Source organism: Achromobacter spanius (assembly GCF_039673305.1).
GTDB classification, from domain to species: domain Bacteria; phylum Pseudomonadota; class Gammaproteobacteria; order Burkholderiales; family Burkholderiaceae_B; genus Achromobacter; species Achromobacter spanius_F.
On the sequence record NZ_JBDJLJ010000026.1, the window covers coordinates 1 to 55540 of the forward strand.

Below are 55540 nucleotides of genomic sequence, written 5' to 3' on the forward strand. Positions count from 1 at the left end.
GCGCCGCGCCGCGCGCGCGGCCTGGGCGGCTGGCTGAACCGCTGGCCGTTCAAGGCCATCGTGGCCAACCGCGCGCGCAAGCAGATCGCCGCCAAGGATCCGCTGGGCCACTACCCCGCCGCGCCCGCCATCGTCGAGATCTGGGAAAAACACGGCGGCAACGCCCTGAAGGCGCCCGCGCTCATCGACGCCATCATCGCGTCCGGCACCGCCCGCAACCTGCTGCGGGTGTTCCGCCTGCAGGAGCGCCTGAAGGCCAACGGCAAACAGGCCGGCATCTCGCCCGCCCGCCATGTGCATGTGGTGGGCGCCGGCGTGATGGGCGGCGACATCGCCGCCTGGTGCGCGCTCAAGGGCATGACGGTCACGCTGCAGGACCAGGACATGGCGCGCATCGCGCCGGCCATCAAGCGCGCCGCCGACCTGTTCTCGCGCCGCCTGAAGGATCCCCGCCTGGCGCGCGCCGCGTTCGACCGCCTGGTCCCTGATCCGGCCGCCGGCGGCGTGCCGCTGGCCGATATCGTCATCGAGGCCATCAGCGAACAGCCCGAAGCCAAGCGCGCGCTGTACCAGTCCCTGGAACCCCGCATGAAGCCCGATGCGCTGCTGGCCACCAACACGTCCAGCCTGTCGCTGGAGACCTTGCGCGAGGGCCTGTCGCGTCCGGAACGCCTGGTGGGCATCCACTTCTTCAACCCGGTCGCCAAGATGCCGCTGGTCGAGGTCGTGCATGCAGAGGGCGATGGCGACGCCGCCCAGGCACGCGCCTGCGCCTTTGTCGGCCAGATTGACAAGCTGGCGCTGCCGGTCAAGAGCGCGCCCGGCTTCCTGGTGAACGCGGTGCTGGCGCCCTACATGCTGCAGGCCATGCGCAGCGTGGACGAAGGCGTCGCGCCTGAAACCGTGGACGCGGCCATGGTGGCCTTCGGCATGCCGATGGGACCGCTGGAACTGGCCGACACCGTGGGGCTGGATATCGCCCGCGCGGCGGGACAGGAGCTTGCCGGCGGCGCCGAGCCGCCCCGCTGCCTGGCGGAGCGCCTGGCGCGCAACGAACTGGGCAAGAAGAGCGGCAAGGGTTTCTATACCTGGCGCGATGGCAAGCCGGTCAGGCAGCGCGGGGCCGACGCAGCCAGCGCGCCCGCCGGCCTCGCGCAGCGCCTGATCCAGCCGCTCATCGACGCCACGCGGCAGCGCGTCGCCGCCGGCATCGTGGCCGATGCCGACCTGGCCGACGCGGGCGTGATTTTTGGGACGGGGTTTGCGCCATTCACGGGCGGCCCCCTGCATTACGAAGACGGCAGCACCTTGCAGCACCGCAGCACAGCGGCTCGCGCCGATTAGACCGGGCAACAGACTTCAAGACCGGCAGTGGAAGAGAGAGACACACATCCAATTCGAGGAGGCAGTACCATGCGCAGACGTTCATTGTCCCTGAGCACCTTGTCGGCCATCGTGGTCGGCCTGGGCGCATCCGCAACGTCCTACGCCGCCGGCTTTCAGCTTTTAGAGCAGAACGCCAGCGGCCTGGGCAACGCTTATGCAGGCTCGGCGGCAAATCCGGAGAATGCCAGCATCATGTATTTCAACCCGGCAGGCTTGACCTATCTGCCGGGCCTGAACTTCTCCGGCGGGGTAAACCTGATCAAGCCGTCGTTCAAGTTTTCCGACGACGGCAACAGCCGCAATCCCAGCGTTCCCGGCATCCCCGGCTCGGGCCTGAACGGTTCGGTGCCCACCGGCGGCAACGGCGGCGACGCGGGCAACCTGGGCGTCGTTCCCAACCTCTACGCCTCCTGGCAACTGAATGAGCAGTGGTACGTGGGCCTGGGCATCGGTGCCCCGTTCGGCCTGATGACCGAGTACGACGATGGCTGGGTGGGCCAGTACCACTCGAACAAGTTCGAGATCAAGACCATCAATGTCAACCCGACCGTCGCCTACAAGGTCAACGAAAAGTTCTCGATGGGCTTGGGCCTGAACTGGCAGCACATCGACGCGAACTACAAGAAAAAGACCGTGGTGCCCATTGCGGGCCTGCCCCTGGCCACCAACGGCGACGCGGACCTGAACCTGAAGGGCGATGCCTGGGGCTGGAACGTCGGCTTCATGCTGCAACCGACGGAAGACACGCGCATCGGCCTGTCGTACCGCTCGAAGATCAAGCACTCCGCCAAGGGCGATACCGACATCGACAACATTGGCCCCACCGGGCAGTCCGTGTCGTTCGACGCCAAGGCCAACGTCGACCTGCCCGACACGCTGATCCTGAGCGCCACGCATCAGCTCAACGAAAAATGGGAATTGCTGGGCGACGTGTCCTGGACGGGCTGGAGCAGCATCCCCGAGCTGAAGATCAAGAACTCGGGCCCGGGCGCGCGCGACGATCAGCTGCCGCTCAACTTCCGCGATACCTGGCGCGTCGCCGTGGGCGCGAACTACAAGTTCGCGCCGGCCTGGAAATGGAAGTTCGGCCTGGCGTTCGACCAGTCGCCGGTGCACGATGCCGCCGACCGCCCGACGTCCCTGCCCGACAACGACCGCTACTGGTTCTCGACCGGCGTGCAGTGGGCAGCCACCAAGAGCACCACGATCGACGTCGGCTACACCTACCTGTACCTGCGCAAGACGGACATCGACACCACGTCCGGCAGCCAGGCCACCAAGGGCCGTGTCGCGGGCACCTACGACAGCAGCGGCCACATCCTCGGCCTGCAGCTCTCGTCCCGCTTCTAGCCGTGAACGGGCAGGCGGCCGCCGCGCCGCCCGCCCGCTTTTTCAGGAGACTTCCTTGAGCAAGTTCGTCGTCAAACACGTCGCCGTCCTGGGCGCCGGCGTCATGGGCGCGCAGATCGCCGCCCACCTGGCCAATGCCGGCGTGCCCGTCACGCTGTTCGACCTGGCCGCCCCCGAAGGCGACCGCAACGGCACCGTCAAGAAAGCGCTGGCCGGCCTGAAGAAACTCGAGCCCGCGCCGCTGGCGGGCGCGTCCCGCATGGCGCTGATCACCCCCGCGAACTACGATGACCACCTTGAGCGCCTGCGCGGCTGCGACCTGGTCATCGAAGCGATCGCCGAGCGCATGGACTGGAAGACGGCGCTGTACGAGCGCATCGCGCCCCACGTCGCACCCGGCGCCATCATCGCCTCCAACACGTCCGGCCTGTCGATCGACGCGCTGGCCAACGCGCTGCCCGCCGCGCTGCGCGACCGCTTCTGCGGCATCCACTTCTTCAATCCGCCGCGCTACATGCGCCTGGTGGAAATCATCGCCACGCCGCATACGCAGGCGTCCGTGCTGGACCAGCTTGAAACGTGGCTGACGTCGGCCCTGGGCAAGGGCGTCATCCGCGCGCTGGACACGCCCAACTTCGTGGCCAACCGCATCGGCGTGTTCTCCATCCTGGCCGCCATGCACCACACGGCGCGCCTGGGCCTGGGCTTTGACGAGGTCGACGCGCTGACCGGCCCCAGGATCGGCCGGCCCAAGAGCGCCACGTACCGCACCGCCGACGTGGTCGGCCTGGATACGCTGGCCCACGTCGTGGGCACCATGGAAAAGAACCTGCCCGACGATCCCTGGCACAAGTACTTCGCGCTGCCCGAATGGCTGTCGGCGCTGATATCCAAGGGCGCGCTCGGCCAGAAGACCGGCGCGGGCGTCTACCGCAAACAGGGCCGCGAAATCCAGGTGCTGGACCTGAAAGCGCAGGACTACGTGCCCAGCGCGGGCAGGCTCGCCGACGAGGTCGGCGCGCTGCTCAAGGAGCGCGATCCGGCCAGGCGTTTCGCCGCGCTGCGCGCCAGCGAGCACCCGCAGGCGCAGTTCCTGTGGAGCCTGTTCCGCGACATCTTCCACTACAGCGCCGTGCAGCTCGAGCACGTCGCCGACAACGCCCGCGACCTGGACCTGGCCATGCGCTGGGGCTTCGGCTGGTCCCAAGGCCCCTTCGAAACCTGGCAGGCCGCCGGCTGGCAGGCGATCGCCGCCGCCGTGGCCGAAGACATCGCCGCCGGCCGCGCCATGAGCAGCGCTCCCCTGCCCGCGTGGGCACTGGAGCCCGCCCGCCAGGGCGTGCATGCCCCCGAAGGCTCTTACTCCGCGCGCACCGGCCAGCTCCACCCGCGCTCCACGCTGCCGGTGTACGCCCGCCAGCTGTTCCCCGAGCGCGTCGTCGGCGAAGCCCGCGACGACCGCGGCGTTACCCTCTGGGAAAACGAAGGCGTGCGCCTCTGGAACCTGCCGCGCGTGGACGCCGGCATCGCCATCCTTTCCGTCACCTCGAAGAACCACACGCTGGGCGCCGAAGTGCTGGAAGGCGTGCTGCAGGCGGTGGCCAAGGCCGAGCGCGAATTCGACGGGCTGGTCATCTGGCACGATGCGCCGTTCGCCGTGGGCGCGAACCTGCAGCAGGTGGTCGAGGCCTGCGCCGCCGGCCAATGGGAAATGCTGGAGGCCACGGTCGAAAAATTCCAGCGCGCCTCGCAGTCCTTCAAGTACGCGCACATTCCGACCGTCGCGGCGGTGCAGGGCATGGCGCTGGGCGGGGGTTGCGAATTCCTGATGCACGCTTCGCACCGGGTGCTGGCCCTGGAAAGCTACATTGGCCTGGTCGAGGCCGGCGTCGGGCTCATCCCGGCGGGCGGCGGCAGCAAGGAATTCGCCGCGCGCGCCGCGGCCCTGGCGGCCAAGACCGCGACGCCGGGCGAGGTCTTCCCCTACCTGCAACCCGTGTTCCAGACCATCGCCATGGCGCAGGTGGCCAAGAGCGGCCTGGAAGCCATCGAAGCCGGCTTCGGACGCGAGCAGGACATCGTGCTGTTCCACCCCGACGAACTGCTGTACGTCGCCATCGGCCAGGCCCGCGCCGCGGCCCAGGCCGGCTACACGCCGCCCGCGCGGCTGCGGGACATCCCCGTCGCGGGCCGCAACGGCATCGCCAACTTCGAGATGGTGCTGGTCAACATGCGCGAGGGCGGCATGATCAGCGTCCACGACTACCGCGTCGCGCGCAGCGCGGCGGTCGCGCTGTGCGGCGGCGAAGTGGATACCGGGACCAAGGTGGATGAGGAATGGCTGCTGGCCGTGGAGCGCAAGGAGTTCGTGGCGCTGCTGCGCACGCCGGAAACCCAGGCGCGCATCCGCCACACCCTGGAAACCGGCAAGCCGCTGCGGAATTAGGCCCCCCCGTGCGCCTGCGGCGCTTCCCCCAGGGGCGCGGACTGCGGACCGGCGGAGCCGGATCCGCGCCGCCCCGCTAGTGGGAGACCGTTTTGTGCGGGGAGTGGGTCGATACTTGCTATTGAACTTTTGAGGAAATGGATATGAGCACGCAGATCCAAGACGCCTACATTGTCGCCGCCACGCGGCTGCCGGTGGGCAAGCGCAACGGCGCCTATATCACCACCCGTCCCGACGACATGCTTGCCGCCGCGCTGAACGGTGCGCTGGCGCAGGCGCCGGGCCTGGATGCGGCGCGCATCGACGACGTGATCGCCGGCTGCGCCATGCCCGAGGCCGAACAGGGCATGAACGTGGCGCGCATCAGCCTGCTGCTGGCGGGCCTGCCGCAGAGCGTGGCGGGCGTGACCGTCAACCGCTTCTGCGCGTCGGGCCTGCAGGCGGTGGCGGACGCCGCCGCCCGCATCCGCACGGGTGAAGCCGACATCATGATCGGCGCGGGCACCGAATCCATGAGCGCCATGCCGCAGATCATGGGCAACAAGGTGTCGATGAACCCCGCCATCTTCGCCCATGAAGAAAACATCGGCATGGCCTTCGGCATGGGCCTTACGGGCGAAAAAGTCGCCGAGCGCTGGAAGGTGTCGCGCGAAGACCAGGACGCCTTTGCGCTGGCCTCTCACCAGAAGGCGTGCGCGGCGATCGCCGCGGGCCATTTCCGCGCCGAAACCACGCCCTTTGAGGTGGTGTCGCACCTGCCCGACGGCGCCAGCGGCGCGGTGCGGGTCGTGCGGCGCCTGGTCGAGGTGGACGAAGGTCCGCGCCCCGACAGCAGCGCCCAGGCGCTGGCGCGCCTGAAGCCGGTGTTCTCGACGCGCGGCAGCGTCACCGCGGGCAACAGCTCGCAGATGTCCGACGGCGCCGCCGCCGTGATCCTGGTGTCCGATCGCATCCTGCGCGAGTTCAACCTGAGCCCGCTTGCCCGTTTTGCTGGCTTCGCCGTCGCCGGCGTGCCGCCCGAGGTCATGGGCATCGGTCCCGTCGCCGCCATTCCCAAGGTGCTGGACCGCGCCGGCATTACCCAGGACGCGCTGGACTGGATCGAGCTCAACGAAGCCTTCGCCGCCCAGTCCCTGGCCGTCATCCGCGAGCTCAAGCTGGACCCCGCCAAGGTCAACCCGCTGGGCGGCGCCATTGCGCTGGGCCACCCGCTGGGCGCCACCGGCGCGATCCGCACCGCGACGCTCACGCACGGGCTGCGCCGGACCGGCGGCAAGTACGGCCTGGTCACCATGTGCATCGGCACGGGCATGGGCGCGGCCGGCCTGTTCGAGTCCATGTAGCCGGGACGGCGCGTAGCGTGAAGCCATACTGGTTCAAAAGCCTGTCGCCGCAATGGCGCGCGCGCCTGATGCGGGTGGGATTCAACCTGCATCCGGCCTTTCGCGCCACCGGCGGCCGGGTGATGCACGTGTCGCCGGACTTCCAGCACATCCGCATCAAGCTCCCGCTGCTGCGGCGCACCCGCAACATCGTGGGCTCCATGTATGGCGGCTCGCTGTTCGCCGTGACGGACGGAGCCCATCCGACGATGCTGATGTCCGCGCTGGGCGCGGACCACATCGTGTGGGACAAGGCGGCGTCCATCCGCTTTCGCAAGCCGGCGTATACGACGCTGTACGTGGACTTCCGCCTGCCTCCCGGTGAAATCGCTGAAATCCGCCGGATTCTCGCCAAAGACCACGAGACCACCCGCACGTACACGGTGGAACTGAAGGACAAGGACGACGTCGTCTACGCCGTCGTCGAACGCACGATCTACATCGCAGACAAAAAGTTCTACAAGCAGAAGAACACTGGAGGAGACAAATGCGTTGCATCCCCGGAGGGCGAACCGCCGCCCTGAGCGTGATCCTTGCGGCCAGCCTGGCGGGCGCGCCCGCCTTAGCCGCCGATGCCGAGGTCGCCGGCGTGCGCGTGCCCGAACACCTTTCCGAAGGCGGCCACGCGCTGGTGCTCAACGGCGCAGGGTTGCGCACGCGGTTCGTCGTGAAGGTCTACGTGGCGGCGCTGTACGTCACCGCCAGGACGAGCGACGCGGCGGCGCTGATCAACAGCACGGAACCGCGCCGCATGCGCCTGCAATTGCTGCGGGACGTCGACAGCAAGAGCCTGGACGGGACGCTGCAGGACGGTTTGCGCGACAATACGACTGCACAGGAGCTGGCCGCGCTGAAGGAACCCGCGCAGCGCCTGTCCGGCCTGATGGCCGAAATCGGCGCGGCGCGCGAAGGCGACGTCATCGACCTGGACTTCGATGCCCAAGGCGTCGCGATCGCCAGCAACGGCAAGCGGCGCGGCCGCATCGACGATCCCGCCTTCGCACGCGCCTTGCTGCGCGTCTGGCTGGGCGACAGCCCCGCGCAGGCCTCCCTGAAGAAAGCCCTCCTGGGCGGGTAGGCGACAACAAACCCTAGCGTCCTGAACGGAACCGCACGACATGGAACGAATCTGGCACAAGAGCTACCCCGACGGCGTGCCCGCTGAGATCGAGACCGATGGCGCGACGACCCTGGTATCCATCGTCCGGGAAAGCTGCCGGCGCTTCCCGGAAAAGACCGCCTACATCAGCATGGGCAAGGCTATCACCTACGCGGAACTCGACGCGCTGACGCGCAGCTTCGCCGCATGGCTGCACGCGAACGGCCTGGGCCGCGGCGACCGCGTCGCCCTGATGATGCCCAACCTGCTGCAGTACCCCATCTGCCTGTTCGGCGCCCTGCGCGCCGGCTGCATCGTCGTCAACTGCAACCCGCTCTACACCGCCCGCGAGCTCGAACACCAACTGGCCGATTCCGGCGCGCGCGCGATCGTGGTCGCCGACAACTTCGCGGCCACCCTGCAAAAGGCCTTGCCCGGCACGGCCATCGAGCACGTGCTGGTCACGTCCATCGGCGACATGCTGGGCCCGGTCAAGGGCCGCCTCGTGGACTTCGTGGTCCGCCGCGTCAAGCGCATGGTGCCTGCGTGGTCGCTGCCCGGCTCGCTGCGGCTGGCCCAGGCGCTGCGAGCCGGGCGCGATGCCGCGTTCACCGAGGTGCCGCTCACGCCTGATGACCTGGCGTTCCTGCAGTACACGGGCGGCACGACCGGCGTGGCCAAGGCGGCCATGCTGTCGCACGCCAACCTCGTGGCCAACGTGAGTCAGGCCTATGCCTGGGTCCGGCCGCTGGTCAAGGACGGCGAGGAATGCATCGTGACGGCGTTGCCGCTGTATCACATCTTCGCGCTCACGGCGAACTGCCTGACCTTCATGAAGATGGGCGCCAGCAACCTGCTCATCATCAATCCGCGCGACATCCCGGCCCTGGTCAAGGAAATGGGCAAGGTGCCGTTCTCCGCCTTCACGGGCGTGAACACGCTGTTTAACGCGCTGCTCAACCACCCCGATTTCGCCCGCCTGGATTTCTCGCGCCTGCGCCTGACCATGGGCGGGGGCATGGCCGTGCAGCGCTCGGTCGCGGACCGCTGGCGCGCGGTCACCGGGATATCGATCGCGCAGGCCTACGGCCTGACCGAGACATCCCCCGCGGTCACCATCAACCACCTGAACACCAAGGTCTTCACCGGCTCCATCGGCCTGCCCGTGCCGTCCACGGATCTCTCGATCCGCGACGACGAGGGGCGCGAACTGGGCATCGGCGAAAGCGGCGAAATCTGCGTGCGCGGCCCGCAAGTGACGCGGGGCTACTGGAACCGTCCCGACGAAACGGCGCTGGTCATGTATCCGGACGGTTTTCTGCGCACCGGCGACGTCGGCTACGTCGACGACACCGGCTACGTGTACCTGGTCGACCGCAAGAAGGACATGATCCTCGTGTCGGGCTTCAACGTCTATCCGAACGAGGTCGAGGACGTGGCCGCGCTGCACCCCGGCGTGCGGGAAGTGGCGGCCGTGGGCGTGCCCGACGAGCGCTCGGGCGAGGCGGTCAAGCTGTTCGTCATCCGCAAGGATCCCGCGCTGGACGCCGCAACGCTGATCGCCCATTGCCGCACGCAGCTGACGGGCTACAAGGTGCCGCGCTACATCGAGTTCCGCGACGACCTGCCGCGCACCAACGTGGGCAAGATCCTGCGGCGCGAACTCCGGCCGGATGCGCCCGGCGCGTCGGCGCCCGACGCATCGACGCCCGACGCATCGGCGCCCGTCGCATCGGAATCGCAGCCCGCGGCGCCGGCGTCGGCCAAGAACTGACCGGCCGCGGCCCATCGGCCGCGCCGATCCGCCCCTGGCGAGTGTGGCACGGGACCAACAGCCGCCGACCCGCGCCCGGCAACGACAGCCCGCCTCAAACCCCTGAAAACACTGGACATTCCCCTGCCAGCCCCGCGGCCGCGCCCATCCGCAGGGCTTTTTTTACATCTTCGAGCGGCCGGTGCTATTGGCTCCCGATATCAGCACAATTAATAATAATTATCGTTGTCATTTCTATACGTAACTGGCTGCCCTCTTCGAAGCCAGTGGGGAGATCTCTTGAAACGCCATCCTGACCAGGCCGCGCCGCGCGCGAGCCTCCGCCCCCGACTGCCCGCTGCCGCCGCCGCGCTGGCGGCCTGCCTGGGCGCGGCCGCTGCCCACGCGCAGACCGCGGAACAGCCCGCCACCCTGCCCGCCGTGCGGGTCACGGGAACCGGCGAAACCGCGACCGGGCCGGTCGACGGCTATGTCGCCACGCGCAGCGGCAGCGCCACCAAGACCGACACCCCGCTGTCCGAAACGCCGCAGGCGATCACGATCATCCCGCGCGACCAGATCATCGACCAGGGTGCGCAGAACGTTCAGGACACGATGAACTATGCGGCCGGGGTCCGCCCCAACGCCTACGGCGTGGACAACCGCGGCGATTACGTGCGGGTCCGCGGCGTGGAGCCGGTGCAGTACCTGGACGGCCTGCGCCAGTTCTTCAACTACAACAATCCGCGCACCGAGGTCTATGGACTGGAACGCGTTGAAGTGCTGCGCGGCCCATCCTCGATGCTCTACGGCCAGGGCAGCACGGGCGGCATCGTCAACCTGATCAGCAAGCGGCCGCAGGCCGAACAGCAGGGCGAGATCGGCGTGTTGCTGGGCAATTTCAACCGCCGCGAGGTGCAGGCGGACTTCACCGGCCCGCTGACCGAGGACGGCCAGTGGCTGTACCGCGTGGTGGGGGTGGCGCGCGACAGCGACACCCAGGTGCAGTATGCGCAGGACGACCGCCTGTTCCTGGCGCCGTCGCTCACGTGGCAGCCCAGCGCGGCCACGTCGCTGACCCTGCAGGCATCGTGGCAGAAGGACCGGTCCGGCACGACGCAGTCGTTCCTGCCCTGGAGCGGTTCCGTGGCGCACAACCCGAACGGCCAAATCCCCACGCGCCGCTTCGTCAGCGAACCCGGCTTCGACGCCTACGACACCGAGCAGTTCAACGTGGGCTGGCTGTTCGAGCACAAGTTCAACGACACCTGGAAATTCCGCCAGAGCTTGCGCAACACCGTCAGCAGCGTGGACTACAAGTCGCTCTATCCGAACGTGTACGGCGAGCGGCGCGGCGATTCCTACATCGACCCCGAACAGACCACCACCGACCGCTTCTACTACATCAATAAGCCGCGCATGCGCACCCTGCTGGCCGACCAGAACCTGGAAGGCAGGCTGAACTGGGGCCGCACGGAGCACACCGTCATCGTGGGCATGGACTATTCGCGCTACCGCGAAACCAGCAGCACCGCCAGCGGATTGGGTTCGCCGCTCAACCTGTACCACCCCGTCTACGGCAACGCGCCAGACTACGAACTGTCCGATACGCCGAAACAGCGGCAGCAGCAGCTGGGCTTCTACGCGCAGGACCAGATCACGTTCGACAAGAACTGGATCTTCCTGGCGGGCATCCGCCGCGACCGCGCCCAGAGCACGACGGACGGGCAGGACAAAGAGACCGACCAGGCCACCACCAAGCGCTTCGGCCTGATGTATGCGGCCGACAACGGCTGGTCGCCCTACGTGAGCTACAGCGAGTCGTTCACCCCGATCGCCGGCGCCGACTTCTACAACCAGCGCTGGAAGCCCATGCGCGGCAAACAATGGGAAGCCGGCGTGAAGTACATGCCCAAGGACGCCGACATGGAGTTCACGGCGGCCGCCTATGACCTGCGCGAAAGCAACCGCCAGACCAACGACCCCGAGAACCCCAACAACCAGATCCAGGCCGGCAAGACGCGCACGCGCGGCGTCGAACTGGAGATGCGCGGACGCGTCACCAAGGACGTGGACGTGATCGCCAACTACATCTACACCGACATCGATCCGCAGCTGGAAGGGATTCCCAAGCACATGGCGTCCCTGTGGGGCAAGTACCGCTTCGCCATCGCCAACCAGCCGGGCTTTGCCGTGGGCGCCGGGGTCCGCTTCCTGTCCAAGTTCCGCGACGGCGGCGCGCCGGAAACGCCTTCGGTCACCCTGTTCGACGCCATGGTCAGCTATTCGAACGGGCCGTGGCGCTATGCGCTGAACGTCAACAACATTGCGGACCGGACCTACGAAGTGGTCTGCCTGGACCGCGGCGACTGCTTCTACGGCGCCCGACGCACCGTGATGCTGAGCGGAGCCTACCGCTTCTGAGCTAGCCATGCGTCCCTGAATGCGGGACTCCAGCAGCACCGGTACCTGTACGTACAGCATGTACGTACAGGTGTACACTACGATTTTTCAACCGCCCGACAGACGCGCGCATGAACGTCTGCAACCCAGAAAAATCGTCCTGGAGACCCCGATAGTGTCGACCGCAACTACCCGCTCGCCCTTTTTTGGCACGATGCAGAAAATCCCCGGTGGATTGATGCTGGTGCCGCTGATCCTGGGTTCCCTGATCGGCACCTTCGCCCCCGATGCGCTGGCCATCGGCGGCTTCACCACCGCCCTCTTCAAGAACAGCGCCCTGCCGCTGATCGCGCTGCTCATCTTCGCGACCGGCACGCACGTCAATGCGCGCACCGGCGGCCCCATCCTGGCCACCGCGGGCACGATCCTGCTGATGAAGACCCTGGTGCCCGCCACCCTGATCATCATCCTGGGCAGCTACGTCGGCCTGGACGGGCTGTGGGGCGTGTCGATCCTGGCATTGCTCGCGGCCTTCGACAACAGCAACGGCGGCCTGTGGCTGGCCTACACCGGCCAGTACGGCGACGCCCGCGATCGCGGCGCCTACGTGGCCAGCGCGGTCAATGACGGCCCCTTCTTCAGCCTGCTGTTCCTGGGCGCGTCGGGCCTGGCCGACATCCCGATGATCGCCCTGGTGGCGGCGCTGGTGCCGTTCCTGCTGGGCGTGGTCGTGGGCAACCTGGACCCCAAGTGGCGCGACGTGCTCAAGCCCGTGCCGAATATCGTCATCCCGTTCTTCGCGTTCGCGCTGGGCACCGGCATCAACCTGGGCGCCGTGGTCGGCGGCGGCATCAGCGGCCTGATCCTGGGCCTGATCATCAGCCCCATCACCGGCGGCCTCGTCTACCTGGGCTACCGCATGATCCTGCGCCGCGGCGGCAAGAGCGGCCTGGGCTTCGCGGCCGGCACCACGGCTGGCAACGCCATCGCCACGCCCGCCGTCGTTGCCGCAGCCGACCCCAACTTCCAGCAATACGTGTCGACCGCCACCGCGCAGGTCGCCGCATGCGTGCTGATCAGTTCCATCCTGGCGCCCATGCTGGCATCCTGGTTCCTCAAGCGCGCCGGTGAGCTCAAGTCCGAGGACGCCGACGCCTCCGTCGCCCCGCCCCTGACCCAAGCCCGCGGAGAGGCCCTGTGAGACCCACCATCGCCATCGTCGCCGACGACCTGACCGGATCCGGCGACACCGCCGTGCAGTTCGTGCGCGCCGGATGGTGCACGCACCTGTCGATCGGCGGCGCCGACGAGGCCCTGGCCGGACCGGCCCACGACGGCGTCGAGGTGCTGGCCGTTACGACCAACAGCCGGGCGCTCAGCCCGGTCGATGCGGCCGAGGTCATCCGCAGCAACGTGCGCCAGCTTCGCGACGCAGGCGTGTCGCGCCTGTACAAGAAGGTGGATTCGACGCTGCGCGGCGCATTCAAGGCCGAGATCGATGCGGCGCGCGAAGCGTGGCGCGATGACGCGATCGCGGTGGTCTGCCCCGCGTTTCCGGCCACCGGCCGCACCGTCGAACAAGGCGTTCTTTATGTGAACGGCAAGCCGGTCACCGAGACCTCGGCGGCCACCGATCCGGTCACCCCCGTGACCGAAAGCCACATCCCCACCCTGCTTGGCTGCGCCCACGTGGCGCCGCTGGCCGATGACACGCCGGAAACGCTGGCCGCGCGCATCGCGCAGGCGGGCGGCGCCGTGGTGGTCGACGCCGCCACCGATGCCGACCTGGAACGGCTGGCGCGCGCCGTCGGCCTGTTGGGCGAGCGCGCCCTGCCCGTGGGCGCGGGCGGCCTGGCCGTGCCGCTTGCCCGCGTTTGGGCCGGCGCCGACCAGACCGCGCCGGTGGTGGTCGTGGTGACCTCGCAGCACAGCGCCGCCCGCGGGCAGGCCGCCGCGCTGCAGGCCGCCGGCGCCGACACCTGGAGCCCGTCGCTCGAGCAGCTTGCCGACGACGCGCAATGGCAGGCCTGGAGCCAGCCGCTGCTGCAGGCGCATGCCCAAGCCCCCCTCGAGGCGGGCACCATTCTGCTCTTGGCCCCCGAAGGCCAACGCGCGGGCCTGGATTCCGATACGGTCGCCGACCGGCTCGGCAGCCTCGCCGCGCAACTGATCGCCGCCTCGCGCGCGGCCGGCGTTGTCGCCACGGGCGGCGACGGCGCGCGCAGCGTGCTGCTGGCGCTGCAAGCCAACGGCATCGCGCTGGTGGATGAAGTGATGGGCGGCGTGCCCCTGGGCACGCTGACCGGGGGCACGGCCGCTGGCCTGCCCGTGGTGACCAAGGCCGGCGGCTTTGGCACCGAAGACGTACTGGTTCGCGCGGTGCGCGCGATCCGCGACAGGAGATTCAAGCGATGACACAAACCCTTTCCGCGAAGCTGCCCCTGCTGGCCGTGACCTTGGGCGACGTAGCGGGCATCGGGCCGGAAATCACGGCCAAGATGCTCATGGGCCACGACGAACTGCGCCAGAAGGCGCGCCTCTTTGTCGTTGGCGATGCCGACGTGATGGCCAATGCGGTGCGCAACCTGGGCGCCGATCCCGCCATCGTGCGCAAGATCGAACGTCCGGCCGACGCGACCAACACCCCGGGCCTGATCGAAGTGCTGCAGGCCGGCCCGTCGCTCGCGCACGTGAAGCTGGGCGAGATCAGCGCGGATGCCGGCGACGGCTCGGTGCGCTTCGTCACCACGGCCTGCGCCCTGGCGCGCGCCGGCGAGATCGACGGCATCGTCACCGCCCCGCTGAACAAGGCCGCCATGCACGCCGCCGGCCACAAGTGGCCCGGCCACACCGAACTGCTGGCGCATGAGTTCGGCGTCAAGACGTTCTCGCTGGTGCTGTCGGCCGGCGACCTCTACATCTTCCACGCCACGACGCACGTTTCGCTGCGCCAGGCCATCGAAGACGTGAACCCCGCCCGCATGCGCGCCGTCCTGCGCCTGGCCGGCTCGTTCGCCACCGCGCTGGGCCGCGCCGACGAACCCGTCGCCGTCGCGGGCCTGAACCCGCACGCCGGCGAGAACGGCATCTTCGGCAGCGAAGACGCCGACATCCTGGCGCCCGCCGTGGCGGAAGCCAACGCCGCCGGCATCCTGGCCGCGGGTCCCATCCCGGCCGACGCGCTGTTCCCGCAGGCCGTGCGCGGCAAGTGGAAGTTCGTGATCGCCTGTTACCACGACCAGGGCCACGCGCCCTTCAAGTCCGTGTACGGCGACGACGGCGTGAACATCACGGTGGGCCTGCCGGTCGTGCGCGTGTCCGTGGACCACGGCACCGCCTTCGACATCGCCGGCAAGGGCATCGCCCGCGAAGACAGCCTGATCCTGGCCGCCGAGCGCGCCGCGCATCTGGCCCCTGGCTGGACGCATGTATGGGAAACTGCGCGGGCACAAACCGGAGGTTGATTCCCATGGCGCCCGCCACGCACGACGCATTGCCCGTTCTTGACCGTTCCGGCGATATCCCGCTGCACGCCCAGGTGGCGACCCTGCTGCGCGGATACATCCGCACGAACAAGCTCGCGGCCGGCGCCGTGCTGCCCAGCGAAGCCGCGCTGTGCGAACGCTTCGGCGTGGCGCGCAGCGTGGTGCGCCAGGCCCTGGCGGCCCTGGCCGCCGAAGGCCTGATCCAGCGCGAGACGGGACGCCCCGCCACCGTGGCCGCGCCCCAGGAACACCGCAGGCTCGTGCAGCGGTCCACCGGCCTGTACGAGCAGTTCGCCCAGTCGGGCGTGTCCCTGCAAACGCGCGTGCTGGCCCTGGGCCCCGCCGAACCGCCCGCCGACGTGGCCGAGTTCTTCGGCACCTCCCGCCTGCTGATGCTGGAACGCCTGCGCCACGTGGCCGACGCGCCGCTGGCCTATGTGCGCACCTGGCTGCCCGCCGATGCCGTGCCGGGCCTGCGCGCCGAACACCTGGTCGACGCGTCCCTGCATGGCGTGCTGACCCGCCAGTTCGGCCTGCGCCCCGGCGCCGGCCGCAACCAGATCCGCGCGGTGGCCGCCGACGCCAAGCTGGCCGGTCTGCTGGACACGGCGCCCGGCACGCCTCTGCTGATGCTGCAGGGCCAGGGCATGGACCAGCATGGCAAGCCGCTGGAATGGTTCACCACCTGGCACCGCGCCGAACAACTGGTGTTCGACGTGGACGTCAGCATGGGCCACGAAAGCGTGCAGCCGCGGCTGCACGACGCGCCCCCCAAGACCGATGCCGCGCCCGACGGGCACGATCCCTTGGCCCGCGCCCAGGCCCTGGTGGCCGAGCTTTCCGCCGAACTGGCCAGGTTGCGCGGGCAGTCCTGAAGGGCTCGCCGCGCGGTCAGGACGCCGCAGGCTCATTTTGCGCGGCCTGCCACCGCGCCAGGACCCGATCGCAGATCGCCGGCGCTTCTCCGATGTAGCCGGCGGGATCGCCAAGACGATCCAGTTCATCGTCGCCCAGCAGCCCGCGCGTGTCCGCATCGCCTTCCAGGACTTCCCGCACCGCCTTCTTCAACGGCCAGTTCCTGCCGACCGCCTCGCGCGACGCCCGCTCGATCAATTCATGCGCCCGCAAGCGGCCGATGCGGGCGCCCAGCGCCAGCGCGTAGGCCTCGGCAAGGACAAGGCCATCGGTGGCATCCAGGTTCTGCGACATCCGCCGCGGATTCACTTCCAGCCCCTCCAGCACGCCGGCCAGGTGGCGCAATGCGCCGCCGGCCAGCGCGGCGATCTGCGGCAGCACGTCCCATTCGGCCTGCCAGCCGCCCAGCGCGCGCTCGTGCTCCTGAACCATGCCCGACAGCATCGTCGACACCAGGGGTGGAATGCGGACCGCAGCCGCGAGGATGGCGGCGCAGCCCACCGGGTTGCGCTTGTGCGGCATGGTGCTGGACCCGCCCCGCCCCGGCGCGGCGGGTTCGCTCAGTTCCCCGATCTCGGTCTGCGCCATCAGCGATATGTCGCGGGCGATCTTGCCCATCGTTCCGGCCAGCACGCCCAGCGTCGCCGCAAGGTTCGCAAGCCGGTCGCGATGCGTGTGCCAGGCCATGGCGGGCAGCGCCAGCCCGAGTTCGCCGGCCAGCGTGCGCGCGACGCAGGGCGCGGCAGGCCCCAGGCTGGCCAGAGTGCCCGCGGCGCCGCCGAATTGCAGCAGCGCCATCTGCGCCGCGTCCTGCAGCAGGCGCTGCCGGCTGCGCTCCAACGCTTCCAGCCAGCCCGCGGTCTTGACGCCGAAGGTGGTCGGCAGCGCATGTTGCAGCCACGTGCGGCCCACCATCACGGTATCCCGGTGCGCAGCCGTCAGCGCCGCGCATGCCTGGACGGCGCGTTTCAGGTCCTGATCCAGCCTTGCGGCGGCCTGCCGGATCTGCAGCACCAGCGCGGTGTCCATGATGTCCTGGCTGGTCGCGCCCCAATGCACGTAGCGGGCCGCGTCGGCGTCTGCCTGCGCCACCGCCGCGGTCAACTGCTTCACGAACGGAATGGCGATGTTGCCCGCGGATGCCGCGGCGGTCTCGATCGCGTCCAGGTCCACGATGGCGGCGATATCGTCGCCATGGCAGACATCATGGATGATCCGCGCCGCATCCGCGGGAATGACGCCGCATTGCGCCTGCGCCCTTGCCAGGGCGGCCTCGACGACCAGCATTTGCCGGACGGTGCCCTCGCCGGAAAACAGCGACAGGATCAACGCGTCGGCGTAGATGGTTTCGGACAGTCCAGATTGGCTGCTCATGGTTGCAGGCTCCGCAAGTCGCGATCAGATGTCGAAAAACACGGTCTCGCCCGGCCCCTGCAGGACGATGTCCCAGCGCAGCGCGCCGCTGTCGCCCATCTGCGCCACCAACGTGCCGCGCCGGCCGGCGGGAACCTTGGACAGGATCCAGTCCCGCTCATTGGCCGCTGCCTCGTCAGGAAAGTACATGCGTGTCGAAAGATGCTTGAGCAGGCCGCGCATGAAAACGGAAACGACCAGATGAGGCGCCTGCAGCTGGCCGTCGGGCGCCGGCACACCGCCCGGCTTGATGGTGGTGAAGCGGAACCCGCCGTCCGCCTCCGTGGGCACGCGGCCAAAGCCGGTGAAGGCGTCCCGCTGCGCGCCGCCGGCCTCGAACCGGGGATCGTCCGGATGCCGGTACACGCCGCGCGCATCGGCCTGCCATATCTCGACCAGGCCGTCGGGCACCGGGTTGCCCTCGCCATCGATAACACGTCCTTCGATCACGACGTGCGCCGCGCCCGCATCCGCACGGCCGCCGGTGAGGTCTGCGCGGTTCAGTCCGGACAGGCCGATATGGAGATAGGGGCCGACGGTCTGGGAACTGGTGGGATAGAGCATGCGTTACTCCATGGGGGTGGCGTTGCGGCCGCGCAGGACGATATCGAAGCGATAGCCCAGCGCGTATTCGGGAACGGTCGTCTCCCAGTCCAGGGCGGCGATCAGGCGGTTGCGCGCCTTGGCGTCCGGCACGCATTGGAAGATGGGATCGAATTCCAGCAGCGGGTCGCCGGGGAAGTACATCTGCGTGACCAGGCGCGTGGCATAGGCGCGGCCGAACAGCGAAAAGTGGATGTGCTGCGGGCGCCATCCGTTGTAATGGTTGCCCCAGGGATACGCGCCCGGCTTGATCGTCTTGAACTGGTAGCGGCCCTGCGCGTCGGTGACGGTCCGGCCTTCGCCGCTGAAATTGGGATCCAGCGGCGCGTCGTGCTGATCGCGCTTGTGCAGGTAGCGGCCCGCGGCGTTGGCCTGCCAGATTTCGATCAGCGCGTCCGGCACCGGCCGGCCGTTCTCGTCCAGCACGCGTCCCGACACGATGATGCGTTCGCCGATGGCCTCGGCGCCGGCCACGCGCGACAGGTCGTTGTCGCCGTTTCTGACGAACTCGGCGCCGAACGCCGGCCCGGTGATCTCAGACAGGGTCTGCGGCACGACGATCAGCGGCTCGTTGGGCGAGCGCAGCCGGGTGGATCCGTAGGGATCGAAACGATAGCCGGGCTGGGTGTCCCAGAACGGCCGCCGGTATTGGGCAAGATTGGACATTGCAGACAATCTCCTGTGAGGCGGCGGGGGGGGGGGGGGCGCACCCCCGGGCGCCAAAAGCGCGGGGGGGGGGAGCGGTGGCGCCGTGGGGGGGGCCCCCCGCCCGCCGGCGCGAACATGCGCGGTCGGCTATCCGCCGAACCAGCGCGCGGGAACGATCACCAGGGCCGGGAAGACCACCATCAGGAACATGATCAGGAATTCGGCCGCCATGAACGGCATGACGCCGCGCGTGACGTCGTCCATCTTCATCTTCCCGACCCCCGCCACCACGTTGAGCACGGTGCCCACGGGCGGCGTGACCAGCCCTATCGAATTGTTGATGATGAACAGCACGCCGAAGTACACGGGGTCGATGCCCGCCGCGCGCACCAGCGGCATCAGCACGGGCGTCAGGATCAGGATGGTGGGCGTCATGTCCATGGCCGTGCCGACCACCATAACCAGGATCATGATGGCCGCCATCAGCAGGATCTTGTTGCCCATGAACGGCTGCAGCATGTCCACGACCTTGGCGGGCAGGTCGGCCACCGTGATCAGCCAGGCGCTGACCATGGCCGCGGCGATCAGGAACATGACGATGGCGCTGGTCTTGGCGGCCGACACGAACACCGCATACAGCTGATTGAGCTTGAGCTCGCGGTAAACCAGCGTGGACACCAGCAACGCATAGGTGGCGGCGACGACCGCGGCTTCGGTGGGCGTGAAGACGCCCATGCGCAGGCCCACCAGGATGATGACCGGCAGCATGAGCGCCCACAGCGCCTTGCGGAACGCCGCGGCGATTTCCTGCGGCGACTTGCGGGGCGGCGGCACGATCTTTTCGCGCCGGACCAGCCAGGCCCAGGTCAGCCACAAGGCCCCGCCGATCATCAGGCCGGGCGCGATGGCCGCCATGAACAGCTTGGAAATGGACACGTTGGCTGCCACGCCGAAGATGACCAGGCCGATGCTGGGCGGTATGACGGGCCCGATCACGCCGGTGGCGGCGATCAGCCCCCCCGCAGTCTGCTTCTTGTGGCCGGCGCTGACCATCATGGGCAGCAGCAGCGCGGTCAGCGCCGCGGCGTCCGCCACCGCGGAACCGGACAGGGCCGACAACAGGCACCCCGCCATGATGGTGACGTAGCCCAGCCCGCCCTTGACATGCCCGACCAGGGCCAGCGCCAGGTCCACGATGCGGCGGGACAGGCCGCCCACGTTCATGATCTCCCCGGCCAGCATGAAGAACGGCACGGCCAGCAGCGGGAAGCTGTCCGCGCCGCCGATGACGTTCTGCGCCAGGATCTGCGCATCGAAGATGTCCAGGTGCCACATGAGCGCGACGCCGCTGGCCAGCAGCGCAAAGGCGATCGGCACGCCCAGCGCCATGACGCCCAGCAGCGATCCGATGAAGACGGCGATCGTCATGCGCTTCTCCTTGGCGCGCCATTGCCCGCATCTTCCAGGATCTGCTTGAGCTGCACCGCCTCTTCCGATTCCTGGACCATGATCAGGTCCTGTTCACCCAGCTTGCCCGCCAGGACACGGTACAGGTCCATGGCGATGATCAGGCCCGCCATGACCGAGAACACCAGCCCGGACGCATAGACGATGGCCATCGGCAGGCCGCTCACGGGCGCGCTGACGTCCGCGTTGATCACGGCCTGGTCCCAGCTGCCCTTGAACATCAGGCCCACGATGTAGAGCATGAGGATCTGGCCCAGCACCAGGCAGATCTTCTTGCCGGCCGTCGGCAGCTTGGCCACGACCATGTCCATGCCCAGGTGACCGCGTTCCTTGAGGGCGATGACGGCCCCCAGGAAGGTCAGCCAGATGAACATCCAGCGGGACAATTCTTCCGACAGCGTGATGCCCGAATTGAAGCCGTAGCGCGCGACGACGTTGCCGAACACCAGCACCACCATCGCCGCCAGCAGCAGGGCGATGGCGAACTCCAGCACGCGGCAGACCGCTGCGATGAATCTGTCTATGACGACCATGGCCAGGCCCCTTTTGGATTCGGATGAAGGACCGGCCGCCTCATGCCTTGGCGTCTCGCAGGATGTCCACCAGGCCGCGCAGGGCCATCAGGTAGGAGTGCGGCCCCAGGCCCTGCACCGTGCCGCGCACCGCCGGCGAGATGATCGAATGGGCCCGCCAGGCCTCGCGCGCGGCGATGTTCGACATGTGCACTTCAAGCGTCGGGAAGGGCATGGCCTTGATGGCGTCGTGCAGGGGCACGCCGTGCTGGGTCAGGCCGGCGGGATTGACCAGCGCGCCCTGCGCGGAATCGATGTTCTCGTGCAGGAAGTCGATCAGCGCCCCCTCGTGGTTCGATTGCAGCGTCGACAGCTGGACGCCCAGTTCGGCGGCCAGCGCGGCCAGGCGCTGGTTGATCTCCGCCAGCGTCGTGGTGCCGTAGATGTGCGGCTCGCGGCGGCCGAACAGATTGAGGTTGGGGCCGTGCAGGACAAGAATCTTCATGGTGGATGAGCCGGTGCGTTTACTTGCGAAGGCGTGCGAGTTCGTCGTTGTAGAGCTTGACGATCGCGGGGTCGTAGCTGCTGGTGAAGTGCTCGACCACGGGCTTGACCACCTGCTGCATGCGGGCCTTTTCGCCCGGCTCGATCGTGTTGTATTGGATGCCCTTGGCCTGCAGTTCCGTGACGGCCTTCTGGGCGGCGGCACGGCTGACCTTGCGCTGGTAGGCGCGCGCCTCGTCGGCGGCTTCGCTCAGGATCTTCTGCTCGGTCGGCGACAGCTTGTCCCAGAATTTCTTGCTGACCAGCACGATGTTCGCCGCATAGACGTGGTTGGTCGCGCTGACGTACTTCTGCACTTCGTAGAACTTGTTCGACAGAATCACCGAGTACGGATTCTCCTGGCCGTCGACCGCTTTGGACTCGAGCGCGCCGTACAGTTCCGCGAACGGCATCGGCACGGGATTGGCCTTGAAGGCCTTGAACGTGTCCAGGAATACCGGGTTGGGAATCACGCGGATCTTCAGCCCGGCCAGGTCTTCCGGCTTGGCGATGGCGTGCTTCGAGTTCGTGACGTTGCGGAACCCCAGGTCCCAGAATCCCAGCGCGACCAGGCCCTTTTCAGGCAGCTTGGCGATCAGGGCTCGGCCCAGCGGGCCATCGAGCAACGCGTCGGCCTGCCCGAAGTCCGTGACCGAGAATGGCAGATCGATCAGCCCGAACTCCTTGACGATGCCCGCCAGCGACGTCGAGGCCGGCGCCGACATCTCCTGCACGCCGCCCTGCAGCCCGGACTGCTGCTGCATTTCATTGCCCAGCTGGGACGCCGGGAATTCCTTCACCTTCAGTTTCCCGCCGCTCTTGGCCGCCACCAGTTCGGTGAACTTCTGCACGCCGGCGCTGACGGGGTGATCGGTGTTGTTCAGGTGTCCGAAGCGGATCGTCCGTTCCTGGATGTCCTGCGCCGCGGCCGCCATGGCCGTCGAGCAAAGCGCGGCCGCCAAGGCCATGCGAAGGATGCGGGTCTTCATCGTTGTCTCCTGGTTTTTTGGAATTCTGTCGATGTCTTGCAAGACTCGAAGTGGAATGTAATTCCGAGTGGAATAGTTTTCCACCTAGGGTTATCATCCATTACCCCCACTACTTGTCGAGATGTCATGGCCGGAGTCCTCGAACGCGCGCTCGCCGTCATGGAGTACCTGTCCTCCAGACCAGAAGGCGTCCCCCTAGCCTCCCTTGCGCAGCAGCTGGAGATCCCCCAAAGCGCCGCGCACCGGCTCCTGACAGACCTTTGCCGCTGCGGCTATGTGCGGCAGATCCGCGACCACGGCGATTACGCGCTGACCGCGCGCGTGGCGTCGATCGGGCTGAGCTACCTGGCCGCCACGGGCATCGTCGATATCGCCCAGCCGCTGGTGGACCGGCTGGCGGACATCTCGGGCGAACTGGTGCGCCTGGCCATCGTGGACAACGACGAGCGCCTGACCTGGGTCGCCAAGGCCCAGGGCGCCCGCCACGGCCTGCGCTACGACCCGGAAATGGGCTCGGACGCAAGACTGTCGTGCAGCGCCTCGGGGCATGCCTGGATGCTCACAATGAGCGACGAGCGCGCGCTGGATCTCGTCGCGCGGCAAGGCTTCGGCACGCCCGAGGAATACGGTCCCAATGCCCCGACGACCATCGCCGCCCTGACCAGAATGCTGCATGCCGGCCGCAAGCGCGGCTACGCGATGATCAACGAAGTGTTCGCGCCGGGCATGACCGCCATGGCGGCGCCCGTGCAGCGCAAGGGCGAAGACGCGATCGGCGTGTTGAGCATCGCCGGCCCGGCGATGCGCCTGACCGAAGCGCGGATGGAAGCGCTTGGCCCGGACCTGCTGGCGGCTGCGCAGGAGCTGGCCCTGGCCAGCCTGGCGTCTCCCATGTTCAGGACGCGCTTTCCCATGCAAGGCCGCAACGCCGGAGACGATGCGCCGGCGGCGTGAGCCCGGTGTGCTGTCCGGCGCTACGCGTGGCCGTCCGGCACGCTGCCGTCGTCGCGGCCATTGCCCCAGGTTCCCACCCGCGCGGACCGCAGCAGCGGCGAGGCGTCTCCCGCCTGCGCCAGTTCACCGGCCGCGCGCAGCAGCGACGGCCCGAATTTCTCCATGGCTTTGACGGTCAGGCGCTGCGAAGGTCCGGCGACGACCAGGATGCCGGTGCTCTGATGCCCGGGGCGGCGGACAGGCGCGGCCATCGCGCTCATCCCCGCGGCATAGACGTCCTGAAGAATGCTGTATCCGCGCCTGCGGTGCGTGTCCAGGCTGGCCAGCAGCGCGCGTATCGATGTCGGCGCATTGGGGCCGAAGTCCCGCGGCTTGCCCAGCCCCTGCTCGGTGACATAGGCGATGGCCTGATCTTCAGGCAACGTCATGAGCCAGGCATGGCCGGCCGCGCTGCACGACAGGCGCAGGTCGATGCCCATGTCTGGGTCGTACAGCAGGCCCGATTTCGCCCCCTGCGCCTTGGCCACCAGCGTCAGGCGCTTGCCGTCGACGATCGCCAGGCGCACCAGCTCGCCGGTTGCGAGCGCAAAGCGATCGATGACGGGCTGAGCGATGTCGATCACGCCGGAGCGGCTCAAAAAGCTCAGGCCCATCGACGCCAGCTTGGTCGTCAGCGCATAGTCGCCCCGCGTCGATGTCTGCCGGACGTAGCCGCGCTTCATCAGTTCATGCAGCGTGCGATGGCACCCGCTGCGCAGCTGGTTCAGATCGTCGGCGATATCGGCCAGCGGCACGCCGTCGGGGTGGCCCGCCAGGTACTCCAGCAACGCCAGTGTTTTCTCGATGGCTCCGCTCATTGCCTTCTCCTGTTCCCGGACACGCAATCGTTCAATTTTTGAATTCGATCAATTTTTGAATGGCATTCAAAATTATGCCCTATGCTCGCAGCCGGGTATTGAACTGAACGGTCCGCCGCCGCAGTCATCCGATCGGACCTCTTGCCAACATCGATAGACAAAAGGTGCTTGTGATGAATCCAACGAAATCGCCATTTCGCATCGCCGTCGCTGCGGCCGCGTCGATCCTTGCCGGCCTTGCCATGACGGGTACGGCGGCGGCGCAGGAGATCAAGGCGCGCACGCTGAAGTTCGCCTTCAGTCTTGCCGCCGATCACCCCCTGGGACAGGGCGCGCAGAAATTCGCCGATCTGGTATCGGAGAAAAGCGGCGGCAAGATGAAGGTGTCGATCTATGCCAACGCGGTGCTTGGCGGCGACCCCCAGAATCTGTCGGCGGTGCGCGGCGGCACGCTGGACTTCACGTCGATGGCGACGGGGCTGCTTGCCGGCATCGACAAGCGGTTCATGGTGTTCGATCTTCCCTTCCTGTTCAACGACGCGCGCGAGGCCTACGCCATCTCGGACGGCCCCGTCGGCCAGCGCCTGCTGGGCGGCCTGTCCGAGCACGGGCTGATCGGGCTGGGCATCTGGGACCTGGGCTTTCGGAACATGACCAACAGCAAGCGCCCGATCGCCCAGGTGCAGGACCTGCAGGGCCTGAAGATCCGCGTCATCGCCGCCCCCGTCTACATCGAGATGTTCAAGACGCTGGGGGCCAATCCGGTGCCGATGACCTTCGGCGAGGTCTATGGCGCGCTGGAATCCCGGGCGATAGACGGGCAGGACAACCCGGTGGGCGTGATCCTGTCCGCCAAGTTCGCGGAAGTGCAGAAGTACCTGTCGCTGACCCGCCACATCTACACCGGCATGCCCTTCCTGATGAGCCGCAAGACGTGGGACGGCATGTCGGAGGCCGAGCGCGGGATCATCCTGGACGCGGCGGCCGAAGCCAAGGCGCACGAGCGCAAGGTATCGCAGGCCAAGGAAGCCGTTGCGATCGACGACCTGCGCAAGGTGATGCAGGTCAATGGCCTGGCGCCGGAAGAGGTCGACCGGCTGCGCGGCGCGGTCAAACCCGTCGTGGACAAGTTCGCGGCGGAAATCGGCCCGGACGTCATGCAGCAGGTCGCCGCCGAAATCGCCGCGCTGCGCGCGAAAAACTGACATGGCGATCCTTGGAAAGGCCGCCATTGCGATGTGGTGGGACATTTCGCCGGGCTGGCGCGCGGAGTTCGAGGACTGGCACACCCATGAGCACTTTCCGGAACGCATGGGGGTGCCCGGATTCCGGCGCGGTTCGCGCTGGACCAGCGCGCGGGGCGGCGAAGGCTTTTTCGTCATGTACGAACTGGAGTCGTACGCGACCCTGGTGTCGCCCGGCTACCTGAACCGGCTCAATGCGCCGACGCCCTGGTCCACGAAGCTCATGCCGCAGCATCGCAACATGATCCGCAGCCAGTGCCACGTGCTGGAGAGCGTCGGCGGCGCGCTGTCGCGGTACGTCCTGACCCTGCGCCTGTCTCCCCGGCCGGGATCGGAAGCGGATTTGCGGGCCTGCCTGAAGGCGCATGCCGAGAGCGCGGCCGCGCAGCCCGGGCTCTCGGGCGCGCACCTGCTGGTGACGGACACGCCGCGGATGGCGGCCACCACCGAGCAGAACATCCGGGGCGGCATGGACCGCGCGGCCGACTGGATCTACATCGTCAACGGCTACGCGATCAACGCGGTCACGGCCTGCGACGGCGAAATCCTGAATGCCGCGCAGATGCGCGACTTCGCGGGGGAAGCCGCCGCATGGTCCGACGTGTACTGCCTGTCCCACACCTGCGAAGCCGCGGAGGTAGCCTGAGTTTCCTCCGCGCCCCCCGCAGGCGGGGTCAGCGCACCATGCAGGGCCGCTTGTTGTCGAACTTCCAGCCCGGGATCAGGTATTGCATGGCGATGGCGTCGTCGCGCGCGCCCAGGCCGTGCTGCAGGTACAGCTGGTGGGCCTTTTCGACGGCGTCCATGTCCAGCTCGATGCCCAGCCCGCCGGTCTGCGGCAGGTCGATGTAGCCGTTGCGGATCTGCAGCGGATTGCGCGTCAGGTGCTGGCCGTCCTGCCAGATCCAGTGCGTGTCGATCGCGGTGACCTTGCCCGGCGCGGCCGCGCCCACGTGCGTGAACATCGCCAGCGACACGTCGAAATGGTTGTTGGAGTGAGAGCCCCAGGTCAGGCCGAACGCCTGGCAGGTCTGCGCCACGCGCACCGACCCCTGCAGGGTCCAGAAATGCGGATCGGCCAGCGGGATGTCGACCGATTGCAGCGACAGCGCGTGCGCCATCTCGCGCCAGTCGGTGGCGACCATGTTGGTGGCGGTGGGCAGGCCGGTGGCCCGGCGGAATTCCGCCATGACCTCGCGTCCCGAGAACACGCCTTCGGCGCCGCAGGGGTCTTCGGCGTAGGCCATCACGCCATGCAGGTCGCGGCACAGGCGCACCGCATCCTTGAGCAGCCATCCGCCATTCGGGTCGAGCGTAATGCGGGCCTCGGGAAACCGTTCGTGCAGCGCCCGGATGGCCTCGACTTCTTCTTCGCCGCGCAGTGCGCCGCCCTTGAGCTTGAAGTCCTGGAATCCGTAGCGGTCGTACGCGGCCTCGGCCAGCCGGACGATGGCCTCGGGCGTCATCGCCTTTTCGTGCCGCACGCGCAGCCAGCCGTCGGCCTCGGGCGCCTTGGCGTAAGGCAGCGGCGTCTGCGCCGAGTCGCCCACATAAAAGAGGTAACCCAGCATCTGCACGGACGTGCGCTGCACGCCCTCGCCCAGCAGCGCGGCGACGGGAACGCCCAGGTACTGGCCCAGCAGGTCCAGCAGCGCGGACTCCGCCGCGGTCACGGCATGGATGGCCACGCGCAGGTCGAAGGTCTGCGCGCCGCGGCCGGCGCTGTCCAGGCTGGCGAATGCCTGCCGCATCTGGTTGAGCGTGTGCTGGTAGTTGCCGATGGAGCTGCCCACGATGAGCGCGCGGGCGTCCTCGAGCGTGGCGCGGATCTTTTCGCCGCCCGGGACTTCGCCCACGCCGGTATTGCCCGCGCTGTCGGTCAGGATGACGAGATTGCGCGTGAACCAGGGGGCATGCGCGCCGCTCAGGTTGAGCAGCATGGAGTCCTGCCCCGCGACGGGCACGACGCGCATCTCGGTGATCGTGGGCGTCTGGCGGGCGGCTTGGGTAGCGTGAAGAGTCATGTTTGCTTCTTGAAATAGCCCGGCCGGGGCGGCCGGGCGCGTTGCGTCATTGCACGGAAATGCCGCCGGTCTCGATGACCTGCTTCCAGCGGGTGCTTTCCTGCTGCTGGAACTTGGTGAAGGCTTCGGGAGAATTCGCCACCACCTCAAGACCGATGTCGGTGAAAGGCTTGCTGAGCGCCGGATCCTTCAGCGCGGCCGTCAGGGATGCGGACAGCTTGTCGCGCACGTCGGCGGGCAGGTTCTTCGGCGCCACGACGGCCTGCCAGGCATAGACGTCGACGCCCGGCACCGAGACCTCGGCAAACGTGGGCACGTCGGGCAGGACCGGCGAACGCTTGGAACCCGTGACCGCGATGGCCTTGAGCTTGCCGGACTTGATGTGCGGCAGCACGGCGTTCACGTTCTGGAAGGACATGTCGACCTGGTTGCCCAGCAGATCGGAGATGGCCGGCGCACCGCCCTTGTAGGGCACGTGCAGGCCCTTGGTGCCCGTCTTCTGCCAGAAGAGCTCGGCGGTCAGGTGATCGGAAGATCCCGCGCCGGAGGTCGCGAAGCTGATCGCGCCGGGCTTGGACTTCAGCAGGGCAAGCACATCCTGGACGCTGTTGACCTTGGACGCCAGTTGCGGGCTGACCACCAGGACATTGGGCGTCTGCACGGCCACGGTCAGGTACGTGAAATCCTTGGCCGGGTCGTAGGTGATGCCCTTCATCAGGTGGGGCGCCACGACCAGCGGGGCCAGCGAGGTCACCATCAGGGTGTAGCCGTCCGGCGCGGCGCGGGCCACCTGCGACGCGCCGATGGTGCCGGTGGCGCCCGCCTTGTTCTCCACGACGAAGGACTGCTTGAGCTGTTCGCCCAGCTTGTTGGCCAGGGCGCGCGCGACCGAATCGGTGGCGCCGCCCGGCGGGAACGGCACCACGACGGTGACGGCCTTGTCCGGCCAGGCGTTTGCCACGCCCGCCGCCGCCATCAGGCTCAACCCAAGAATCCACTTGCGCGCATTGCTCGTCATTACTGTCTCCGGTTTAGGTTCTATTTTTCACGTTAACGTTACCATTTTTATTGTTAACGTTAACATTTCAGTTTTTCTAGAATATTTCGACGATTCGTGCAGGCGCCATCCGGAGAAACCCTGATCGGTTCCAGCCCGCAAAACCGGGGCCGGAGGTTAGGCTTGATAATTGCCCGCCTTATCCACCATTTCCTGTCTCGATGCGCGCGTCTTCCTCCCCGTCTGCCGATTCCTCCGCCCGTTCTCCCGAACGGGCCGCCGTCACCGTGCGCGAAGTGGCGCAGGCGGCCGGCGTTTCGATGATCACCGTCTCGCGCGCAATCAACACCCCGCAGCAGGTGTCGCCCGCCACGCTGGACAAGGTCACCGCGGCCATCCGGGCACTCGGCTACGTGCCCAACCTGATGGCCGGCAGCCTGCGGCTGTCGCGCAGCAATCTGGTGATGGTGCTGGTGCCCTCGATCGCCGGCTCGCTGTTCGGCGGCATGATCACCGAACTGACGCGCTCGCTCGAAGCTCGCGGCTTCCAGTTGATGGTCGGCCAGAGCGGCTACGACTCCCCTCGCGAAGACGCACTGCTGCGCGCCATCATCGGACGCCGTCCCGACGGCATCGTGCTGACCGGCGTCATGCACTCCCCGCAGGGCAGGCAGTTGCTGAAGGCGTCGGGCATCCCCATCGTCGAAACCTGGGACACGACCGACGCGCCCGTCGACATGCTGCTCAGCCTCTCGCACGACGCGATCGGCGCGGCGGTCAGCCAGTACCTGCAGGCGGCCGGCAAGACGCGCCAGGCTGTACTGAGCGGCGACGACCACCGCGCCCGGCTGCGGGCCGAAAGCCTGGTGCGCGCCGCCGTTCAAGCCGGCCTGCCCGAACCGCTGGTGCACTACATGCCCGCGCCGACCACGCACGCGCAGGGCCGCGAAGGCCTGCGCGCCCTGCAGCGCTCGGGCCAGGGCATCGACGCCGTGTTCTGCAGCTCGGACCTGATGGCGGCCGGCGTCCTCACCGAGGCCGCCGCGCAAGGCCTGGACGTGCCGCGGCAACTGGCGGTGATGGGCTTTGGCGACATGGATATCGCGGCATCCATGTCGCCCGCCATCACGTCGGTGCACGTGGACGGCGCCGCCATCGGCGCGCAGGCCGCCGAGATGATCGCGCTGCGCGCCAACGGCGAGCGCCCCCCGCAGCCGGTGGTGGAGATCGGCTTTCGGATCGTGACGCGCGAAAGCGCGTGATTGTTGTCGCCCGGACAACACCGTGCGTCCTCGCACAGGCCTACCGGCCGGAAAGCGGAATCCCTACGATTTGTCCTGACGGCTCGCATGGCCGGCATCGGAGCCGCGCGCCGGCTTGTCGCCTGACGGCGGAGGACAGACATCATGCATCTGGGGAAATCCTATCGCTTGCGCGAGTTCGTCGTATGGACCCGCAGGAACATCTATGGCCTCTTCGCGCTGAGCCTCGCGCCCGTGCTCCTGTATCAGGTGGCGGGCATGAAATGGCTGACGCTGCCTTTGTCTGTCGTGTCCCTGCTCGGGACGGCCACCACCTTCGTGGTCGGCTTCAAGAATGTGCAGACCTACGCGCGTACGGTCGAGGCGCAGAAGATATGGATGGGCATTGTCAGCGCGAGCCGCTACTGGGGCATGATCTGCGGTGCCTATGTGGGCGACGCCGCCCGCAGCGCGGCGCTGGTCAACCGGCATTTGGCCTGGCTGACGGCGCTGCGCTACCAGTTGCGCGAGGTCCGCGTCTGGGAAAACGCGGCAAGCCGTCCGAACGCCGAATACCAGAAGCGATATGTGATTCCCGAACGCGGCGAATCCCTGGAATCCGCGCTGTCCCGCCACCTGCCGCCGCACGAGATGCCGGCACTGATGCAAGCCGAGAGCAAGACCGCACAATTGCTCGCCATGCAGGGACGCGCGGCCAGGGACCTGCTCGACGACGGCGCCATCAGCGCATCGGAGTACGCCGAGTTCAACAGCCGCATCCGTGACCTCCTGGACCTGCAGGGTCAGGCCGAACGCATCAAGAATTTCCCGTATCCGCGCCAGTACGCCATCATCAACACCCTGTTCGTGCGTTCCTTCTGCGTGGCGCTGCCGTTTGGCCTGACGGCGCAATTCGACCAGATCGGCCAGGGCGTTGGCGGCTTCATGCAGCATCACATGGTTTGGCTGGCCGTTCCGTTCAGCGTGATCATCTCGTGGATCTACACCTCGCTGGAACAGGTGGGTGAAAGCACCGAGAATCCTTTCGAGGGCAGCGCCAACGATGTGCCGATCAGCCGCCTGAGCGCATCGATAGAACGGGAACTGGAACAGATGCAGGGCCGCGCCGACCTGCCGGAGCTGCCTGTCCAGATCATCGCGCTGTAGGCCGCCCGGCCCCGGTCGCAAGCAAGGGACGGGGCGCTTGTCGCCGCCATGCCGCTGCGGCAAAATACCCTGCCTTGCGCCCCCTCCCTCCCGGCGTTGGCCCCTTCCATGACCGACTCCGTCCTCGCCTTCGACCAGCACCGCCCCCGCCTCTACGCCATCGCCTACCGCATGCTGGGCGCAGTCGCCGAGGCGGAAGACGTAGTGCAGGAAGCGTGGCTGCGGTGGCATGGCGCCGACCGCGCCGCCGTCCAGAACGCCGAGGCCTGGCTGGTCACGGCCACCACGCGCCTGGCGATCGACCGGCTGCGCGCCGCCAAGGCCGAACGGGCCAACTACGTGGGCGTCTGGCTGCCCGAACCGATGCTGATGGCGGCGCCATCCACGCCGGAACAGATCCACGAAATGGCCGACGATGTCTCGGTGGCCTTCCTGTTCATGCTGGAAAGCCTGTCGCCCGACGCGCGCGCGGCCTTCCTGATGCGCGAGGTGTTCGATGCCGACTACGAAGACATCGCGCTCACGCTCGACAAGACCCAGGCCGCGTGCCGCCAGCTCGTGCTGCGCGCCAGGCGGCAACTGCGCCAGGGCACGCCGCGCCAGGCCGTGCCGCGTGCCACGCTGCAGCGCCTGCTGCTGGCCTTCGCCGATGCCATGCAGCGCAGCGACTTCCACGGCTTGCACGCCCTCCTGAGCGACGACGCCGAACTCATCGGCGACGGCGGCGACAAGGTCACCGCGTTTGCCAGCCTGGTCGGCGGCAAGCGCCTGGCCCAGCTGTTCTACGCCGGCAAGCGGCGCTTTCGCGACACGCTGCGCGTGGAAGTGGTGCAGGTGAACGGGCAATGGACCTTGCTGCGCTTCATCGACGGCGCGCTTGAATCCGTGCAGTCCTATGAAACAGACGGCGAACGCCTGACCCGGGTGCTGGTGCAGCGCAATCCGGACAAGCTCGCGCGCATCGCCGCCGCTTTGGCCGAAGGCTGAAGCCGGCCCTGCGCGCCGCTTTGGTGCGTGGCGGGCAACACCGTGATCCCCTGCGCGGATCTACCGGTGCGCCGCCCATGCTCCTACGATGGACCTGTCGCCACTCTGCCAAGGACAGGCCATGTCGAAGACCACGAAGTTCGGATTACCCTTTATCGCCGCCGCGGCGCTGCTCGGCCAGCCCGCCTGGGCCGCGTCCCATCATGGATCGGCCACCGCCGCGCCGGCCGATCCCATCGTCACCGAGCTGATGACCAAAGCCCTGCCGGACATTCCCGGCAAGGACGCCCTGATGCTCATCGTCGACTATCCGCCCGGCGCGGCCGACCCCATCCATCGCCACGACGCCTACGGTTTCGTCTACGTGCTGGAAGGCACCATCGTCATGCAGGTCAAGGGCGGCAAGGAAGTGACGCTCACGCCGGGGCAGACCTTCTATGAAGGCCCGGACGACATCCACACCGTGGGCCGCAACGCCAGCCAGACCAAGCCGGCCAAGTTCCTGGTCGTCCTGATCAAGAAACAGGGGGCTCCCGCGCTGACGCCCGTCAAATAGGGGACGGCCAGGGCCGGCGCCAGCCCGCCGCCCCCGGCCCGAAACAGGCCTTCCTTGCGGAAGGCCGTTTTTTTTTGCGTCCGATGTCACAAGATTGCCGGGCCCGCCGTCTTAGCAGTAGGATCAACCCACTTGCGGCGCCGCCACCATGTCGACACCCTACCCTGCCCCCCCGGTCACCCCGTCTTCCAGCGAGCCGGACTCCCTGGCCGACAGCTTCGCCACCAGCTACGCCGGCGTCATGGCGTTCATCGCCGTCGCCGCGGAAGGCAACTTCGCCAAGGCCGGCGACCGCCTGGGCATCGGCCGCTCGGCCGTCAGCCGCAGCGTGCAGAAACTGGAAGACCAGCTCGGCACCCGGCTCTTCGTGCGCACCACGCGCAACACCTCGCTGACGCCCGAAGGCCAGCGCTTCTACGAACAGTGCCACCCCGGCGTCGAGCGGATCATCCAGGCCCTGGACGACATGCGGGAACTGCGCGAGGGGCCGCCGTCGGGCCAGTTGCGCGTGTGCGCCACCGTGGGCTTTGGGCGCAAGGTGGTCGCGCCCCTGCTGAAGGGATTCCGCGAGGCCAATCCGGGCATCTCGGTGGAACTGCTGCTCGACGACGGCCCCACCGACTTCACCACCGACCGCGTCGACGTGTCGTTCCGCAACGGCCGCATGGAAGACAGCCAGGTGATCGCGAAAAAGATCATTCCGATGCAGATGATGCTGTGCGCCTCGCCGGCCTATGCCGCCGCGCATGGCCTGCCGGCCAGCGTCGACGACATCGCCGACCACGGCTGCGTGAATTTCAAGCTGGCGTCGGGCCGCGTCTTCGAATGGGAATTCAAGGTGGCCGGGCACCTGCGCAAGGTCGCGCCGCCCGCCATGCTGACGTTCAATGACGCCGACCTGGTCCTGCAATCTGTCCTGGACGGCCACGGCCTCGCGCAGATGGCCGCCTACCAGGTCTGCGATCACCTGCGGGCCGGCACGCTGGTGGCCTGCCTGCCCCAGTACGCCCCCGACGACCGCGGGCATTACCTGTGCTTTCTCAGCCGCCAGCACCTGCCGGCGCGCATGCGCGTGTTCATCGACTACATGACCGACGGCATCCGCGCGCTCGACCTGCAGATTCTGGACAGCCTGCTGCCCAAACAGGCATGACCCGCGGGCAGGAACCGCTACTGGGTCAGCGCCACCACGCTTTCGATGCCGCCCTGGGCCATCTTGGAATACGGGCACAGGCGCTCGGTGTTGCGCACCAGTTCCTCGGCCACGGCCTTGTCCAGGCCGGGCAGGTGGATGTTGACGTCGGCGGTCAAGGCGAACAGGCCGTCGACCGGGTCGCGCCCGAACGAGATCGTGGCTGTGACCGACGCGTCGGGAATGGAGAGGCCGGACCGTTCGGCCAGCATGCTGAGCGCACCGTGAAAACACGCCGCGTAGCCGGCCGCGAACAGTTGTTCGGGGTTCGTGCCCCCGCCCGTGCCGCCCAGTTCCACCGGCAGGCGCAGTTCCACCAGCAGTTCGCCGTCATCCGAGATGGCGATGCCGGACGCACGTCCATGCGCGGCCTCCCCGCCGCGCACCGTCACGCTGGTGGTGTACAGGGGACGGAAGTCCCCGCCCCGGTATTTGTCCAGGAGGCTTTGGGGAGGAGGCCGCAGTTTGCTCATGTAGGTCCTTGTGCCCGCCGCTACTTTCTTGCGCCCGAACGGCTGAACCACGTTTCGAAGTCGATCTTGCCCAGGCGGGGACCGGATCCGGGCACCAGCGTATCGTCGTCGAGCAGCGCGCCGAAATAGCGCACGCCGGCGTCCGCCTTCACGCTGCGGGTGTCCCCGATTTTACCCATGTAGCGCTGGACCAGTTCCGACAGCCGCACCTTCTCCGGACCCGCGATTTCCACGATGCCGTTGACCGGCGCGCCCAGCGTGGCGTCGGCCATGGCCAGGGCCACGTCGTCCGACGCAATCGGCTGCACATAGGCGGACGACAGGCGCACTTCGTCGCCCTGCGCGCCGGACTGCACGATGCCGCCCAGGAATTCGAAGAACTGCGTGCTGTGCACGATGGTGTATGGGATGCCGGCAGCCTCGATCAGGTCTTCCTGGACGATCTTGCCGCGGAAGTACCCGCTTTCCGCCAGGCGGCGGGTGCCGACCACCGACAGCGCGACGTGATGGCGCACGCCGGCGCGGGCCTCGGCCGCCAGCAGATTGCGCCCGGAGGTCTGGAAGAATTCAAGCACGGCCTTGTCTTCGAAGGACGGCGAGTTGGCGACATCGACCACCGTGTGCACGCCGGCCAGCGCGGCATCCAGGCCTTCGCCCGTGATCGTGTTCACGCCCGTGGCGGGGGAGGCGGCAATGGCCTCATGGCCGCGTTCGATAAGCAGTTTGACGAGCTTGGAGCCGATCAGGCCCGTGCCGCCGATGACGAGGATCTTCATGATGGTTCCTTAGTTGAATTGCGCCTTGTCCAGCCCGTAGGCCTTGTCGGCCGAGCCGGGGACGGTGCGAAAGCCCACGTTCAGGCGGTTCCAGCCATTGATCGCCATGACCGCGAAGCTGAGGTCCGAGATTTCCTTTTCGGACAGCTCGCCGCGCACGCGCTCGTACACCTCATCGGGCACGCCGTGGACGCCCAGCGTGGTCAGCGCCTCGGTCCAGGCCAGGCAGGCGCGCTCGCGCGGCGAGAACAGGGTGGATTCGCGCCAGATGGCGACATGGTGCAGGCGCAGTTCGCGCTCGCCCGCGATCTTGGCCTGCTTGACGTGCATGTCGAGGCAGAAGCCGCAGCCGTTGATCTGCGACGCGCGGATTTCGATCAGGCCCAGGATCGACTGCTCGATCGTGCCGGACTTGAGCAGCATGCCGAATTCGACAAACTTCTTGAACAGTTCGGGCGACTGGGCGAAAGCATTCAGGCGTTGACTCATGGTGACTCCTAGGTGGTTGGCGCGGCCCGGCAGGGTGGAAGCGGGTGCGGCGTTTGTTTGGACAACGCCCAAATCGTAGGCCTGCGGCGGCGGCGGCAGTAGCCCCGGACCAGGGACCATGATGTTGCCGCAATGGCAACAATCGTCCGGCGCCAACGGAATGAAAATACGCTGCACAGACGGCTCGCGCCCGGAACACACCATGAACAGAAACGATATCTCAATGCAGGACATCCACTACTTCGTGGAGGTCGCCAAGCGCGGCAAGCTGTCCGCGACCGCCGCGGAACTCGGCATTCCCGTGGCCACGCTGTCGCGGCGCCTGACGCAGCTCGAGCAGACACTGGGATACAAGCTGCTCAACCGCACGACGCGCAGGATCAGCCTGACGGCGATCGGCCAGCAGTATTTCGACGAATGCGCGGCGCACGTCGAAGGCGCCTTGTCTGCGCACGAGATCATCAACGCCAGCCTGAACCTCGTGGCCGGCACCCTGCGCGTGTCGGTCATGCCCGGCCTGACCACGGTGCTGCCGGCAGTGCTCAAGGAGCTGCGCGAGACCCACCCGCAGATCTCATTCGAAGTGGAACTGGGCACGGCCGACACCGGCCGCAACGGCCATCAGTTCGACCTGCTGCTGCGGACGGGCGAACTGGAAGACTCCCCGCTGATCCAGAAGCACGTGGCTCAGGTGCAGTGGATACTCGTGGCGGCCCGCAGCTACCTGGACCGCCACGGACGCCCCACCTGCCCCGAGGACCTGGGCCTGCACGAACGCATCATCACCGGCGACCTGCCGGACTGGACCCTGGGCGAAGGCGACAACCTGCTCAACGTGAACGGCCCCACGCACATCGGCACCAACAGTTCGGCGCTGGGCGTGCAGCTCGCCACGGCGGGGCTGGGCATCGCCTGGATGCCCAGCCACCAGGCGATGTCCCAGACGCTGCGCGAGCTTGCCCTGGAGCAGATATTGCCGGCGTGGAAACTGCCGCCGGCAACCCTATACGCACTGTCCGACAACCGCGTCACGCCCGCCCGCGCCAAGGCGTTCCTGGATACGCTGCAGCGCCACCTGCACGTCAACTGACGCGGGACAGCGCGCCGGCTAACCCAGCAGATTGTCCCGGACGTGCAGCAGGTGCCGCCGCACGGCCGCCATGGCGCGGTCGGCGTCGCGGTCGCGCAGGGCGTCGACGATCTCGCGATGTTCGGCCTGATAGGCCGCCCGCCTTTCCGGCGTAAGGCTCTTGCGTTTGAGGGCGCCCCACGTCGCCTGCTGCCGCGCCGCCGTCATCAGCGCAAACACCTTTTCGATGAAGAGATTGTGGGTGGCCGTGGCCATCAGTTCATGCAGTTTCGCGTCCCACACCTCGAACGCCTCAAAGCTGGTGGCGGCCTCGGCTTCGTCGCAGGCGTTCTGCATGGCGGCGAAATCGGCGGGCGTGCCGTGCTGCACCACCAGCGCGGCGATGGCCGGCTCCAGCACCATGCGCGCGGCCATCAGCTCGGCCGGGCTGGTGGCCGACACCTCCCCGCGCAGCAGGCCTTCAGCCTGCGCCAGCGTGGACGGCGGGCTGGCGTAGGTGCCGCTGCCCACGCGCTGCGAGATCAGGCCTTCGTCCTTCAGTTGCGACAAGGTGCGCCGCACGGTCGAACGGCTCAGGCCGAACTGCTCGCCCAGCGCGCGCTCGGTCGGCAGGCGATGGCCCGCCGGCCAGATGCCGGTCTGCAGGTTCTCGATGATGACCGCCCGCATGGCGGAGGCTTTGTCCATGGGGACTCCCGGATTGATTCGCGCCGGAATGATACCAAATCAGTCCAATCCAGGACAGCAGATTGACGCAGAAGCTATTCGCTTCTGGCGTATTTTGGTTTATCCTGCCGCTCAATTGGGCCGATCATTTCGTCTAATTGGTATTTTTTGGTATGTCATCAATGGCGGCCGCGGCCGCCGTGGGAGCAAGCATGAAGATTGCGGTATTTCGAATCGATGGCGCGCGCCGCGTCGGCGTCGTGTCCGCCGACGGCGCGACGGTGACCGCCCTGAACTTCCCGCCGGAACTGGCGGCGGCGGGCGCGCTGACGGCGGTGCAATGGCTGGCCGACGGCCGGGCCCTGCCCGCCCAGACCGGTCCCGCCTATCGCTGGGACCAGGTTGAGCACGAGGCGCCCCTGCCCGCGCAGCAGCGCAACCTGTTCTGCGTCGGGCGCAACTATCACGCCCACGCCAAGGAACTGCGCGATTCCGTCTTCAAGGACAACGACGCCAACCCGGAATCGTGGCCCATCGTATTCACCAAGGTGCCGCAGACCGTGGTGGGCCCATGGGCCGACGTGCTGCTGCCTCAAGGCATTTCCGACAAGATCGACTACGAAGCCGAGCTGGCCGTGGTGATCGGCAAGGGCGGCCGCAACATCTCCCGCGCCGAAGCGATGAGCCACGTCGCCGGCTACACGGTGGTCAACGACGTCACCGCGCGCGACGTGCAGATGCGCCACCAGCAATGGGATCTGGGCAAATCCTTCGACACCTTCTGCCCCATGGGCCCCTGGCTGGTGACGGCCGACGAGCTGGATGGCCAAAAAACCCGCGTGCGCTGCTGGGTGAATGGCGAGCTGCGCCAGGACGGCAACACCGAAGACCTGATCTTCGACATCCCCACCCTGATCGAGACCTGCTCGCGCGGCATCACGCTGTACCCGGGCGACGTCATCGCCACCGGCACCCCCGCCGGCGTGGGCCAGGGACTCAATCCGCCGCAATTCCTCAAGAGCGGGGACACCGTGCGGATCGAGATCGACGGCATCGGGAGGATCGAGAACCGGTTCGTCTGAAGCTTCAGGAAACGCGACCGGGCATAGAAACCGGCGCGACGCGGCACCTAACACCGTAAACAGGAGTGAGACATGAATCTGCGCTGCAAACAGGCGGCCGCGGCGGCCTTGCTGTGGATCGGAACGGCAGGCGCCATGGCCGCCGGCTATCCCGAACGTCCCGTCACCATGGTCGTGCCCTTCCCGCCCGGAGGCGTCGCCGACACCATCGCCCGCCCGCTCGCGCAGGCCCTGGGCGACAAGCTGGGCCAGCCCATCGTCATCGAGAACAAGGGCGGCGCCGGCGGCGCCATCGGCATCGGCCAGGCGGGCCGCGCCAAGCCCGACGGCTACACGTTGCTAATGAGCCTGTCGTCGATTTCCATCCTGCCGGCGGCGGACCGCCTGCTGGAGCGCAAGCCGGCCTATCAGCTGGACCAGTTCGTGCCGATCGCCCGGATCACGGCCGATCCGACCGTGCTGGTGGTGCGCGCGGACGCGCCCTACAAGACCCTGCAGGAATTCATCGACGCCGCCAGGAAACAAGGCGGCAAGCTCAGCTACGGCAGCTCCGGCATCTACGGCACGATGCACGTGCCGATGGAAATGCTGCAGAACGCCGCCGGCTTCAAGATGATGCACGTACCCTTCACGGGCGCCGGTCCGGCGGTGCAGGCGCTGGTGGGCGGCCAGGTCGACGCCTTGGCCACCGGCCCGTCGAGCGTCATGCAGCTGATCCAGGGCGGCCGCGTCCGGGCGCTGGCCCATTGGGGCGACGGCAAGCTCGACAGCCTGCCGCAGGCGCCCTCGCTCAGTTCGCAGGGCTACGACATCAGCTTCGTGCAGTGGTCCGGCGTCTTCGCGCTGGCCGGCACCCCGCCGGCGGTCATCGACAGGCTGCGCCAGGCCGTCAAGGAAATCGCGAACGACCCGACCGTCCAGGCCCGCATCGCCGGCACCGGCAGTCCCGTGCAATACCTGGACGCGCCGGCTTTCGACGACTACTGGAAAAAGGATTCGGCGTCGCTCGAAGTGGCCGTCAAGCGGATCGGCAAGGTCGAATAAACCGACTCGCGGCGCAAGGCGGGGAAGGCGCCGCGCCTTCCCCTCACTGCACCGTTTCCCTCGCCGCCGACTGCCGCGCCAGGACCTTGCGGTCCACCTTGCCCACGGCGTTCTCGGGCAGCCGGTCTATCCAATGGACCTCGCGCGGCACGTAGATCCGGCCCAGGCGCGCCAGCACCTCGGCCTGGATGTCCGGGACCTGCGCGCCGGACTCGCCGTTGCGCTGCACGAAGATCACCGGCGCCTCGCCCAGGTCTTCGTCCGGCGCACCCACCACGCAGCACGCCGCCACGCCGGGCAAGCCCGTCACGACGCCTTCGATCAGCGCCGGCGAAATATTCTCGCCGCCCCGGATGATCACGTCCTTGATGCGGCCCGTGATGGTGAGGTAGCCCTCGTCGTCGAAGCGTCCCAGGTCGCCCGTGCGCAACAGCTGCGGCGCGTCGCCGTCGGCGCTGTCCACGCCCAGGTAGCCCAGCATCAGGCTGTCCCCCGCGATGCAGATCTCGCCCTCGGCGCCCGGCGTGGCCCGGCTGCCGTCCGGCAGGCGCAGGCTGACGTCCTGTCCGCCCAGCACCGTGCCCACGGTGCCCACGCGGCGCGCGGCGGGCGGATTCATGGTCGACGTGCAGGTGGCCTCCGACAGGCCATAGGACACCACCAGCGGGCAACCGAGGAAGGCCTCGATGCGCCGGTGCAGGGCCTCGGTGATGGGGGCCGAACCGCAGCGCGCGAAGCGCAAGCCTGCCAGGCTGGCAGGATCGAACGGCAGCTCCAGCATGCGTGCGTACATCGTGGGCACGCCGGTGATGATGGTGGGCCGGAACGCCGCCAGCAGGCCGGGCATGTCCTCCGCGCGGAACCTGCCCGCAAGCGCCACGCTTGCGCCGGCCAGGAGCGGCGCGAAGATCTGGTTGTTCAGCGCATTGGTGTGATGCAGCGGCATGACGTGCAGCAGGCGGTCCGCGTGCGTCAGGCCCGTATGCGCCAGCACGCCGCGCGCGTTGTTCGCCAGGCCCTGGTGGCTCAGCAGCACACCCTTGGGATTGCCCGTGCTGCCCGACGTGAACAGCAGCAGTCCCGGCGCCATGGGCGCCATGGACGCCACGTCGGCCCCGGCCCAATCCGGCGCGGCGCGGCCGATCGCCGCTGCCTGCAACAAGCGCGCCGCGGGCAGGCCGCAAGCCTTGGCGCCGGGCGCGCTGACCTCATCGAACAGCATCCACGCCAGGCCCACGGCCGCCACGCGCCGCGCGGTCTCTTCGACCGACAGGCGCGGCTCCAGCGGACACGGGCAAGCCCCCGCCGCCATCGCGCCCAAAATGGCCAAGACCTGCGCCAGCGAGCGCTCCATCGCCACGCCCACATAATCGCCCGGTGCGACGCCTGCGGCGCGCAGGCCGCCCGCGACCTGTCCCACGCGGCGATGCAGATCCGCGTAGGTCAACGTTTCCTCCGCGGTCGCAATGGCGGGACGCGCCGCCCATCCGGGCTGGCTCCACAAGCGCGCAAACGCCGCCACGACCGTGGCATCGGCAATCGTCATGAGTCTCTCCCCCTGGGCCCGTGCAAGGCTCGGTTCAGTAAGCCGGCGCTAGCGCAGCGCAACGGCGGCGTCGCGTTCGAACTGCCCGTCGGGGTCCAGTTCGCGCAGGGCGCGGACCTCTTCGGCGGTCGGCGGTTCTGTCGGCCCGGCGCCGGCGGCGTCGAACTCGAAGCCCGTGCGCTCGCGCACTTCCGACAGGCTGGATTCCGGGTGCCAGGATTGCAGCGCCAGCCGTCCGTCGCGCTTGACGAACACCGCGATCGGCGTAACCACCCCATGGAAACCGCCCCAGGAGGTCATGAAGTCCAGCTTGGGCACGAAGGTGCGGCGCGAATGCTCGGTGCGCCAGGTGCAGGCGCGCCGGGCCGTGGGCAGCATCACGGCGCCGCCGCCCCCGCCGGGCAGCCGCACCTTGGGCTCATGCCAGTCGCCGATGCAGGAATTGTTGGCGCAGCCGGCGCCGTCGATCTGCGCGGCGCCCAGGAAGGTCAGGTCCATGCGGCCGCGGGTGCACAGGTCGTAGAAGTCTTCGTTGGCGAAGATCGACGCCGTGTGTTCGGCCAGCACCGGGTCCGAGCTGGAAATCGGGATGTGCGAGGGCCGCGGATCGACGCCCCCCGCCACGTTGATGTAGACGAAGTCCCAATCGTATGCGCGCTTGGCCAGCAGGCAGGCCAGCATCGGCATGGTGGAATTCACGCCGCTGAAGGTGATCTCGTCCGGGCGGATGAAGCGCGCCAGATTGGTGACGATGTACGAAAAGCCCGACCATTGCTCAGCCATGATTCCCCTCCCGCGCTTCGGGCGCCGCGGCCATGTGCGCCCGCAGATCGCTGTTCTTGTCCATGTAGGCCTCCACCGCCGGATAGTCGATGGCGTACTCCGGCCAGCACGAGCCCGGCCATGCGCCTTGCGGCACGACGGCAAACGCCTGCACCATGAAATACGGCACCAGCGTGGATTCCGGCTGGGCCTCGAACACCGCGGTGTCGACCACTTTCTCGGCCACCACCAGCACGCTACCCGCCGCGCGCGACATGATGCGGTCCCAATGCGCCGTGCCATGCACGCGCACGTTGCCTTGCGCATCCACCTCGGAGGCCTGGATCACCGCGAAGTCCGGCCGGATCGCCGGCACCACCCAGGTCTTCTGGCCGCTGCCGTAGGGATCGTCCAGGCACTTCCAGCCGTTCAGTTCCGGCAGGCCGCTGCCGTGCAGCCCGCCGCAGGGCTGGAACGGCACGCCGAAGGCCGCCGCGCGCAGGCCCGCCGTCAGGCTGGCGCACGCGTGTTCTTCCAGTTCGATCTCGCGGCGCTCCACCGCGCGCCGGTACCACGGCGCCAGGCCGAAATTGCCCTCCATGGCGACGATGCCCGCGCGCACGCGGCGCAGCACGCCGGCGCGGCACAGGATGTCCACGTCATATCCGGGCGATTGCTTGACCAGTTCCAGGTCGCGCTTTTCCTGGCGGATCAGTTCGCGCACGAAGGCGAAAGGTCCGCGGTGCAAGAAGCTGCCGCCCAGCGCGATCGACGCGCCGTTCGGCACCAGCGCGGCCAGTTCCCGCAGCGAGCACTGCTTGTTCTTTTGGTTGAATCCTGAAGCCATTGTCTTCCTCCCTGCTCCATGGGGCGCGCCTAGCGCGCCTGCAGATATGCCGCGACGCGGTCTTTGAGCCCGGGCGCCGATGCGGATCGCACCAGGCGCGCCATGTCCGCTTCCGGCGCCTCCTGCGACAGCGTGGCATACAGCTGCGCACGGCTCGCGTCCGTCAGCGCGGACGCGGTCTCCAGCGCCTCGCCCAAGATCCGCGGCCATTCGGGCTGCGCGGCGAGCCGGCTGGCGAATCCGTCGCGCAGCGCGTCTTCGGCGCTGAAGGTCGCGGCCTGTTCAAGGATGGCGCGGGCGCGTTCGGCCCCCACCAGCGACGCAAAGCGCCGTGTGCCCAGCACCAGCCCGAATTTCAGGCCCGGCATGCGGAACGTGGCGTCCGGCGCGCCGACACGCCACTTGCAGGCGCCGAACACATCCACGCCCGCGCCGAAATTGCGGCCGTGCGCCAGCGCCACCGTCAGGCACGGGGAAGCCGCCAGCCGCTGCAGCAGGGTTTCGATGCGCACGAAGCGCAGCAGCAGATCGCCCTCGCTCTGCGCCTGCCAGTCGCCGAAATCGAAGCCGGCGCTGAAGTTCCTGCCTTCGCCCTGCAGGACGACCACCTTGGCGCCCTGCGCCTCGGCCTGGTCCAGCGCCGCGATCAGGGCCTCGACCAGATCCGCCGACAGCGCATTCATCTTCTCGGGACGCGCCAGCGTCAGCACGTGGCGGGCGCCTTCCCCTTGCCGTTCGACACGCAGGACGCCGCTCATGCCGCCCCCTTGCCGGCGGCGCGCAGCGCGCCCAGCACTTCGTCGTTGTGCTCGCCCAGCGCAGGAGGCCGGCGGCGCAGCGCGGTGGTTTCTCCGTCAAAGCGCACCGGCAGGCCGAAGGTGCGCGTCTGCACGCCGTTGGGCAGCTCGACCGGTTGCACCCAGCCCATGTGCTCCACCTGCGGATCGGCCAGCACTTCGGAATAGGTGTTGATCGGCGCGCACGGCACGCCTGCCGCGCGGAACCGTTCCAGCCAGGCCTGCGCGTCGTCCTCGGCGAAGATCGCTTCCAGGATGTCGCGCAGGGCGCCCTGGTTGCGCGCCCGGGCGCTGGTGTCGGTGAAGCGCGGATCGGCCAGCAGGTCGTCGCGGCCCACCGTCGCGCACACGCTCTTCCACAAGGCCTGGTTGCCCGCCGCCATGCCGAAGTAGCCGCCCTTGCAGCGGAAGGCCTGGTAGGGCGCGTTGCGCGGATGCGCGGACCCGAGCTTGACCGGATCCTTGCCGCTGCCGAAGAACTCCGACGTTTGCAGGGCCGCTATGCCCAGCGTGGCGCCCAGCATCGGCACGTCGATGTGCGTGCCCTGTCCGCTGGCCTGGGCCGCGCGCAGCGCCGACGCGATGGCGAAGGCGCCGTACAGGCCGGCCGAAAAATCCGCCACCGGCACGCCGCACTTGACGGGTTCGCCGCCGGCCTCGCCCGTGACGCTCATGATGCCGCTCATGGCCTGGATGGTGAGGTCGAAGCCGCCTTCCTGGGATCGCGGACCCGATTGCCCATAGGCCGATATCGAGCAATAGACCAGCTTGGGATTGGCTTCGCGCAGCTGCACGTAGCCCAGGCCCAGGCGGTCCATCACCCCGGGCCGGTTGTTCTCGATCAGCACGTCCGCGGTCAGCGCCAGCTCGCGCGCCAGGGCCAGGTCGCCCGGGTCTTTCAGGTTCAGCGTAACGGACCGCTTGTTGCGGTTGAGCGAAGCGAAGTTTTCGCTGTAGCCGTTGGAAATGGGCGGCCAGCTGCGCAGCGTATCGCCGCCTTCCGGGTTCTCGACCTTGATCACGTCGGCGCCCATGTCCGCCAACAACATGCCGCAAAAGGGTCCCGCCGCGACGTTGCAAATCTCCAGCACCGTGATGCCGGCAAGCGCCGAACTGGGTGTCATGTCTGACCTCTCGTTATGAAAATTCAATATTTGGGATTCAAAAAATATTATAAGGCGGGGCGCGGATGCGGTGGCATCATCCACGCCAATCTCTGCCAAACGCGCCAGTTTCCCCGCAAATCCTAGTGCAATCCCTAGGTCGAACGGTTAATTGTTGACCAGCATATCACCGTGTGGAATTCTACGTAAACCATTTATTGAAATTCAAATCCTATTTTTTAGGATTTATAAAAAGGACCGCAGCGGCCCAGTCGCCCCGCAACCCGCGGGTCCGCCCCCCGCATGCCGGCCCGCACCCACCGAGGAGACTTGCATGAGAACGTTGTGGCGTATTGCCCTGGCCAGTGCCGTGCTGGCGCTGGCGTCCACCCCCGCCGCGGCCGACAGCTGGCCCGCGAAACCCGTGCGCATGGTGGTGCCCTTCCCGCCCGGCGGCGCCACGGATGCCGCCGCGCGCATCTATGCGCAGCACCTGGGCGACTTCCTGGGGCAGAGCGTGGTCGTGGAGAACAAGGCCGGCGCTGGCGGAGAAATCGGCGCGGAATTCGTCGCCAAGTCCCCCGCCGACGGCTACACGCTGCTGATGGGCGCGGTGGGCAGCCACGCGATCCATGCAGCCATGCCCGACAAGCCGGGCTACGACTTCGGCACGGCCTTCGTCGGCGTATCGATGGCCACCAGCATGCCGATGGCGGTGGCCGTGAACAGCAGCAAGATCCCCGCGAAGAACGTGCAGGAACTCATCGCGCTGGCCAAGAGCAAGCCGGGATCCATCACCTTCGGGTCGGCCGGCCCCGGCACCTCCCAGCACATGGCGGGCGAACTGTTCCAGGCGGTCACGGGCGTGCGGCTCATGCACGTGCCCTACCGGGGCAGCGGTCCGGCCATCACCGATCTCCTGGGCGGCCAGATCGACATGGTCATCGAAACGCTGCCCGCGCTGCTGCCGCAGGTGGCCACCGGCAAGATCCGCCTGCTGGGCGTCACCACCGCCGAGCGCGCAACCGCCCTGCCCGACCTGCCGACCCTGAAAGAACAGGGCGTGAAGGACTATTCCGTCGCCACCACCTACGCCCTGCTCGCGCCGGCCGGCACGCCGCCGGCGGTGGTCGACAAGCTGTCGGCCGGCATGCGCAAGGCTGCCGCCACGGAGTCCGTGCAGCAGGCCGCCCTGAAGCTCGGCGCCGACGCGATCGCGACCTCGCCCGCGGACACCAGCGCCATGCTCAAGCGGGAAGTCGCGCGCTGGGCCGACGTGGTGCGCCTGTCGGCGGCAAAATAATGGCGCCGCGCCCGCATCTTCCGCCGGCCGCGACGGACCTGGCCATCGTGGGCGGCGGCTCGGTCGCCGTCAGCTTCCTCTACCAGTTCCTGCTGGCGCTGGACGCCGCGCCCATCGCGCGCCCGCCGGCCATCCTTCTTTACGAGCCCCAGGGCGAACCCGGGCCTGGCGGCGCCTACCAGGAAGACCTGCCCAGCAACCTGCTCAACATCCCCGCCGGCAACATGTCCGCGCGGGCCGACCGGCGGCTCGATTTCGTCGACTGGCTGCGGGAACAGGATCCCGCCATGCTGGCCGCCTACGGCGTGGCCGCGATCGATCCGGCTGACTTCCTGCCGCGGCCGCTCTTCGGCGCCTACATGCGCGCGGTCTACGCGCGCTGCCGTGCGCTTGCGCAAAAGCTGGACGTCCCGCTTTCGCACGTGCCCGGCCGGGTCCACCGGGTGGCGCCCCTGCCCGACGGGCGCGTGCGGATCGAAGCCGAATCCGGCGAGCCCGTGCTGGCGCGTCACGCCGTGCTGTGCAACGGCAACCTGCCATCGCAGGCCTTTCCGGCGCTGGAGCGCGCGCCGGGCTATTTCAACAGCCCCTATCCGGTATCCGAACTTGTGGCCGGCATCGCCCCCGACGCGTCGGTATGCATCGTGGGCACCAGCCTGAGCGCGGTGGACGCCGTGGCGGCGCTGCAGCAGGCCGGCCATCGCGGTCCCATTCTGTGCGCATCGCGCAATGGCCGGTTGCCGTCGGTGCGCAGCCCGCACAACCGCGCGCCCGACATGCTGCGGCAATTAAGCCGCGACGGCGCCCTGCTGCTCGCCGCCCGGCACGGCGGCGCACTGTCGCTCGAGGTCATCTGGGAAGCCTTGCAGGGCGAAGTGCTGGCGCTGGGCGGGTCGCTGGACGACGAGGACGTCTTCGGACAAGACGGCGACGCAAGCACGGCGCTGGACGAAGAAATACGACGATCGGCGGCCGCGGGCCGTCCCTGGCAGGCAGTGGCGGCAGCCACCAACGCCGCGGTGGACCAGATCTGGCATCTGCTTCCGGACGCCGAGCGCGGACGCTTCCAGTCGCAATGGCGCTCGCTCTGGATGGCGCGGCGCGCCACCTTCCCGATGCGCAACGCCCTGAAGCTGCAGGCCTTGCTCGGCACGGGCCAGTTGCGCGTCGCACCCGGCTACGTGGACAGCGAGCATGACGCGGGCAGCGGCGCATTCCGCACGCGCCTGCGCACGGCGGACGGCGAGGCCACGCATTCCAGCCGCTACCTCATCAATGCCACCAGCTTCTCGGTGGACGCGGCGCGCACGCGGGATCCGCTGGTGGCCGCGCTGCTACGCGAGGGCCACGCCCGCGCCGATCCGCACGGCGGGCTGGCGCTGGACTACGGCACCGGCTGCCTGCTGGACGCCCAGGGCCACGCGCAGCCGGGCGTATCGGTGCTGGGCAGCCTGGCGGGCGGCACGTATTTCTGGACCACGTCCATGGATGTCAATGCGCGACTGGCGCACGGCCAGGCGGCGCGCATCGCGACGGCGCTTGCCGCCCCGGCCGCTATTGATCCAGAAAGCCCCGGCGATATCCCATCCCTTGCGAGATGGACTGCGCACAGGCCGCCACGTCCGGCGCCAGCTGCTTCATCCTAGCGGCGCTCAGGCGGTCCAGCGGGCCGGAGATCCCGACCGCCGCCACGGGCTGGTCCAGGCTGTTGAACACGGTCACGGCCAGCCCGCCCACCCCTTCGCGCCATTCGCCGCGATTGACCGCGTAGCCGGCGCGCGCGATTTTGCGCAGTTCGTCCTTGAGCAGCGGCATGGAGACAATGGTGGACGGCGTGTGGCGGACCATCTGGTCCGCGTAGCGTTCGACATAGCCTTCGGCCTGATAGGCCAGCAGGGCCTTGCCGGTGGCCACCGCATAGGCGGGCGCGCGCCCGCCCACCATGGAATACGCGCGGATGGGCTGCGGGCTGTCGATCTTGTCCACATAGACCACGTCAAAGCCGTCGAGCACCGACAGATGCACGGTCTCGCCGGTCTGGTCCGCCAGCGTGCGCATGAAGGGCGCGGCCAGCTTGCGCACGTCCAGCTGCGCCAGTTGCCGCGCCGCCAGTTCAAACAGGCGCACCGCGCCGCGGTATCCGCCGCCGTCGTCGTCCTTGATCACGTAGCCCGCGTGGATCAGCGTCTGCAAAGTGCGGTGCGTATTGCTGCGGGTCAGGCCGACGCGGGCCGCCAGCGCATCGATCGTGCGCGGCGGATTGTCCACATCGGTCACCGCCTCCAACACCATCAGGCCTTTGAGCAGCGTCTTGTCCATTCGTCGTTTTTCCTAATATTTAGGACGGAAACATAGCATGAGACGCCGCGCGGGAACAACGCTTTCGCCGCGTCCGGATCAGGCGATCGCGGCGCGCACCGCCGCCGACCTGTCCCACAGGTTGGGCAGGCTGGAAGACGAATAGCCCGACACGAAGGGCTTGGCCTGGCCGGTGGCGGGATCGTAGACATGACGGGAGACCGCGCCGATGTTGCCGCCATACAGATGCACGCTGATCGACACGCGGTCAGGGTAGGCGTTGGACACGCGATGGATGTCGCCCTCGGCCGGCGACAGGCGTTCGACGTCGCCGGGCCGCAGCGTCGTCGCGTCGCCTGCCGTCGCCAGCCCGCCCGCGGCGTCGCGGACGTAGCGCTGGTTGACTTCGGCGCCGCGCAGCATGCCCACGTAGCCCCAGACCTCGTGGTCGTGCACCGGCGTGAACTGCCCCGGCCCCCAGACGAAGCTCACCAGCGAAAACCGCTCCAACGGATCGCAATGCAGCAGGTATTGCTGGTAGTACTGCGGATGCGGCGCGGTACAGGCCTCGGGCAGCCAGTCGTCGTGGCCCACCAGGTCCGCGAACGCGGCTTCCAGCTCGGGCGTCTGCGCCAGCGCCTCTGGCGACGCCAGCCGGGTCGCGGTGGCGATAAATCGGCGCAGCCGGTCCAGTCCGGCGTTCGTATCAGGCATTGCGTGTCTCCCAGGCAACTTGAAATCCCAGATTGAAAAAGCAGTATCCACGATTCGGGACACCTGTGCACGCCCGTCCCGTCCGTGGCGCCGGCGACACCTGCAAAGCCGCGCTTGACAGGTCCTTGCCTGCGCGCGCAGCGTAGCGGACTGTCTGCAAGGTTGGAAATGAAAAACACGCATCTCGATATTCCGCCCGCGCTGGCGCAAGCCCTGCGCGATGCGCGGCGGGTCGTCGTCTTCACGGGCGCCGGCGTTTCCGCGGAAAGCGGCATCGCCACCTTCCGCGACGCGCTGACCGGCCTGTGGTCGCGCTTTGACGCGCAGGCGCTGGCCACGCCCGAAGCCTTCGCGGAGCATCCCGATATCGTATGGGGCTGGTACGAGTGGCGCCGCGCTCAGGTCCTGCGTGCCTCGCCCAACGCGGCGCACCGCGCCATCGCGGAGATGGCGCGGCACGTGCCCGAACTGGCCGTCATCACGCAGAACGTGGACGATCTGCACGAACGCGCGGGCAGTCCGCATGTCACGCATCTGCACGGAAGCCTGCATGCGCCGCGCTGTTCGCGCTGCGCGGCGCCGCAGGCCTTTGCCGGGGACATTCCCGACGAACCCGATGGCGGCCGGCGCATCGCGCCGCCCGCCTGCGCGCGCTGCGGGGCGGCCGTGCGGCCGGGCGTGGTCTGGTTCGGCGAAAGCCTGCCCGCCCAGGCCTGGAACGACGCCCTGCAGGCGGCGCAGCGCTGCGACCTGCTGTTCAGCATCGGCACCTCGTCCCTGGTCTATCCGGCGGCGGAACTGCCGCGGCTGGCGCTGGCAGGCGGCGCAACCGTCGTACAGATCAATCCCGCCGCCACGCCTCTGGATACGCAGGCGCACCACAACCTGCGCGGCGCCGCCGCCGACCTGATGCCCAGGCTGATGGCCAGCGCCGGGTTCGGCGACGCTGCCGCGCGCGCCGGATACGCGTCCGGCAGCGAGGATTGGTGAGGATGTAAAGCGCGCACGCGGCGTCTGTCGGCGCTGCGCGCGTCGGCCGAGGGGAAACCCCAAATCTCACCGTTGCAACAGAGCGATACAGTGTTGTAATGGGTTTCGATTGTGGAGATGATCATTCCGTTTTCCTGGAGACTTCCCGATGTCTTCGTACGTTCGCCAGACGGTGTGCTGCACCGTGTGGTGCGCCACGCCACGACAACGGAAACGATCGCCAAGCTCGAGGGCATGCCCAGCAATTACCACCTGGATTGCGAATGCAAGCTCGACAACGGCGAAACCCTGTGCTGGATCGGCAACAACCAGTATCGCCAGCTGAACGGCGATGCCATCTACCTTGCCGAATCCGCCACCACCACACCTCGGGGCGAGCGCCGCAAAAGCGGCGCCGCGCCGGGCGATGAAAAAGCAGCAATCACTCCTTCCGCCTCGCGCAAGAAAATTGCCGGGGCGCACGAGCGCTTGCCGACAGCTGTAGTCAATCTGAAAACCGGCAACGATTGGAGCCTGATACGCGCGTGGCGCGAGCACCTCAATATCAGCACTGCGGATATGGCTGCTCGGCTCGGCGTGGATCACTCCATCTATATTGAGTTGGAACGGCCGCGTCCGCGCCCCCGGCAGATCATCCTGGATCGCGTGTCGGCGGCCTTGGGCGTTTCTCCCGAACAGCTCGATGATTCATTGTTAGGAGGACAGCTTCGTTAGCGCCTGGCTCGGCGGCATCGCTTTTCGCGCCGGCACTACGAAATGTTCAAACGACTTTGGCGCCGACACATAACGGCCCGCGCATGGAGGTATTGAATATGCTCGGCACCGCAAGACGATTGACCGACGTGCTCGCCACTTCGCCCGACGGCACGTTGTATCGCATTGAACGGTTCGTTTCCGATCCCGGCGCGTATTCCGCGCTGGGCACGCCCCGTTTCGACCCCAAGACCCACTGCATCTGCCGCACGAGTTCCGGCGAAAAGGTTGCGTGGCTGGGCGGGCAGACTTACCAGCTGCTCAAGACCGGCACGTCATTGACGGCGGTGGACCGACGGCGGGGCTAGCGCGCGAAGCGCGTCACCACGAAATCCACGAACGTCGTGAGCTTGGGCAGGGCCTGGCGGTCCTTCGGATACAGCAGCGTGATCGGCCTTGCCGCGGGCCAGTAGGGCTGCAGGATCGGAACCAGGCGGCCGGCGCGCACGTCATCGGCCAGCAACAGTTCGGGCTGCAGTACGATGCCGAAGCCCGCCAGCGCCGCCTGCCTGAGCGCCTGCCCGTTGTTGGACACGAAGCGGCCCGTGGGATAGCCGATCTCCGCCCCCTCGTCCGAGCCCAGGCGCCAGCCGGTGCGCCGGCTCCAATGCGAGAAATCCAGGCACTGGTGCCGCGCAAGGTCGCCCGGCGCCGCGGGCGTGCCATAGCGCTCCAGGTAGGCGGGCGCCGCGCAGATGATCATCTGGTACAGGCCTATCCTGCGCGCCACCAGGCCGGAATCGGCCGGTTCGCCGATGCGCAGCGCCAGATCGAAGCGCGCAGCCACGATGTCTTCCACCATGTCGCTGAGGGCCAGCTCCACGCTGACGTCGGGATAGATGGACAGGTAGTCGGCGATCGCCGGCGCCAGCGCGAGCGATCCGAACGATACGGACGAGGTGATGCGCAGATGGCCGCGCGGCGTCGAGCGCAGCGCCTCGGCGCCCTGCTCGGCGTCGCGGATATCGGCCAGGATGGCCTTGCTGCGCGCAAAGTAAGCCTGGCCGGCCTCGGTCAGGCTCTGGCGGCGCGTCGTGCGGTGCATCAGCCGCAGGCCCAGCCGCGACTCCAGCCCCTTGACGTGCTTGGCCGCCATGGCCGGCGACATGTCGTGACGTGCCGCCGCGGCCGTCAGGCTGCCCAGCTCCACAACCGCCACGAACACTTCCATGCTGAGCAGGCGGTCCATGAATTACGCACTCCTGGTGTGATCTGATCCCACCATTCTAGGATTTTTCCATGGGAATCCGGCGCGCAGAATGCCTGCATGCGTTGGCGGCCTGCCAACGCGCCCCACCGGAACGACTCGGAGATCCCATGAAAATCATCCTTATCGGCGCCAGCGGCACCGTCGGCAGCGCCGTCGCCCAGGCGCTCGGCCAGCGCCACGACATCATCGCCGTGGGCAAGACCCGTGGCCAATACCAGGTGGACATCACCCGCAGCGACAGCATCCGCGCCCTGTTCGAGCGCGTCGGCAAGGTCGACGCCGTGGTGTCCACCACCGGCAGCCTGCATTTCGGCCCCCTGAATGAAATGACGGCCGACCAGTTCCGCATCGGCCTGCAGGACAAGCTGCTGGGCCAGGTGGACCTTGCGCTCATCGGCCAGCATTACCTCAACGCCGGCGGCTCCATCACGCTGACCAGCGGCATCCTCAGCGACGAACCCATCCGCTACGGCGCCAACGCGTCCGCGGTGAACAGCGCCATCGACGGCTTCGTGCGCGGCGCCGCGGTCGAGCTGCAAGGCGTGCGCATCAACGCCGTCAGCCCCACGGTGCTGCAGGAATCCCTGGACAGCTACGGCCCGTATTTCCCGGGCTTCGAAGCCGCGCCCGCCAGCCGCGTGGCCCAGGCCTATGTCCGCAGCGTGGAAGGCGTGCAGACCGGCCGCGTGTACCGGGTGTGGTGATCCGGCCGCCGGGGTTCCGGCCGCCGGGGTTGCGGACGCCGGGGTTCCACACTCCGTAAATCCGGCCGCTCGGGACAAAATAAAAGCGGCTTGATTGAAAACCATCAAGCCGCTTTTTGCAGAAACTGCGCTGTTTGGCGTGATCTCGAATAAGTTGGTGCGCCCGGCAGGATTCGAACCTACGACCCCCTGGTTCGTAGCCAGGTACTCTATCCAGCTGAGCTACGGGCGCCCCGAAAGAGGCGTGTTTATAACACGAAAGAATCATGCCATGCAAATCGGCCGGCAAAAATCCGGCCCCGGGCCCGCCTGCCGGCCCCGCGTTTGTGCGATGTCAATGAAACGCACAGGCCCGGCGCAGTACGCTGAATGCAGCGACAGCCGTCATAAAAACGCATCAGGCAGACAAGCATGGCCAAGAAGTTTCCCCTGCACCCCAAGCACCCCGAACGCATCTGCTGGGGCTGCGACCGATACTGCCCCACCGACTCCATGGCCTGCGGCAACGGCTCCGGGCGCACGATGCATCCGGCCGAATCCTTGGGAGACGACTGGTATCTGTTTGGAGATTGGGGATTCGAGGACAGCGACGAAAAGCCGCAGGCCAAGGAAAAAGAAACAGCGAGCCATTGAGGCAAGGCGCCGGGTTTGCGCTACACGCGCGAGCTGCAACTCAGTGAGTCTGAGCCACACATCCATACCGATGCATTTACGCCGAAAATTTACGCCGCGCACAAACCGCCGCCGCAAAACAAAAAGGCCTTCGATTCAAGATCAAAGGCCTTTTCTTTTTCTTTGCGGTAGTGGTGCGCCCGGCAGGATTCGAACCTACGACCCCCTGGTTCGTAGCCAGGTACTCTATCCAGCTGAGCTACGGGCGCTCCGGCAAAGAGGCAAAATTATATCAGAATAATCGTGCCGTGTTTACTGCGAGTTTACTGCTTTTATTGCTTGGGTACTGCTTTCACTGCCTTTGCTTTTCTTCCCATCCCGCGCAGCCCGCATCAATGATGCATGCAACGTGAAACTTGGTGCGCCCGGCAGGATTCGAACCTACGACCCCCTGGTTCGTAGCCAGGTACTCTATCCAGCTGAGCTACGGGCGCGTCAAAAAGCAAGCCTTGAATAATAGCGTTGTTTCGAAAATCGCGCAAGTCGAGCGGCGTGCGAAAAACCTGCGTACAGCTTCCCGACAGCGGATGGTCACATCGATAGAACCTTGTCTCTTTAGCCTAGCGGCCGTTACCGATGCCGGCTGTCATCCGGCGATCCCGCGGCGCAATGACAGTGCGCCGCGCCATCCGCAAGCTCAAGAGTCCCACTCATGTCTGACAAAGAAAAAAGCACTGGAGAACCTTCCCAGGAATCCACGGGCGCGACGCCGCCCGTACGCGCCACCCGCCGCGGTTTTCTGACCGGCATCGCCGCGCTGGGCGCCAGCGCCGCCGCCATGGGCGCGCTGTCCGGCTGCTCCAGCGACGACGATGACACCCCTGCCGCCCCCGCACCGACGACGCCCGATCCCGCCCCCACGCCGGCCCCGGACCTGACCACGCAGCTGCGCGAGAACGTGAAAACGCTGGTCGTGATCTTTGCCGAGAACCGCAGCTTCAATAACCTCTTCGCCAACTTTCCCGGCGTCGAAAAGCCCCTGTCGGGACTCTCGGCCGCCGACTACACCCAGCTCGATCGCGACGGCACGCCGCTGCCCGTGCTTCCGCCGGTCTGGAACGGCATGGTGCCGACGTCGCAGCAGGCCAATCACATCACCTACCAGGTCGACCAGGCGGCGGCCTACATGAACAACCTGTCCAACGCGCCTTTCGCGCTGCTGGGACCGCAAGGCGAACCCCTGCCTCAGGGCGTCGTCACGCGCGACCTCTGGCACGTGTTCTACCAGAACCAGATGCAGATCAACGGCGGCAAGAACGACAAGTTCGTCGCCTGGGCCGATTCGGGCGCGCTGGTCATGGGCCACTACAGCGACTCCGCCTACAACCTGCGCCTGTGGAAGCTGGCGCAGGAGTTCGTGCTGTGCGACAACTTCTTCCAGGGCGCCTTTGGCGGCTCGTTCCTGAACCACCAGTATCTGGTGGCGGGACGCCCGCCCTTCTATCCCGACGCCGCGGACTCGGTGGCCAAGACCCAGATCGCGCAACTGCAAAGCTCGGACCCCGCCGACCCGCGCCTCGCGCCCAAGCCGGCCTCGCCCGCCAGCGCGTTGACCGGCATCCCGCAGTTCGGCGCCAGCGCGCTGACGCCCGACGGCTACGGCGTCAATACCATGGCCCCGCCCTACTGGCCATCGTTCAGCCGCGACGCAAGCGACCCGACGCTGGCCGATGCGACCAGCCCGCAGACGATGGTGCCCCAATCGCACGCCAACATCGGCGACCTGATGAGCGCCAAGGGACTGGACTGGGCCTGGTACGCCGGCGGCTGGCAGGCCGCGGTGGATTCGACCGCCAGCACCGGCTTTCCGTCGTCGCCCAATTTCCAGGCGCACCACCAGCCCTTCAACTACTTCAAGAGCACCGCGCCCGGCACCGCGGCACGCTCGGCGCACATCCGCGACGGCGGCCTGGGCGATCTGAACTCGACCAACAAATTCCTTGCCGACGCCGAAGCCGGCACGCTGCCCCCGCTGACGTTCTACAAGCCGCAGGGCAACCTGAACATGCACGCCGGCTATGCGGACGTGGACTCGGGCGACCGCCACATCGCGCACATCGTGGACAGCCTGCGGAAAAGCAAGCAGTGGGACAACATGGTGATCGTGATCACCGTCGACGAAAACGGCGGCTGGTGGGACCACGTGGCGCCGCCGCAAGGCGACCGCTGGGGTCCCGGAACGCGCATCCCGGCGGTGATCGCTTCGCCCTTCGCCAAGAAGGGCACTGTCGACCACACCATCTACGACACCGGCTCGATCCTGCGCCTGGCCACGCGGCTTTTCGACCTGCCGATGCTGGAAGGCCTGAAGGCGCGCGATGACGCAATGACCGCGCGCGGCCAGTCCGCGATGGGCGACCTGACCAACGCGCTGACCTTCGGCGCCTGACGCAGGCCTGCGGCGGTGCGCCTGCCTAGCCGGCGCCTGCCTGCCCGTGAACCAGCAGCGCGTAGATCTCGGCCACGCGGCCGATGGAGATTCCTTCGCGCTGCTCCACCGCCAATGGGTGGCTGGTCTGCTCCAGTTCGATGTACGGGCGGATGCCATCGTCCCGCAGATGCACGTGCGTCTTCAGTCCCACCGTGTCCGGGTAGGGATCGAGATGGG

The 55540-nt window shown here is 67.7% G+C and carries 54 protein-coding genes and 3 tRNA genes (1 of these 57 cut by a window edge); 31 read left to right on the forward strand and 26 right to left on the reverse strand.

The window, feature by feature from the left end; genetic code table 11:
• The 12 genes from ABE485_RS19205 to ABE485_RS19260 all read left to right on the forward strand — a co-directional run.
• Positions 1-1344, forward strand: a 1344-nt coding sequence (locus tag ABE485_RS19205) for a 3-hydroxyacyl-CoA dehydrogenase family protein (protein WP_346516858.1), incomplete at its 5' end; no start/stop codon positions are given.
• A 69-nt stretch (positions 1345-1413) separates the two neighbouring features.
• Positions 1414-2736, forward strand: coding sequence for an OmpP1/FadL family transporter (locus ABE485_RS19210; RefSeq protein ID WP_346516859.1), 1323 nt, complete (start codon positions 1414-1416; stop codon positions 2734-2736).
• A gap of 55 nt (positions 2737-2791) precedes the next feature.
• Positions 2792-5182, forward strand: coding sequence for a 3-hydroxyacyl-CoA dehydrogenase/enoyl-CoA hydratase family protein (locus ABE485_RS19215; protein WP_346516860.1), 2391 nt, complete (start codon positions 2792-2794; stop codon positions 5180-5182).
• Positions 5183-5325: 143 nt separating this feature from the next.
• Positions 5326-6525 (forward strand): acetyl-CoA C-acyltransferase, encoded by a 1200-nt coding sequence (locus ABE485_RS19220; RefSeq protein WP_346516861.1) that lies wholly within the window; start codon positions 5326-5328, stop codon positions 6523-6525.
• 17 nt (positions 6526-6542) lie between these two features.
• Positions 6543-7088, forward strand: a complete 546-nt coding sequence (locus ABE485_RS19225; RefSeq protein ID WP_346516862.1) for a DUF4442 domain-containing protein — start codon at positions 6543-6545, stop codon at positions 7086-7088.
• Entirely contained in the window at positions 7052-7642 is a 591-nt protein-coding gene (locus ABE485_RS19230) for a chalcone isomerase family protein (RefSeq protein ID WP_346516863.1), read from the forward strand. The genes ABE485_RS19225 and ABE485_RS19230 overlap by 37 nt, the downstream gene beginning before the upstream one ends.
• A 40-nt stretch (positions 7643-7682) precedes the next feature.
• Positions 7683-9437 carry a long-chain-fatty-acid--CoA ligase gene (locus ABE485_RS19235; RefSeq protein ID WP_346516864.1) on the forward strand — a complete coding sequence of 585 codons (1755 nt, stop codon included), beginning with the start codon at positions 7683-7685 and terminating at the stop codon, positions 9435-9437.
• A gap of 279 nt (positions 9438-9716) precedes the next feature.
• Positions 9717-11840, forward strand: a complete 2124-nt coding sequence (locus tag ABE485_RS19240) for a TonB-dependent siderophore receptor (protein WP_430795444.1) — start codon at positions 9717-9719, stop codon at positions 11838-11840.
• 193 nt (positions 11841-12033) lie between these two features.
• On the forward strand, positions 12034-13020 hold the full coding sequence (locus ABE485_RS19245) for a 2-keto-3-deoxygluconate permease (RefSeq protein ID WP_430795446.1): 987 nt from the start codon (positions 12034-12036) through the stop codon (positions 13018-13020).
• Positions 13017-14234 carry a D-threonate kinase gene (gene dtnK, locus ABE485_RS19250; protein ID WP_346516866.1) on the forward strand — a complete coding sequence of 406 codons (1218 nt, stop codon included), beginning with the start codon at positions 13017-13019 and terminating at the stop codon, positions 14232-14234. Before ABE485_RS19245 ends, dtnK begins: the two co-directional genes overlap by 4 nt.
• A complete protein-coding gene (gene pdxA, locus ABE485_RS19255; protein WP_346516867.1) occupies positions 14231-15283 on the forward strand; it encodes a 4-hydroxythreonine-4-phosphate dehydrogenase PdxA in 1053 nt (350 codons plus the stop codon). Before dtnK ends, pdxA begins: the two co-directional genes overlap by 4 nt.
• 5 nt (positions 15284-15288) lie before the next feature.
• Complete coding sequence (locus ABE485_RS19260; protein WP_346516868.1) at positions 15289-16179, forward strand: GntR family transcriptional regulator; 891 nt, start codon at positions 15289-15291, stop codon at positions 16177-16179.
• 16 nt (positions 16180-16195) lie between these two features.
• On the opposite strand, the gene ABE485_RS19265 is transcribed toward ABE485_RS19260, so the two are convergent.
• The 7 genes from ABE485_RS19265 to ABE485_RS19295 form a co-directional block, all read right to left on the reverse strand.
• Positions 16196-17593, reverse strand: a complete 1398-nt coding sequence (locus ABE485_RS19265; protein WP_346516869.1) for a 3-carboxy-cis,cis-muconate cycloisomerase — start codon at positions 17591-17593, stop codon at positions 16196-16198.
• 24 nt (positions 17594-17617) lie between these two features.
• The gene (gene pcaG / locus ABE485_RS19270) at positions 17618-18196 is read right to left on the reverse strand and encodes a protocatechuate 3,4-dioxygenase subunit alpha (RefSeq protein WP_346516870.1); all 579 of its coding nucleotides are present in this window, start codon (positions 18194-18196) and stop codon (positions 17618-17620) included.
• A gap of 3 nt (positions 18197-18199) precedes the next feature.
• Positions 18200-18901, reverse strand: a complete 702-nt coding sequence (pcaH, locus tag ABE485_RS19275) for a protocatechuate 3,4-dioxygenase subunit beta (RefSeq protein ID WP_346516871.1) — start codon at positions 18899-18901, stop codon at positions 18200-18202.
• Between the two features lie 129 nt (positions 18902-19030).
• Positions 19031-20311: a TRAP transporter large permease subunit gene (locus ABE485_RS19280; protein ID WP_346516872.1), complete on the reverse strand. Its 1281-nt coding sequence runs from the start codon at positions 20309-20311 to the stop codon at positions 19031-19033.
• Positions 20308-20874: a TRAP transporter small permease gene (locus ABE485_RS19285; protein ID WP_430795447.1), complete on the reverse strand. Its 567-nt coding sequence runs from the start codon at positions 20872-20874 to the stop codon at positions 20308-20310. Before ABE485_RS19285 ends, ABE485_RS19280 begins: the two co-directional genes overlap by 4 nt.
• 49 nt (positions 20875-20923) lie before the next feature.
• On the reverse strand, positions 20924-21367 hold the full coding sequence (locus tag ABE485_RS19290; RefSeq protein WP_346516874.1) for a type II 3-dehydroquinate dehydratase: 444 nt from the start codon (positions 21365-21367) through the stop codon (positions 20924-20926).
• A gap of 19 nt (positions 21368-21386) precedes the next feature.
• On the reverse strand, positions 21387-22394 hold the full coding sequence (locus ABE485_RS19295; protein WP_430795445.1) for a TRAP transporter substrate-binding protein: 1008 nt from the start codon (positions 22392-22394) through the stop codon (positions 21387-21389).
• Positions 22395-22520: 126 nt separating this feature from the next.
• Here ABE485_RS19295 and ABE485_RS19300 point away from each other — a divergent pair, with 126 nt between their 5' ends.
• Positions 22521-23348, forward strand: coding sequence for an IclR family transcriptional regulator (locus tag ABE485_RS19300; protein ID WP_346516875.1), 828 nt, complete (start codon positions 22521-22523; stop codon positions 23346-23348).
• A gap of 20 nt (positions 23349-23368) precedes the next feature.
• Here ABE485_RS19300 and ABE485_RS19305 read toward each other — a convergent pair whose 3' ends face one another.
• Entirely contained in the window at positions 23369-24205 is an 837-nt protein-coding gene (locus ABE485_RS19305; protein WP_346516876.1) for an IclR family transcriptional regulator, read from the reverse strand.
• A 173-nt stretch (positions 24206-24378) separates the two neighbouring features.
• Between ABE485_RS19305 and ABE485_RS19310 the strand changes: the two genes are divergently transcribed.
• Together ABE485_RS19310 and ABE485_RS19315 are read left to right on the forward strand one after the other, a co-directional pair.
• Positions 24379-25410 carry a TRAP transporter substrate-binding protein gene (locus tag ABE485_RS19310; RefSeq protein ID WP_346516877.1) on the forward strand — a complete coding sequence of 344 codons (1032 nt, stop codon included), beginning with the start codon at positions 24379-24381 and terminating at the stop codon, positions 25408-25410.
• A gap of 1 nt (position 25411) precedes the next feature.
• The gene (locus tag ABE485_RS19315) at positions 25412-26095 is read left to right on the forward strand and encodes a hypothetical protein (RefSeq protein ID WP_346516878.1); all 684 of its coding nucleotides are present in this window, start codon (positions 25412-25414) and stop codon (positions 26093-26095) included.
• 28 nt (positions 26096-26123) lie between these two features.
• Here the strand turns inward: ABE485_RS19315 and gudD are convergent, their stop codons facing one another.
• Both gudD and ABE485_RS19325 read right to left on the reverse strand, forming a co-directional pair.
• On the reverse strand, positions 26124-27473 hold the full coding sequence (gene gudD / locus ABE485_RS19320; protein ID WP_346516879.1) for a glucarate dehydratase: 1350 nt from the start codon (positions 27471-27473) through the stop codon (positions 26124-26126).
• Positions 27474-27519: 46 nt separating this feature from the next.
• Positions 27520-28491 carry a Bug family tripartite tricarboxylate transporter substrate binding protein gene (locus ABE485_RS19325; RefSeq protein ID WP_346516880.1) on the reverse strand — a complete coding sequence of 324 codons (972 nt, stop codon included), beginning with the start codon at positions 28489-28491 and terminating at the stop codon, positions 27520-27522.
• 200 nt (positions 28492-28691) lie between these two features.
• On the opposite strand from ABE485_RS19325, the gene ABE485_RS19330 reads away from it, so the two are divergent.
• From ABE485_RS19330 to ABE485_RS19350, 5 genes are all read left to right on the forward strand, one after another.
• Positions 28692-29732, forward strand: coding sequence for a LacI family DNA-binding transcriptional regulator (locus tag ABE485_RS19330; protein WP_346516881.1), 1041 nt, complete (start codon positions 28692-28694; stop codon positions 29730-29732).
• Between the two features lie 144 nt (positions 29733-29876).
• Positions 29877-30878 (forward strand): bestrophin family protein, encoded by a 1002-nt coding sequence (locus ABE485_RS19335; protein WP_346516882.1) that lies wholly within the window; start codon positions 29877-29879, stop codon positions 30876-30878.
• A gap of 108 nt (positions 30879-30986) precedes the next feature.
• A complete protein-coding gene (locus ABE485_RS19340; protein ID WP_346516883.1) occupies positions 30987-31865 on the forward strand; it encodes an RNA polymerase sigma-70 factor in 879 nt (292 codons plus the stop codon).
• 121 nt (positions 31866-31986) lie between these two features.
• Positions 31987-32421 (forward strand): cupin domain-containing protein, encoded by a 435-nt coding sequence (locus tag ABE485_RS19345; RefSeq protein WP_346516884.1) that lies wholly within the window; start codon positions 31987-31989, stop codon positions 32419-32421.
• 148 nt (positions 32422-32569) lie between these two features.
• Positions 32570-33574: a LysR family transcriptional regulator gene (locus tag ABE485_RS19350; RefSeq protein ID WP_346516885.1), complete on the forward strand. Its 1005-nt coding sequence runs from the start codon at positions 32570-32572 to the stop codon at positions 33572-33574.
• Positions 33575-33591: 17 nt separating this feature from the next.
• Here the strand turns inward: ABE485_RS19350 and ABE485_RS19355 are convergent, their stop codons facing one another.
• Genes ABE485_RS19355 through ABE485_RS19365 form a run of 3 tightly spaced genes read right to left on the reverse strand, consistent with a single transcriptional unit; the run spans position 33592 to position 35351 of the window.
• Positions 33592-34086 carry an Ohr family peroxiredoxin gene (locus ABE485_RS19355; protein WP_346516886.1) on the reverse strand — a complete coding sequence of 165 codons (495 nt, stop codon included), beginning with the start codon at positions 34084-34086 and terminating at the stop codon, positions 33592-33594.
• A gap of 20 nt (positions 34087-34106) precedes the next feature.
• Positions 34107-34862, reverse strand: a complete 756-nt coding sequence (locus ABE485_RS19360; RefSeq protein ID WP_346516887.1) for an SDR family oxidoreductase — start codon at positions 34860-34862, stop codon at positions 34107-34109.
• A 9-nt stretch (positions 34863-34871) separates the two neighbouring features.
• Positions 34872-35351, reverse strand: a complete 480-nt coding sequence (locus ABE485_RS19365) for a carboxymuconolactone decarboxylase family protein (RefSeq protein WP_346516888.1) — start codon at positions 35349-35351, stop codon at positions 34872-34874.
• 202 nt (positions 35352-35553) lie between these two features.
• On the opposite strand from ABE485_RS19365, the gene ABE485_RS19370 reads away from it, so the two are divergent.
• Positions 35554-36441, forward strand: a complete 888-nt coding sequence (locus tag ABE485_RS19370) for a LysR family transcriptional regulator (RefSeq protein WP_346516889.1) — start codon at positions 35554-35556, stop codon at positions 36439-36441.
• A gap of 18 nt (positions 36442-36459) precedes the next feature.
• Here ABE485_RS19370 and ABE485_RS19375 read toward each other — a convergent pair whose 3' ends face one another.
• Positions 36460-37128, reverse strand: coding sequence for a FadR/GntR family transcriptional regulator (locus ABE485_RS19375; protein ID WP_346516890.1), 669 nt, complete (start codon positions 37126-37128; stop codon positions 36460-36462).
• A gap of 191 nt (positions 37129-37319) precedes the next feature.
• Between ABE485_RS19375 and ABE485_RS19380 the strand changes: the two genes are divergently transcribed.
• Positions 37320-38189, forward strand: a complete 870-nt coding sequence (locus ABE485_RS19380; protein WP_346516891.1) for a fumarylacetoacetate hydrolase family protein — start codon at positions 37320-37322, stop codon at positions 38187-38189.
• Between the two features lie 72 nt (positions 38190-38261).
• The gene (locus ABE485_RS19385; protein ID WP_346516892.1) at positions 38262-39233 is read left to right on the forward strand and encodes a Bug family tripartite tricarboxylate transporter substrate binding protein; all 972 of its coding nucleotides are present in this window, start codon (positions 38262-38264) and stop codon (positions 39231-39233) included.
• 43 nt (positions 39234-39276) lie between these two features.
• Here ABE485_RS19385 and ABE485_RS19390 read toward each other — a convergent pair whose 3' ends face one another.
• Genes ABE485_RS19390 through ABE485_RS19410 form a run of 5 tightly spaced genes read right to left on the reverse strand, consistent with a single transcriptional unit; the run spans position 39277 to position 44309 of the window.
• Entirely contained in the window at positions 39277-40779 is a 1503-nt protein-coding gene (locus tag ABE485_RS19390) for a class I adenylate-forming enzyme family protein (protein ID WP_346516893.1), read from the reverse strand.
• Positions 40780-40827: 48 nt separating this feature from the next.
• Positions 40828-41562, reverse strand: coding sequence for a CoA-transferase subunit beta (locus ABE485_RS19395; RefSeq protein WP_346516894.1), 735 nt, complete (start codon positions 41560-41562; stop codon positions 40828-40830).
• Positions 41555-42388 (reverse strand): CoA transferase subunit A, encoded by an 834-nt coding sequence (locus tag ABE485_RS19400; protein ID WP_346516895.1) that lies wholly within the window; start codon positions 42386-42388, stop codon positions 41555-41557. Before ABE485_RS19400 ends, ABE485_RS19395 begins: the two co-directional genes overlap by 8 nt.
• A 29-nt stretch (positions 42389-42417) precedes the next feature.
• Positions 42418-43146, reverse strand: a complete 729-nt coding sequence (locus ABE485_RS19405) for an enoyl-CoA hydratase/isomerase family protein (protein ID WP_346516896.1) — start codon at positions 43144-43146, stop codon at positions 42418-42420.
• Positions 43143-44309, reverse strand: coding sequence for a CaiB/BaiF CoA transferase family protein (locus tag ABE485_RS19410; RefSeq protein ID WP_346516897.1), 1167 nt, complete (start codon positions 44307-44309; stop codon positions 43143-43145). The genes ABE485_RS19405 and ABE485_RS19410 overlap by 4 nt, the downstream gene beginning before the upstream one ends.
• 313 nt (positions 44310-44622) lie before the next feature.
• On the opposite strand from ABE485_RS19410, the gene ABE485_RS19415 reads away from it, so the two are divergent.
• Positions 44623-45591 carry a Bug family tripartite tricarboxylate transporter substrate binding protein gene (locus tag ABE485_RS19415; RefSeq protein ID WP_346516898.1) on the forward strand — a complete coding sequence of 323 codons (969 nt, stop codon included), beginning with the start codon at positions 44623-44625 and terminating at the stop codon, positions 45589-45591.
• Positions 45591-47237 (forward strand): FAD/NAD(P)-binding protein, encoded by a 1647-nt coding sequence (locus ABE485_RS19420; RefSeq protein WP_346516899.1) that lies wholly within the window; start codon positions 45591-45593, stop codon positions 47235-47237. The genes ABE485_RS19415 and ABE485_RS19420 overlap by 1 nt, the downstream gene beginning before the upstream one ends.
• Here ABE485_RS19420 and ABE485_RS19425 read toward each other — a convergent pair.
• Positions 47146-47910, reverse strand: a complete 765-nt coding sequence (locus ABE485_RS19425; RefSeq protein WP_346516900.1) for an IclR family transcriptional regulator — start codon at positions 47908-47910, stop codon at positions 47146-47148. The genes ABE485_RS19420 and ABE485_RS19425 overlap by 92 nt on opposite strands.
• A 78-nt stretch (positions 47911-47988) precedes the next feature.
• On the reverse strand, positions 47989-48603 hold the full coding sequence (locus ABE485_RS19430) for a cysteine dioxygenase (RefSeq protein WP_346516901.1): 615 nt from the start codon (positions 48601-48603) through the stop codon (positions 47989-47991).
• Positions 48604-48771: 168 nt separating this feature from the next.
• On the opposite strand from ABE485_RS19430, the gene ABE485_RS19435 reads away from it, so the two are divergent.
• The 3 genes from ABE485_RS19435 to ABE485_RS19445 all read left to right on the forward strand — a co-directional run bounded on the left by ABE485_RS19435 (position 48772) and on the right by ABE485_RS19445 (position 50654).
• A complete protein-coding gene (locus ABE485_RS19435; RefSeq protein WP_346516902.1) occupies positions 48772-49593 on the forward strand; it encodes an SIR2 family NAD-dependent protein deacylase in 822 nt (273 codons plus the stop codon).
• 111 nt (positions 49594-49704) lie between these two features.
• A complete protein-coding gene (locus tag ABE485_RS19440) occupies positions 49705-50307 on the forward strand; it encodes a helix-turn-helix domain-containing protein (protein ID WP_346516903.1) in 603 nt (200 codons plus the stop codon).
• Between the two features lie 98 nt (positions 50308-50405).
• The gene (locus tag ABE485_RS19445) at positions 50406-50654 is read left to right on the forward strand and encodes a hypothetical protein (RefSeq protein WP_346516904.1); all 249 of its coding nucleotides are present in this window, start codon (positions 50406-50408) and stop codon (positions 50652-50654) included.
• Here the strand turns inward: ABE485_RS19445 and ABE485_RS19450 are convergent.
• On the reverse strand, positions 50651-51535 hold the full coding sequence (locus tag ABE485_RS19450) for a LysR family transcriptional regulator (protein WP_346516905.1): 885 nt from the start codon (positions 51533-51535) through the stop codon (positions 50651-50653). The two genes, ABE485_RS19445 and ABE485_RS19450, sit on opposite strands and share 4 nt — an antisense overlap.
• 128 nt (positions 51536-51663) lie before the next feature.
• Between ABE485_RS19450 and ABE485_RS19455 the strand changes: the two genes are divergently transcribed.
• Positions 51664-52260, forward strand: a complete 597-nt coding sequence (locus tag ABE485_RS19455; protein ID WP_346516906.1) for a short chain dehydrogenase — start codon at positions 51664-51666, stop codon at positions 52258-52260.
• Between the two features lie 155 nt (positions 52261-52415).
• Here the strand turns inward: ABE485_RS19455 and ABE485_RS19460 are convergent.
• Positions 52416-52492: transfer RNA gene (locus ABE485_RS19460), tRNA-Arg, on the reverse strand.
• A 179-nt stretch (positions 52493-52671) separates the two neighbouring features.
• Between ABE485_RS19460 and ABE485_RS19465 the strand changes: the two genes are divergently transcribed.
• Positions 52672-52893: a DUF3079 domain-containing protein gene (locus ABE485_RS19465; RefSeq protein WP_346516907.1), complete on the forward strand. Its 222-nt coding sequence runs from the start codon at positions 52672-52674 to the stop codon at positions 52891-52893.
• A gap of 171 nt (positions 52894-53064) precedes the next feature.
• Here ABE485_RS19465 and ABE485_RS19470 read toward each other — a convergent pair.
• Positions 53065-53141 (reverse strand) — tRNA-Arg (locus tag ABE485_RS19470).
• Between the two features lie 148 nt (positions 53142-53289).
• Positions 53290-53366, reverse strand: a tRNA-Arg gene (locus ABE485_RS19475).
• A 218-nt stretch (positions 53367-53584) separates the two neighbouring features.
• On the opposite strand from ABE485_RS19475, the gene acpA reads away from it, so the two are divergent.
• Positions 53585-55321: an acid phosphatase gene (gene acpA, locus ABE485_RS19480; protein WP_346516908.1), complete on the forward strand. Its 1737-nt coding sequence runs from the start codon at positions 53585-53587 to the stop codon at positions 55319-55321.
• Between the two features lie 25 nt (positions 55322-55346).
• On the opposite strand, the gene ABE485_RS19485 is transcribed toward acpA, so the two are convergent.
• Positions 55347-55540 carry the 3' portion of a DUF2199 domain-containing protein gene (locus tag ABE485_RS19485; protein ID WP_346516909.1) on the reverse strand. 322 nt of this gene lie beyond the right edge of the window, so 194 of the gene's 516 nt are visible here — the last part of the coding sequence; its start codon lies beyond the right edge, outside the window — the gene reads right to left on this strand; it ends in the stop codon at positions 55347-55349.

Bases quoted from the DNA above. Each gene is read 5' to 3' on its own strand.
- ABE485_RS19210 (WP_346516859.1), top strand. From the start codon at position 1,414: ATGCGCAGACGTTCATTGTCCCTGAGCACCTTGTCGGCCATCGTGGTC.
- ABE485_RS19220 (WP_346516861.1), top strand. From the start codon at position 5,326: ATGAGCACGCAGATCCAAGACGCCTACATTGTCGCCGCCACGCGGCTG.
- ABE485_RS19230 (WP_346516863.1), top strand. From the start codon at position 7,052: ATGCGTTGCATCCCCGGAGGGCGAACCGCCGCCCTGAGCGTGATCCTT.
- ABE485_RS19235 (WP_346516864.1), top strand. From the start codon at position 7,683: ATGGAACGAATCTGGCACAAGAGCTACCCCGACGGCGTGCCCGCTGAG.
- ABE485_RS19245 (WP_430795446.1), top strand. From the start codon at position 12,034: ATGCAGAAAATCCCCGGTGGATTGATGCTGGTGCCGCTGATCCTGGGT.
- pdxA (WP_346516867.1), top strand. From the start codon at position 14,231: ATGACACAAACCCTTTCCGCGAAGCTGCCCCTGCTGGCCGTGACCTTG.
- ABE485_RS19260 (WP_346516868.1), top strand. From the start codon at position 15,289: ATGGCGCCCGCCACGCACGACGCATTGCCCGTTCTTGACCGTTCCGGC.
- ABE485_RS19265 (WP_346516869.1), bottom strand. From the start codon at position 17,593: ATGAGCAGCCAATCTGGACTGTCCGAAACCATCTACGCCGACGCGTTG.
- pcaG (WP_346516870.1), bottom strand. From the start codon at position 18,196: ATGCTCTATCCCACCAGTTCCCAGACCGTCGGCCCCTATCTCCATATC.
- pcaH (WP_346516871.1), bottom strand. From the start codon at position 18,901: ATGTCCAATCTTGCCCAATACCGGCGGCCGTTCTGGGACACCCAGCCC.
- ABE485_RS19280 (WP_346516872.1), bottom strand. From the start codon at position 20,311: ATGACGATCGCCGTCTTCATCGGATCGCTGCTGGGCGTCATGGCGCTG.
- ABE485_RS19290 (WP_346516874.1), bottom strand. From the start codon at position 21,367: ATGAAGATTCTTGTCCTGCACGGCCCCAACCTCAATCTGTTCGGCCGC.
- ABE485_RS19295 (WP_430795445.1), bottom strand. From the start codon at position 22,394: ATGAAGACCCGCATCCTTCGCATGGCCTTGGCGGCCGCGCTTTGCTCG.
- ABE485_RS19300 (WP_346516875.1), top strand. From the start codon at position 22,521: ATGGCCGGAGTCCTCGAACGCGCGCTCGCCGTCATGGAGTACCTGTCC.
- ABE485_RS19305 (WP_346516876.1), bottom strand. From the start codon at position 24,205: ATGAGCGGAGCCATCGAGAAAACACTGGCGTTGCTGGAGTACCTGGCG.
- ABE485_RS19310 (WP_346516877.1), top strand. From the start codon at position 24,379: ATGAATCCAACGAAATCGCCATTTCGCATCGCCGTCGCTGCGGCCGCG.
- ABE485_RS19315 (WP_346516878.1), top strand. From the start codon at position 25,412: ATGGCGATCCTTGGAAAGGCCGCCATTGCGATGTGGTGGGACATTTCG.
- gudD (WP_346516879.1), bottom strand. From the start codon at position 27,473: ATGACTCTTCACGCTACCCAAGCCGCCCGCCAGACGCCCACGATCACC.
- ABE485_RS19325 (WP_346516880.1), bottom strand. From the start codon at position 28,491: ATGACGAGCAATGCGCGCAAGTGGATTCTTGGGTTGAGCCTGATGGCG.
- ABE485_RS19330 (WP_346516881.1), top strand. From the start codon at position 28,692: ATGCGCGCGTCTTCCTCCCCGTCTGCCGATTCCTCCGCCCGTTCTCCC.
- ABE485_RS19335 (WP_346516882.1), top strand. From the start codon at position 29,877: ATGCATCTGGGGAAATCCTATCGCTTGCGCGAGTTCGTCGTATGGACC.
- ABE485_RS19340 (WP_346516883.1), top strand. From the start codon at position 30,987: ATGACCGACTCCGTCCTCGCCTTCGACCAGCACCGCCCCCGCCTCTAC.
- ABE485_RS19345 (WP_346516884.1), top strand. From the start codon at position 31,987: ATGTCGAAGACCACGAAGTTCGGATTACCCTTTATCGCCGCCGCGGCG.
- ABE485_RS19350 (WP_346516885.1), top strand. From the start codon at position 32,570: ATGTCGACACCCTACCCTGCCCCCCCGGTCACCCCGTCTTCCAGCGAG.
- ABE485_RS19355 (WP_346516886.1), bottom strand. From the start codon at position 34,086: ATGAGCAAACTGCGGCCTCCTCCCCAAAGCCTCCTGGACAAATACCGG.
- ABE485_RS19360 (WP_346516887.1), bottom strand. From the start codon at position 34,862: ATGAAGATCCTCGTCATCGGCGGCACGGGCCTGATCGGCTCCAAGCTC.
- ABE485_RS19365 (WP_346516888.1), bottom strand. From the start codon at position 35,351: ATGAGTCAACGCCTGAATGCTTTCGCCCAGTCGCCCGAACTGTTCAAG.
- ABE485_RS19370 (WP_346516889.1), top strand. From the start codon at position 35,554: ATGAACAGAAACGATATCTCAATGCAGGACATCCACTACTTCGTGGAG.
- ABE485_RS19375 (WP_346516890.1), bottom strand. From the start codon at position 37,128: ATGGACAAAGCCTCCGCCATGCGGGCGGTCATCATCGAGAACCTGCAG.
- ABE485_RS19380 (WP_346516891.1), top strand. From the start codon at position 37,320: ATGAAGATTGCGGTATTTCGAATCGATGGCGCGCGCCGCGTCGGCGTC.
- ABE485_RS19385 (WP_346516892.1), top strand. From the start codon at position 38,262: ATGAATCTGCGCTGCAAACAGGCGGCCGCGGCGGCCTTGCTGTGGATC.
- ABE485_RS19390 (WP_346516893.1), bottom strand. From the start codon at position 40,779: ATGACGATTGCCGATGCCACGGTCGTGGCGGCGTTTGCGCGCTTGTGG.
- ABE485_RS19395 (WP_346516894.1), bottom strand. From the start codon at position 41,562: ATGGCTGAGCAATGGTCGGGCTTTTCGTACATCGTCACCAATCTGGCG.
- ABE485_RS19400 (WP_346516895.1), bottom strand. From the start codon at position 42,388: ATGGCTTCAGGATTCAACCAAAAGAACAAGCAGTGCTCGCTGCGGGAA.
- ABE485_RS19405 (WP_346516896.1), bottom strand. From the start codon at position 43,146: ATGAGCGGCGTCCTGCGTGTCGAACGGCAAGGGGAAGGCGCCCGCCAC.
- ABE485_RS19410 (WP_346516897.1), bottom strand. From the start codon at position 44,309: ATGACACCCAGTTCGGCGCTTGCCGGCATCACGGTGCTGGAGATTTGC.
- ABE485_RS19415 (WP_346516898.1), top strand. From the start codon at position 44,623: ATGAGAACGTTGTGGCGTATTGCCCTGGCCAGTGCCGTGCTGGCGCTG.
- ABE485_RS19420 (WP_346516899.1), top strand. From the start codon at position 45,591: ATGGCGCCGCGCCCGCATCTTCCGCCGGCCGCGACGGACCTGGCCATC.
- ABE485_RS19425 (WP_346516900.1), bottom strand. From the start codon at position 47,910: ATGGACAAGACGCTGCTCAAAGGCCTGATGGTGTTGGAGGCGGTGACC.
- ABE485_RS19430 (WP_346516901.1), bottom strand. From the start codon at position 48,603: ATGCCTGATACGAACGCCGGACTGGACCGGCTGCGCCGATTTATCGCC.
- ABE485_RS19435 (WP_346516902.1), top strand. From the start codon at position 48,772: ATGAAAAACACGCATCTCGATATTCCGCCCGCGCTGGCGCAAGCCCTG.
- ABE485_RS19445 (WP_346516904.1), top strand. From the start codon at position 50,406: ATGCTCGGCACCGCAAGACGATTGACCGACGTGCTCGCCACTTCGCCC.
- ABE485_RS19450 (WP_346516905.1), bottom strand. From the start codon at position 51,535: ATGGACCGCCTGCTCAGCATGGAAGTGTTCGTGGCGGTTGTGGAGCTG.
- ABE485_RS19455 (WP_346516906.1), top strand. From the start codon at position 51,664: ATGAAAATCATCCTTATCGGCGCCAGCGGCACCGTCGGCAGCGCCGTC.
- ABE485_RS19465 (WP_346516907.1), top strand. From the start codon at position 52,672: ATGGCCAAGAAGTTTCCCCTGCACCCCAAGCACCCCGAACGCATCTGC.
- acpA (WP_346516908.1), top strand. From the start codon at position 53,585: ATGTCTGACAAAGAAAAAAGCACTGGAGAACCTTCCCAGGAATCCACG.